This window comes from Levilactobacillus spicheri DSM 15429, from assembly GCF_001435095.1.
In the GTDB taxonomy this organism is placed as follows: domain Bacteria; phylum Bacillota; class Bacilli; order Lactobacillales; family Lactobacillaceae; genus Levilactobacillus; species Levilactobacillus spicheri.
On sequence record NZ_AZFC01000016.1, the window covers coordinates 137332 to 195002 of the forward strand.

The 57671-nt window shown below is 56.7% G+C and carries 55 protein-coding genes and 1 tRNA gene (1 of these 56 running past the window's edge); 6 read left to right on the forward strand and 50 right to left on the reverse strand.

Annotated elements, in window-relative coordinates; all coding sequences use genetic code 11:
• Positions 1-160: 160 nt before the first annotated feature.
• Positions 161-757 (forward strand): ECF transporter S component, encoded by a 597-nt coding sequence (locus FD37_RS06385; protein ID WP_056964271.1) that lies wholly within the window; start codon positions 161-163, stop codon positions 755-757.
• Positions 758-962: 205 nt separating this feature from the next.
• Here FD37_RS06385 and FD37_RS06390 read toward each other — a convergent pair.
• From FD37_RS06390 to FD37_RS06400, 3 genes are all read right to left on the reverse strand, one after another.
• Positions 963-1034, reverse strand: a tRNA-Arg gene (locus tag FD37_RS06390).
• Between the two features lie 94 nt (positions 1035-1128).
• Positions 1129-1845 (reverse strand): LiaF transmembrane domain-containing protein, encoded by a 717-nt coding sequence (locus FD37_RS06395; protein WP_056964273.1) that lies wholly within the window; start codon positions 1843-1845, stop codon positions 1129-1131.
• 5 nt (positions 1846-1850) lie between these two features.
• Positions 1851-2300, reverse strand: coding sequence for a LytTR family DNA-binding domain-containing protein (locus FD37_RS06400; protein ID WP_056964275.1), 450 nt, complete (start codon positions 2298-2300; stop codon positions 1851-1853).
• Between the two features lie 306 nt (positions 2301-2606).
• Here FD37_RS06400 and clpP point away from each other — a divergent pair, with 306 nt between their 5' ends.
• Positions 2607-3203: an ATP-dependent Clp endopeptidase proteolytic subunit ClpP gene (clpP, locus tag FD37_RS06405; RefSeq protein ID WP_045807072.1), complete on the forward strand. Its 597-nt coding sequence runs from the start codon at positions 2607-2609 to the stop codon at positions 3201-3203.
• Positions 3204-3399: 196 nt separating this feature from the next.
• Here the strand turns inward: clpP and FD37_RS06410 are convergent, their stop codons facing one another.
• From FD37_RS06410 to FD37_RS06560, 31 genes are all read right to left on the reverse strand, one after another.
• On the reverse strand, positions 3400-4743 hold the full coding sequence (locus FD37_RS06410) for a PFL family protein (RefSeq protein WP_056964277.1): 1344 nt from the start codon (positions 4741-4743) through the stop codon (positions 3400-3402).
• 10 nt (positions 4744-4753) lie between these two features.
• Positions 4754-5023: an ACT domain-containing protein gene (locus FD37_RS06415; protein WP_045807070.1), complete on the reverse strand. Its 270-nt coding sequence runs from the start codon at positions 5021-5023 to the stop codon at positions 4754-4756.
• 134 nt (positions 5024-5157) lie between these two features.
• On the reverse strand, positions 5158-6099 hold the full coding sequence (whiA, locus tag FD37_RS06420) for a DNA-binding protein WhiA (RefSeq protein WP_056964279.1): 942 nt from the start codon (positions 6097-6099) through the stop codon (positions 5158-5160).
• A gap of 2 nt (positions 6100-6101) precedes the next feature.
• Positions 6102-7115, reverse strand: a complete 1014-nt coding sequence (locus FD37_RS06425) for a gluconeogenesis factor YvcK family protein (protein ID WP_045807068.1) — start codon at positions 7113-7115, stop codon at positions 6102-6104.
• Positions 7112-7996 carry an RNase adapter RapZ gene (rapZ, locus tag FD37_RS06430; protein WP_056964281.1) on the reverse strand — a complete coding sequence of 295 codons (885 nt, stop codon included), beginning with the start codon at positions 7994-7996 and terminating at the stop codon, positions 7112-7114. Before rapZ ends, FD37_RS06425 begins: the two co-directional genes overlap by 4 nt.
• A gap of 193 nt (positions 7997-8189) precedes the next feature.
• On the reverse strand, positions 8190-8732 hold the full coding sequence (locus FD37_RS06435) for an HdeD family acid-resistance protein (RefSeq protein ID WP_045807066.1): 543 nt from the start codon (positions 8730-8732) through the stop codon (positions 8190-8192).
• A gap of 235 nt (positions 8733-8967) precedes the next feature.
• Positions 8968-11826: an excinuclease ABC subunit UvrA gene (gene uvrA / locus FD37_RS06440; RefSeq protein WP_056964283.1), complete on the reverse strand. Its 2859-nt coding sequence runs from the start codon at positions 11824-11826 to the stop codon at positions 8968-8970.
• Positions 11827-11845: 19 nt separating this feature from the next.
• Entirely contained in the window at positions 11846-13852 is a 2007-nt protein-coding gene (uvrB, locus tag FD37_RS06445; RefSeq protein WP_056964286.1) for an excinuclease ABC subunit UvrB, read from the reverse strand.
• A gap of 124 nt (positions 13853-13976) precedes the next feature.
• Positions 13977-14501, reverse strand: coding sequence for a hypothetical protein (locus tag FD37_RS06450; RefSeq protein WP_056964288.1), 525 nt, complete (start codon positions 14499-14501; stop codon positions 13977-13979).
• Position 14502: 1 nt separating this feature from the next.
• A complete protein-coding gene (locus tag FD37_RS06455) occupies positions 14503-15150 on the reverse strand; it encodes a YfbR-like 5'-deoxynucleotidase (RefSeq protein ID WP_056964289.1) in 648 nt (215 codons plus the stop codon).
• 305 nt (positions 15151-15455) lie between these two features.
• Complete coding sequence (gene trxB / locus FD37_RS06460; RefSeq protein WP_082078024.1) at positions 15456-16394, reverse strand: thioredoxin-disulfide reductase; 939 nt, start codon at positions 16392-16394, stop codon at positions 15456-15458.
• 67 nt (positions 16395-16461) lie between these two features.
• Entirely contained in the window at positions 16462-17367 is a 906-nt protein-coding gene (gene galU / locus FD37_RS06465; protein WP_045807061.1) for a UTP--glucose-1-phosphate uridylyltransferase GalU, read from the reverse strand.
• Positions 17368-17398: 31 nt separating this feature from the next.
• Positions 17399-18412 carry an NAD(P)H-dependent glycerol-3-phosphate dehydrogenase gene (locus tag FD37_RS06470; RefSeq protein ID WP_045807060.1) on the reverse strand — a complete coding sequence of 338 codons (1014 nt, stop codon included), beginning with the start codon at positions 18410-18412 and terminating at the stop codon, positions 17399-17401.
• 14 nt (positions 18413-18426) lie between these two features.
• Positions 18427-19284 (reverse strand): prolipoprotein diacylglyceryl transferase, encoded by an 858-nt coding sequence (gene lgt / locus FD37_RS06475; RefSeq protein ID WP_045807059.1) that lies wholly within the window; start codon positions 19282-19284, stop codon positions 18427-18429.
• Positions 19285-19299: 15 nt separating this feature from the next.
• Positions 19300-20241 carry an HPr(Ser) kinase/phosphatase gene (hprK, locus tag FD37_RS06480; protein WP_045807058.1) on the reverse strand — a complete coding sequence of 314 codons (942 nt, stop codon included), beginning with the start codon at positions 20239-20241 and terminating at the stop codon, positions 19300-19302.
• A gap of 88 nt (positions 20242-20329) precedes the next feature.
• On the reverse strand, positions 20330-20701 hold the full coding sequence (locus FD37_RS06485; RefSeq protein ID WP_045807057.1) for a phage holin family protein: 372 nt from the start codon (positions 20699-20701) through the stop codon (positions 20330-20332).
• Positions 20702-21052, reverse strand: coding sequence for a PspC domain-containing protein (locus FD37_RS06490; protein ID WP_045807056.1), 351 nt, complete (start codon positions 21050-21052; stop codon positions 20702-20704).
• A 290-nt stretch (positions 21053-21342) separates the two neighbouring features.
• Positions 21343-22014, reverse strand: a complete 672-nt coding sequence (gene phoU / locus FD37_RS06495) for a phosphate signaling complex protein PhoU (protein ID WP_056964291.1) — start codon at positions 22012-22014, stop codon at positions 21343-21345.
• 12 nt (positions 22015-22026) lie between these two features.
• Positions 22027-22785: a phosphate ABC transporter ATP-binding protein PstB gene (pstB, locus tag FD37_RS06500; protein ID WP_045807054.1), complete on the reverse strand. Its 759-nt coding sequence runs from the start codon at positions 22783-22785 to the stop codon at positions 22027-22029.
• A 15-nt stretch (positions 22786-22800) separates the two neighbouring features.
• Positions 22801-23589, reverse strand: coding sequence for a phosphate ABC transporter ATP-binding protein PstB (gene pstB, locus FD37_RS06505; protein WP_056964383.1), 789 nt, complete (start codon positions 23587-23589; stop codon positions 22801-22803).
• A 46-nt stretch (positions 23590-23635) separates the two neighbouring features.
• Entirely contained in the window at positions 23636-24523 is an 888-nt protein-coding gene (gene pstA / locus FD37_RS06510; protein WP_371862589.1) for a phosphate ABC transporter permease PstA, read from the reverse strand.
• Complete coding sequence (pstC, locus tag FD37_RS06515; RefSeq protein WP_045807053.1) at positions 24523-25464, reverse strand: phosphate ABC transporter permease subunit PstC; 942 nt, start codon at positions 25462-25464, stop codon at positions 24523-24525. The genes pstA and pstC overlap by 1 nt, the downstream gene beginning before the upstream one ends.
• Positions 25461-26348, reverse strand: a complete 888-nt coding sequence (locus tag FD37_RS06520) for a phosphate ABC transporter substrate-binding protein (protein WP_056964293.1) — start codon at positions 26346-26348, stop codon at positions 25461-25463. Before FD37_RS06520 ends, pstC begins: the two co-directional genes overlap by 4 nt.
• A 157-nt stretch (positions 26349-26505) precedes the next feature.
• Positions 26506-27867 carry a sensor histidine kinase gene (locus tag FD37_RS06525; RefSeq protein ID WP_056964296.1) on the reverse strand — a complete coding sequence of 454 codons (1362 nt, stop codon included), beginning with the start codon at positions 27865-27867 and terminating at the stop codon, positions 26506-26508.
• The gene (locus FD37_RS06530) at positions 27860-28567 is read right to left on the reverse strand and encodes a response regulator transcription factor (protein ID WP_045807051.1); all 708 of its coding nucleotides are present in this window, start codon (positions 28565-28567) and stop codon (positions 27860-27862) included. The genes FD37_RS06525 and FD37_RS06530 overlap by 8 nt, the downstream gene beginning before the upstream one ends.
• 2 nt (positions 28568-28569) lie before the next feature.
• On the reverse strand, positions 28570-29724 hold the full coding sequence (locus FD37_RS06535; protein WP_056964298.1) for a PDZ domain-containing protein: 1155 nt from the start codon (positions 29722-29724) through the stop codon (positions 28570-28572).
• 676 nt (positions 29725-30400) lie between these two features.
• A protein-coding gene (prfB, locus tag FD37_RS06540) for a peptide chain release factor 2 (RefSeq protein WP_186811295.1) occupies positions 30401-31517 on the reverse strand; the annotation gives its coding sequence in 2 pieces (ribosomal slippage) (positions 30401-31444 and positions 31446-31517; 1116 coding nt in all).
• Positions 31518-31700: 183 nt separating this feature from the next.
• The gene (gene secA / locus FD37_RS06545) at positions 31701-34064 is read right to left on the reverse strand and encodes a preprotein translocase subunit SecA (protein WP_045807048.1); all 2364 of its coding nucleotides are present in this window, start codon (positions 34062-34064) and stop codon (positions 31701-31703) included.
• A gap of 250 nt (positions 34065-34314) precedes the next feature.
• Positions 34315-34878 (reverse strand): ribosome hibernation-promoting factor, HPF/YfiA family, encoded by a 564-nt coding sequence (hpf, locus tag FD37_RS06550; RefSeq protein ID WP_045807047.1) that lies wholly within the window; start codon positions 34876-34878, stop codon positions 34315-34317.
• Between the two features lie 136 nt (positions 34879-35014).
• Positions 35015-35689 (reverse strand): ComF family protein, encoded by a 675-nt coding sequence (locus tag FD37_RS06555; protein WP_056964300.1) that lies wholly within the window; start codon positions 35687-35689, stop codon positions 35015-35017.
• Positions 35689-37005 (reverse strand): ATP-dependent helicase ComFA, encoded by a 1317-nt coding sequence (locus FD37_RS06560; protein ID WP_056964302.1) that lies wholly within the window; start codon positions 37003-37005, stop codon positions 35689-35691. Before FD37_RS06560 ends, FD37_RS06555 begins: the two co-directional genes overlap by 1 nt.
• Before the next feature lie 79 nt (positions 37006-37084).
• Between FD37_RS06560 and FD37_RS06565 the strand changes: the two genes are divergently transcribed.
• The gene (locus tag FD37_RS06565) at positions 37085-37759 is read left to right on the forward strand and encodes a YigZ family protein (RefSeq protein WP_056964304.1); all 675 of its coding nucleotides are present in this window, start codon (positions 37085-37087) and stop codon (positions 37757-37759) included.
• A gap of 110 nt (positions 37760-37869) precedes the next feature.
• Here FD37_RS06565 and FD37_RS06570 read toward each other — a convergent pair whose 3' ends face one another.
• On the reverse strand, positions 37870-38964 hold the full coding sequence (locus FD37_RS06570) for a glycosyltransferase family 4 protein (RefSeq protein ID WP_045807043.1): 1095 nt from the start codon (positions 38962-38964) through the stop codon (positions 37870-37872).
• 411 nt (positions 38965-39375) lie between these two features.
• Between FD37_RS06570 and FD37_RS06575 the strand changes: the two genes are divergently transcribed.
• Together FD37_RS06575 and lrgB are read left to right on the forward strand one after the other, a co-directional pair.
• Entirely contained in the window at positions 39376-39816 is a 441-nt protein-coding gene (locus tag FD37_RS06575) for a CidA/LrgA family protein (RefSeq protein WP_225351221.1), read from the forward strand.
• 77 nt (positions 39817-39893) lie between these two features.
• Entirely contained in the window at positions 39894-40673 is a 780-nt protein-coding gene (lrgB, locus tag FD37_RS06580) for an antiholin-like protein LrgB (protein WP_371862590.1), read from the forward strand.
• Between the two features lie 318 nt (positions 40674-40991).
• On the opposite strand, the gene FD37_RS06585 is transcribed toward lrgB, so the two are convergent.
• From FD37_RS06585 to FD37_RS06610, 6 genes are all read right to left on the reverse strand, one after another.
• Positions 40992-41732: a sulfite exporter TauE/SafE family protein gene (locus FD37_RS06585; RefSeq protein WP_082078023.1), complete on the reverse strand. Its 741-nt coding sequence runs from the start codon at positions 41730-41732 to the stop codon at positions 40992-40994.
• 342 nt (positions 41733-42074) lie between these two features.
• Positions 42075-43910 (reverse strand): APC family permease, encoded by a 1836-nt coding sequence (locus FD37_RS06590; RefSeq protein WP_045807041.1) that lies wholly within the window; start codon positions 43908-43910, stop codon positions 42075-42077.
• Positions 43911-44557: 647 nt separating this feature from the next.
• The gene (locus FD37_RS06595) at positions 44558-45196 is read right to left on the reverse strand and encodes a Vat family streptogramin A O-acetyltransferase (protein ID WP_056964306.1); all 639 of its coding nucleotides are present in this window, start codon (positions 45194-45196) and stop codon (positions 44558-44560) included.
• 447 nt (positions 45197-45643) lie between these two features.
• Positions 45644-47269, reverse strand: a complete 1626-nt coding sequence (groL, locus tag FD37_RS06600; RefSeq protein ID WP_056964308.1) for a chaperonin GroEL — start codon at positions 47267-47269, stop codon at positions 45644-45646.
• A 63-nt stretch (positions 47270-47332) separates the two neighbouring features.
• On the reverse strand, positions 47333-47617 hold the full coding sequence (groES, locus tag FD37_RS06605; protein WP_045807038.1) for a co-chaperone GroES: 285 nt from the start codon (positions 47615-47617) through the stop codon (positions 47333-47335).
• Between the two features lie 268 nt (positions 47618-47885).
• Positions 47886-48521, reverse strand: a complete 636-nt coding sequence (locus tag FD37_RS06610; RefSeq protein ID WP_045807037.1) for a redox-sensing transcriptional repressor Rex — start codon at positions 48519-48521, stop codon at positions 47886-47888.
• A gap of 241 nt (positions 48522-48762) precedes the next feature.
• Here FD37_RS06610 and FD37_RS06615 point away from each other — a divergent pair, with 241 nt between their 5' ends.
• Positions 48763-50715 (forward strand): ABC-F family ATP-binding cassette domain-containing protein, encoded by a 1953-nt coding sequence (locus FD37_RS06615; protein ID WP_056964310.1) that lies wholly within the window; start codon positions 48763-48765, stop codon positions 50713-50715.
• Positions 50716-51145: 430 nt separating this feature from the next.
• On the opposite strand, the gene tsaD is transcribed toward FD37_RS06615, so the two are convergent.
• From tsaD to tmk, 9 genes are all read right to left on the reverse strand, one after another.
• Positions 51146-52189 carry a tRNA (adenosine(37)-N6)-threonylcarbamoyltransferase complex transferase subunit TsaD gene (gene tsaD, locus FD37_RS06620; protein WP_045807035.1) on the reverse strand — a complete coding sequence of 348 codons (1044 nt, stop codon included), beginning with the start codon at positions 52187-52189 and terminating at the stop codon, positions 51146-51148.
• 7 nt (positions 52190-52196) lie between these two features.
• Positions 52197-52799: a ribosomal protein S18-alanine N-acetyltransferase gene (rimI, locus tag FD37_RS06625; protein WP_045807034.1), complete on the reverse strand. Its 603-nt coding sequence runs from the start codon at positions 52797-52799 to the stop codon at positions 52197-52199.
• Entirely contained in the window at positions 52783-53505 is a 723-nt protein-coding gene (tsaB, locus tag FD37_RS06630; RefSeq protein WP_056964312.1) for a tRNA (adenosine(37)-N6)-threonylcarbamoyltransferase complex dimerization subunit type 1 TsaB, read from the reverse strand. Before tsaB ends, rimI begins: the two co-directional genes overlap by 17 nt.
• Before the next feature lie 177 nt (positions 53506-53682).
• Entirely contained in the window at positions 53683-54420 is a 738-nt protein-coding gene (locus FD37_RS06635; protein ID WP_056964315.1) for an acyl-[acyl-carrier-protein] thioesterase, read from the reverse strand.
• Positions 54410-55306 (reverse strand): 16S rRNA (cytidine(1402)-2'-O)-methyltransferase, encoded by an 897-nt coding sequence (gene rsmI / locus FD37_RS06640; protein WP_045807031.1) that lies wholly within the window; start codon positions 55304-55306, stop codon positions 54410-54412. Before rsmI ends, FD37_RS06635 begins: the two co-directional genes overlap by 11 nt.
• 9 nt (positions 55307-55315) lie before the next feature.
• Positions 55316-55654 carry a DNA replication initiation control protein YabA gene (locus FD37_RS06645; RefSeq protein ID WP_045807030.1) on the reverse strand — a complete coding sequence of 113 codons (339 nt, stop codon included), beginning with the start codon at positions 55652-55654 and terminating at the stop codon, positions 55316-55318.
• Positions 55655-55681: 27 nt separating this feature from the next.
• Positions 55682-56698, reverse strand: a complete 1017-nt coding sequence (gene holB / locus FD37_RS06650; protein WP_056964316.1) for a DNA polymerase III subunit delta' — start codon at positions 56696-56698, stop codon at positions 55682-55684.
• Between the two features lie 9 nt (positions 56699-56707).
• Positions 56708-57037 (reverse strand): cyclic-di-AMP receptor, encoded by a 330-nt coding sequence (locus FD37_RS06655; RefSeq protein ID WP_045807028.1) that lies wholly within the window; start codon positions 57035-57037, stop codon positions 56708-56710.
• A 17-nt stretch (positions 57038-57054) separates the two neighbouring features.
• Positions 57055-57671 carry the 3' portion of a dTMP kinase gene (gene tmk / locus FD37_RS06660; protein WP_056964318.1) on the reverse strand. It continues 37 nt past the right edge of the window, so 617 of the gene's 654 nt are visible here — the last part of the coding sequence; the start codon falls outside the window, past its right edge — the gene reads right to left on this strand; it ends in the stop codon at positions 57055-57057.

Here is a 57671-nt window from a genome sequence, read left to right on the forward strand (position 1 = left end):
ATCGAATTGATATTACTTAATTACTATAACGGGTTTTGCATAAAAATACAAGTAATATTTGAAAATTCATTCAAATATTTGTGAATTGGTTCCCTCACCCTCCTATCTCAAAACATGCTATAATAGCCGCACGAATTTAAAATGCTTTGGAGGTTACGCAATGACGCGTCACAAAACCTTTCGGTTGGTCGTCGATGCCCTGCTTATGGCCATCGTCCTCCTACAGAATATTCTTCCATTTCTTGGCTACATTCCCCTCGGTCCCTTCAGCATGACCCTGATTGGGCTGACCGTCATCGTCGCCGGGACCGCCCTGGGACCGCGGGACGGGGCCCTCATCGGGGGCTTCTGGGGACTGATCACCTTTATTCGGGCTTTTACCTGGCCCTCTAGCCCGGTCGCCCCGCTGGTCTTTACCAACCCGTTGATTTCCATCCTGCCCCGTCTCTTAATGGGCCTGCTGGCCGGTTGGCTCTTCACCTGGGGACGCCAACGCTGGTCGACCGGCAACGCCATGCGGCTGGCCGCCGGTTGCGCGGCCCTGGTGAACAGCCTGCTAGTGCTCGGACTGGTCTACGTCTTCTATCAGACGCCCGCCGTGGCGACCGCCTTTGGGGCGACCGGCAACCAGACCCTGGGCTACGTTCTGATGATCTCACTGGTCACCAACGCCGTTCCCGAACTCCTGCTCGACGTTCTGGTCGCCCCGCTGATTGCCCGACCGTTGCGCCGTAAGTGGGACCAACTAACATCTTAACGGATAGTGCTAGTTAAGTGGCGGCTGTCGCTTGCTTCCGCTCAGCGCCATCCGTTTAGTGATTCCCAACATAAATAAAAGCAGACAGGAAATTCTCAAAAATGAGCGTTTCCCGTCTGCTTTTTCGCATCCACGTAAGGTCCCCCGCTGGTTTTAGCTGGAGATACAAAAAAACTCACCGCCAATCAGCGATGAGCCAGCTTAGTGCGCCCGGAGGGAATCGAACCCCCATTTCAAGAACCGGAATCTTACGTGCGATCCATTACACTACGGGCGCATCACACGAGTTGTTCCTTTAACAGAACACTAACTACTATAACCGACCCCGGTTCGAATTTCAAGGGGCAAAATCAGTTTTTTCTAAAAACGCCTTACGCGTAAACCACGGTCACGCCCGACAGGGAAACGTGTCCCTGGACGATCACCGTGGGGCCGGCACTGGCGACCGGGGCCCCCTTGACCTCGACACCGCCGAGGCTCGGATCAACGTTCAGCTTCACGTTCCAGGTCCGCGGAAAGTACAGTTCCACGCCCCCCAGCGACACGTTCAGGTTAATCACGGCCCCAGTCGGCGCGACCTGGACCTCGTCAAAGTAGAGCTTCGCGTTGCCCATGCGCACGTTAATGTCGGCGCGCTGGAAGTCCTGCGATTGCAGGTAGCGGATGCTGTTCCCCATGTTCACGTTCACCCCGACCTGTGACTCGTCGGTGGTCATCCGGTCGACCCGCTCGGTCGCATCCCCGTGATGGAAGGTCGTGTGCGTCTCGTACCTAAAAAAATGGCGAGGACTCACCAGCAGCGACAGCCCAATCGTTAAGAACAACGCCGCCCCCAGGATGGTCCACGGCACCAGCGCCGTAATCCCCAACGGTTTGGCAAACACGATGGCTAAGAACGCCAGGCTGAAGACACTTCCGCCAATGCTGCGGTGGGCCAGATTGTAGACCAGCATGGCCACCAAGAAGATCCCCACTAAGAGTTGCCAGAAGCCAAAGCGGACCGGTAACAGCCCGAGCTGTCCGACCACCAGGAGAACCGCTCCGACGAGAAAGAACGTCCCCCAAAACCAATTTCGCTGTAATCGCATTTAGATTACCCCTTTCGTTCTAAGACCCGCTTCAGGGCCCCGTAATACCGCCGTGACACGTAGAGTTGCTTGTGTGAGTGCTGAAACCGAACCAGGTTCCCCGTCAGCGACTTGCTGAGCGACGCAACCTGCTCACTGTTCAAAATGGCCGACTTGGAGGCCCGGACAAAGGTCGCCGGCAGCTCCGTCGCCAACTTGTACAGGGGGACCCGCGTGGTCAGGACCCGGTCCGCCGTGTGGATCATCACCTGGTGCCCCGCAGACTCACAGAATAGGATATCCGCTACGACGACGCGCTCCTGGTGCCCCCGCAGACTCACGGTCAACTGCGCGGCGGGACCACCCATGGTCGCAAGGGTCTTCACCAACGCGGCCGTCTCCGCCGTTTCTGCCGGGACCCGGACCACGACCTCGGGGGCCGGCAACGTCGGATCCACTTCCACTCTGACCTTCACACGATTCCCTCCCTTTCCGTTGAATCTAGTACACCACAGCCGCCGTCCAAAGTAAATCGTCCCGGCATGACGGGGCCGTTTACCGTCCTGACCGGTCACGGTAACGTCAGCCACCGGTCAATTTCCCCCGTTAGCTGATAGAATACGTGACGTTTGGGCGAACTCTGTTATGATAGTGCTAGTCAAATGGCTAATCGTTTGCGGGGAAGACATATTGTTTGACCTGTTTTGACCATAGCGGTAAACTAACACCATGTTAGCAATCGCTAGCCATTCTACGTTAAAAACTAAGGAGGCTATCTCGTCATGAATTTAGTACCAACGGTTATTGAACAATCATCCCGTGGTGAACGGGCTTATGATATTTATTCACGACTTTTAAAAGACCGGATCATCATGCTTTCCGGTCCCATCGAAGATGACATGGCCAATGCAATCATTGCCCAATTACTCTTCTTGGATGCACAAGATTCCACGAAGGACATTTCCTTGTACATCAACTCTCCTGGTGGTGTCGTTTCTTCCGGCTTAGCCATTTACGATACCATGAACTTCATCCAATCCGACGTGCAAACGATTACGTTGGGGATGGCAGCTTCCATGGCCAGCGTCTTGGCTTCTTCCGGTACCAAGGGGAAGCGGTTCGCCTTACCACACGCCCAAGTCATGATTCACCAACCTTCTGGTGGTGCGCAAGGGCAACAAACCGAAATCGAAATTGCGGCGCGGGAAATCTTGAAGACCCGGAAGTTGATCAACCAAATCTTGGCCGACAACTCCGGTCAACCAATCGAACGCATCAACAAGGACACCGAACGGGACAACTACCTGAGTGCCCAAGACGCTGTCGATTACGGTCTGATCGACCACATCATGACCAACAGCAACGAACAAAAGAAGTAATCCTTGCGTTCAGCAAAAAACGTCACGTTAAGTGGCGTTTTTTTTGTGCCGATTTTAGGAATGACTGGGGCCCTGCTCGGCCCATCGACCACGCTTCCCAAATTTTTTTCGCTAAAAAAGGAGATTCCGCCGGGATGTGACGGAACCTCCTTTTAGTGACGCCACCATTCCAAGTGCGCCACCGTTGCTCAGCTCATTAGTTTTTAAAGGAATGAATGGGCGCCGGGATGTGACCGCCACGGGCGATGAACGCCTGCGGCTGGCTCGGGTTGACCGGCATCACGGGTGCCCGACCGAACAGGCCGCCGAATTCGACCTGGTCACCCACCGTTTTGCCGGGTGCGGGAATCACCCGGACTGCGGTGGTCTTGTTGTTGATCATCCCGATGGCCGCCTCGTCGGCAATCATGCCGCTGATGCTGGCCGCGCTGGTGTCGCCGGGGATGGCGATCATGTCCAGCCCCACGGAGCAGACCGCCGTCATCGCCTCCAGCTTTTCCAAGCCTAACCGGCCCGCCTCGACGGCCCGAATCATTTCGGCGTCCTCGGAGACCGGAATGAAGGCGCCGGACAGCCCCCCGACGTGTTCACAGGCCATGACACCGCCCTTCTTGACCGCGTCGTTCAGCAGGGCCAGCGCCGCCGTGGTGCCGGGAGCGCCCACGCTCTCCAAGCCGATTTCTTCCAGGATCTCCGCGACCGAGTCTCCCTCGTTCGGGGTCGGCGCCAACGACAGATCGACGATGCCGAAGGGCACCCCGAGCCGCTGTGACGCCACGGTACCCACGAACTGGCCCATCCGGGTCACCTTAAAGGCGGTCTTCTTGATCTGCTCGGAGACCACGTCGATGCGTTGTCCACGCACCTGTTCGAGGGCCCGTTTGACCACGCCGGGGCCACTGATACCGACGTTGATGATGCGGTCCGCCTCGCCGACCCCGTGGAAGGCCCCGGCCATGAAGGGGTTGTCCTCCACGGCATTGGCGAAGACCACCAGTCCCATGCAATTGACCGGGTCGATGGCCGCGGTCTGCTTGATGATGCGGCCCAGCTCCCCGACCGCGTCCAGATTGATGCCGGCCCGCGTGGACCCAATGTTGACCGAGCTGCAGACCCGACTGGTCTCCGCTAACGCCTGGGGAATCGACGCAATCAGCTTTCGGTCCCCGGATTGATAGCCCTTCTGGACCAGCGCCGAGAAGCCCCCGATCAGGTCGACCCCGATGGCCTGAGCCGCCGCCTCCATCGTTTGGGCGTAGGCCACGTAGTCGGTATCGCCACTCGCCGCCGCGACCAGGGCAATCGGCGTCACGGAGATGCGCTTGTTGATGATGGGAATCCCGTATTCCGTTTGGATCTCCCCGGCGACCTTGACCAGGTCCTGGGCACTCGTGGTGATCTTATCGTAAATCTTCTGCCGGGCCTTGGCGCCATCACTGTCGATACAGTCGAGTAGCGAGATGCCCATGGTAATCGTCCGAATGTCCAGATTTTCCTCATCAATCATCTGGATGGTCTCAAGAATTGATCGACTTTCCATCTGCTGCCTCCTAAATCTTCTGAATGGCGTCAAAGACCGACTGCCGTTGGACCCGAATCGTCAGGTCATTCCGTTGCCCCAGCGCGGTCAGGGCCTGCTTCGCATCGGCCAGGCTGAGTTGCTGGTCGTCCCATTCGGCCAAGAGCATCATGGTAAAGCTCTGATCCATGATGGTTTGCGACATATCCACAATGTTAATGTTGAGCTTCGTCAGTTCGGTCGCCACCGCGGCCACGATTCCCACGTGGTCATTTCCAATGACCGTTACAATCACTCTCATCATTGACGCCTCCTAAGTGCGTTTCGTGTGTTGATTCCATGATAGCATGCCCCTCGTGAAAGCGCACTCACCATTTTGACGGCCGCAAAAAAGGACCCCGACAGGTTCGTCGACGTCCCGCATCCCCAAGCGAGTTAAGCCGTGGCTTCCCCCTCGCGGAGTTGTTTTGCATAATCGTTGATTTTTCGGAGCCGGTGGTTGATTCCCGACTTGGAAATCGGTCCCCCGGGAACCAGGTCGCCCAATTCCTTCAGGCTGACCTCCCGGTGGGCCAGCCGGGTCTCGGCGACCTCACGCAGCTTGGTCGGGAGTTGGCCCAACCCCACCGTGGCCTCGATGAACTGAATGTTGTCGATCTGCCGGGTCGACGCGTTGGCCACCTTATCTAGGTTGGCACTTTCGCAATTGACCAAGCGGTTGACCGAGTTGCGCATGTCCCGCATGATCCGGACGTCCTCGAACTTCAGCATCGCCGTCGTCGCCCCAATCAGGGACAGGAAGTTGGCGATCTTCTCGGCGCCCTTCAGGTAGGTGATGTACCCGCTACGGCGCACGATGGTCCGCGCGTTGAGGTCGTAGCGGTTCATCATCTCGGCAATCATCTGGTTGTGCTCCTCGTACAGGGAGTAAATCTCCAGGTGGTACCGGCTGGTCTCCGGATTATTGACGGAGCCCCCGGCCAGAAAGGCCCCTCGCAGGTACGACCGAATCTGCAGGTCCGAGTTGAGGATCTCGTCCGGGACCGACTCCGAGAGTTGGACCCCGTCAAAGATGCCCAGGTCGGACAGCACCTTGGTCACGCCGGTCTTGACCCGCACGATGTAGAGGTTGTTTTTCTTGAGTTTCATTTTCCGCCGCACTAAGAGCTCACTCTCCAGATCGTAGAACTGCTTGAGCAGTTGGTACATCCGGCGCGCGATGGCGGGATTTTCCGTTTGCACGTTTAAGACGAAGTGGTGGTGCGCCAAGCCCAACGCCCCGTTCATCCGGATCAACGCGACCAATTCGGCCTTGGCGTTGGCCCGGTGAACCTCGAGCGTGGTCAGCTCCTTCTTTACTTCACTGGCATAGGACATGGTTAAGACCCCCGATTCAGGCGATAGCGCGGCTGGCCAATCAGGTTCAAGAGTTCGGAAACGACCTCTTGTCCGTTATGAAAAGCCCCGTTATCGCGTAGTTGTAAGAAGTCCGTGGAGATGACCCGGCACCCCTGATCACGGAGACCCTGGAAGTCATGTCGCACGGGCTGGGACATTTCGTTCCAGCGTTGATAGTCGATGTACTGGTCGGGCACCTTACGGGTGTTAACCAGGACGGTATCGATAAAGTTGGTGTGCAGGTGGTCGTTGAGCACCCGCACGTGGTCGGCGTCGGTGAAGTTTTCGGTTTCACCCTTTTGCGTCATGATGTTACAGATATAGACGACCTCGGCCTGGCTCTGCACCACGGCCTGGCCGACACTGTCAATCATCAGGTTGGGGAGGATGCTGGTAAACAGGCTCCCGGGACCCAAGACAATCTGGTCGGCGTTCATGATGGCGTCGATCACCGGTTGGACGGCGTGGGGCTGTTGATGGTGGTCACTCGTTTCGACCCACACCCGTTTGATCAGCTTATGGGCAGCGGTGATCTCCGACTCCCCGCTCAGGGTGCTGCCATCCGCAAATTGCGCGTGCAGCTCCAAGGGTTCGTTGGCGGCCGGGTAGATGTGCCCGTTGACCCGCATCAGCTGTGACAGCTCCTGAACCGCGTCAAAGATGCCCCCCTTCATCTCGGAAAGGGCGGCGATGACTAGGTTGCCAATCGCGTGGCCGGCGAAAAAGTCGTCGGTGGTCTCGAAGCGGTACTGGAAGAGGTCCTTGTAGATGCCGGGTACCTCGGCCAGGGCCACCATCACGTTCCGAATATCTCCAGGCGGCACCACGTTGACGTAGTGGCGAATGATGCCGGACGAACCGCCATCATCGGCCACGGTCACGACCGCCGTGATGTCGACGTCTTGGTCCCGTAGGTTACTCAAAATCACGGGTAACCCGGTTCCCCCGCCAATCACGACGATTTTGGGCCGGTGGCTCTTCATTAAGTCTTTCATGAGCGGTTCGCGGACTCCTTTCTCTTCTCGATATCCCGGTGGGTCACGTGGACGGGGTACTGGTTCCCCAGGGCTTGACCCAACCGTTGGGCCAGGGCGACCGAACGGTGTTGGCCGCCGGTACACCCGATGGCGATCGTCAGGTTGGCCTTGCCCTCCTTCTTATAGCCGGGCACGATGGACTCCAGCAGCTTTAAGAACTGCTGGTAAAAGTCCTCGGTCTGGGGCTGCTTCATCACGTAGTCGTAGACCGGTTGATCCAATCCCGTCTGGTCCCGTAGTTCGGGCAGGTAGTACGGGTTCGGCAGGAAGCGGACGTCCATCACGATGTCGGCATCGATGGGCAGGCCGTACTTGAACCCAAAGGACATCAGCTCAATGTGGAAGGCCTGCGTGGTTTCGGTCTCGTAGTTATGAAAGATCTCTTCGCGCAACTTACGCGGCGAGATGTTGGTGGTGTCGATCACCAGCTGAGCCGCCTGACGAATCGGGGCCAGCAAGCGGCGTTCCCGCTGAATCCCCTCCATGACCCGACCATTCCGGGCCAGCGGGTGCGAGCGCCGGGTCTCCTTGTACCGGGAGACCAGCTCTTCGTCGGACGCGTCGAGGAAAAGAACCTGGGCCTGCATGGTCCCGTGGATGGCGACGTCGTTTAACATCCGCACGACCTCATCGTAAAAGGCCCGCGAGCGCAGGTCGATCACCAGCGCGATCTTGTTTAACTTGCCGGATTCCCGGACCAGGTCCCAAAACTTCGGTAATAAGGTCGGTGGTAAATTATCAATACAGAAGTAACCGAGATCCTCGAAACTTTGCATGGCCACGGTCTTCCCGGCCCCGCTCATTCCGGTAATAATCACTAAATGGAACTTCTCTGTCATGGTTCTCCACCTCTCTGCTCGAAAAAACGTCTTTTAAGAGTATAGCACACCGGGCGTGTCTTTCCTAATCATTATCTTAACGTCCCCCCACGATTCCCGCCAAGAAGTCTCTCCGGTTACGGTTTTGGGCAAACAAAAGAGGCCGTGACCACCGTCACCGCCCCGCTTGGTTTCTTGATGCTCATGCTTTTGCCTAACGACTCCGGGCAATCGCGATCCAAATGGCGTTCACCCCGAAGACCGCAAAGAAAATGGCGATCAACGTGTTCAACGACAGGGCCGCGACCACGGGATTCACGAACAACAGGATGCCGACCACCAGGGTCAAGACGTCCAGAATCGTGGAGATCCAGAAGTAACCCCCACCGAACCGGCGCAGGTGACTGGCCACGACCAGCCGCTCAATCGAGTCCACGATGAACCACAGAGCGAACAGGTAGCCCAACGTCACGATGGCACTGTTCATATCGAAGAAGAACACCACGGCGATCAGGATGTCGAGGATTCCCAGGACCAGGGCAAAATTGGCCCGTACGCCGGTGACCTCGTGTAATTTTTGGTACCCCGCAATGGTGGTCAACCCACTCAGCAGGGCCATAACGGCAAAAATAATGGCTAAGCCCGTGAGGCCAATCTTCGGTGACCGAAACAATCCATAGGCGGCAACCAGGAACAGGATGCCCAGGATGAATTCGCCCCAATCGAAGCCCCAACGGGTACGGTTCATATCAAACATAGGCTTGCATCTCCTCACAACTCCGGCCACTGGTTGACCGGTTTTATCCATTGTACTGGTTTTTGTGACGGGCGACAAGGTTCACACCCGTAAAAAACACGGGCAGACATCAAAGAACGGGGGCCCAACGGCGGTTCGGGGGCGCCCGTTTCGCCACCAAATAGTCGGCGAACGCAAAAGAGCCCGGGACTTTCAGGGCCCCAGACTCCGTTGAAAAGATTCAGCTTAATCCGTCTCAGTCTTCATCCTGGTCTTCCTTGGTCCGGGCGGTATCCCGTTCCAAGACCGGCTTCAGGTACTGACCAGTGTAGCTATTCGGCACCTGCGCCAGCTCCTCGGGCGTGCCGGTCGCCACCACGTGACCGCCGGCTTCCCCACCCTCGGGGCCCAGGTCGATCAGGTGATCGGCCGTCTTGATGACGTCCAGGTTGTGCTCGATGACCAACACCGTGTTGCCCTTGTCGACCAACCGGTGCAGGACCTCCAACAAACGCTTGATGTCGTCGGTGTGCAGTCCCGTGGTCGGTTCGTCGAGGATGTAGAAGTTCTTCCCACTCTGTTGCTTATGCAGCTCGGAAGCCAGCTTCATCCGTTGGGCTTCCCCACCGGACAGGGTCGTCGCCGGTTGTCCCAGCTTGACGTAGCCCAGGCCAACGTCCTTGATGGTTTGCAGCTTCCGGGTGATCTTCGGGATGGCGTCGAAGAAGTCCAGGGCCTCGCTGACGGTCATGTTCAAAACGTCAGCAATGTTCTTGCCCTTGTACTCGACCTCCAGCGTTTCGGAATTGTACCGGGTCCCGTGGCAGACCTCACACGGCACGTACACGTCGGGCAGGAAGTTCATTTCGATCTTTAAAATCCCGTCCCCGTGACAGGCTTCACACCGGCCGCCCTTGGTATTGAAACTAAAGCGGCCCTTCTGGTAACCGCGCAACTTGGCGTCGTTGGTCTGCGCGAAGAGTCCGCGAATGTCGTCGAAGACCCCGGTGTAGGTCGCCGGGTTGCTCCGCGGCGTCCGGCCAATCGGGCTTTGGTCGATATCGACCAGCCGTTCGATGTTCTTGACCCCGGCAATGCTCTGATATTTCCCGGGTTTTTCCGAGTTATGGTTCAGCTTCTGCGCCAACGCGCGCTTCAAGATCGTGTTGACCAGCGTGGACTTCCCGGAACCGGAGACCCCGGTGACCACGACGAACTCGCCTAACGGAAAGTCGACCGTGATATCCTTCAGGTTGTTCTCCGCCGCCCCGGTGACCCGAATCGCCTTGCCGTTCCCGGTTCGCCGGGTCAGCGGTACCGGAATGTACTTCTTGCCGGACAGGTACTGCCCGGTCAGCGACTTACGCGATCGCATGACCTGCTTCGGTGTCCCGGCGGCCATCACGTGGCCCCCGTTCTCCCCGGCACCCGGGCCGATGTCGACGATGTAGTCAGCGGCCCGCATGGTGTCCTCGTCGTGCTCAACCACGATCAGGGTGTTCCCCAGATCGCGCATCTGCTTCAGAGAGGCGATCAGCCGGTCGTTATCCCGCTGGTGCAACCCAATCGAGGGTTCGTCCAGGATATAGAGCACCCCGGACAGGTTCGAGCCGATTTGCGTCGCCAGCCGGATTCGTTGGGCTTCCCCACCGGAAAGCGTTCGAGCGGAACGACTGAGCGTCAGGTAATCCAACCCGACGTTGCGCAGGAAGGTCAGCCGGTCCCGAATCTCCTTCAAGATCGGTTGGGCGACGACCTGGTCCTGTTCGCCGAACGACAGGTCCTGGAAGAAGTGCAGTTCCTTGTCGACGGGCAGGTCGGAGACTTCCCCGATGTGTTGGCCGTCGATCTTGACACTCAAGGCCTGACGGTTCAACCGGTAGCCGTGGCAGGTGCTGCAGGTCAGTTCCGTCATGTACTTACGCATCACGTCTCGGGTAAAGTCACTGTTGGTTTCCTTGTAGCGCCGGTTGATGTTGGGCACGACCCCTTCGAAGGCCACGTCCACGTCCCGGACGCCCCCGAAGTCATTTTGGTAATGGAAGTGGAACTCCTTGCCCTGTGACCCGTACAGCACCAGGTCACGGTCGGCCTTCGACAGGTCCTTGAACGGCGTGTCCATGTCGACGTCAAAGGCGTCACAGGCCTGTTCCAGCAAGGCGGGGTAGTACTGCGAACTGATCGGATTCCAGGGCGCCAAGGCCCCTTCCCGCAGCGTCTTCGTCTTATCGGGCACGACCAAGTCCAGGTCGACCTCCAGCTTGACCCCCAGTCCGTCACAGTCGGGGCAGGCCCCGAACGGCGCGTTAAAGGAGAACAAGCGCGGTTCCAGTTCGCCCACGGTAAACCCACAGACCGGGCAGGCGTAGTATTCGGAAAAGATCAACGGCTCCCCGTCGATCACGTCCGCAATCGCGTAGCCACCACTTAACCGCAGCGCGGCTTCGAACGAGTCGAACAACCGGGACCGCACGCCCTTCTTGACCACGATTCGGTCAATCACGATGGCGATGTCGTGCCGTTGGTTCTTGTTCAGTTCGGGCACGTCGTCGATGTCTTGAATCTCACCGTCGACCCGGACCCGGACGAACCCTTCCCGCCGAATCTTCTCAAAGATCTGCTTATGCTGGCCCTTCTTGTCCCGCACGATGGGGGACAGGACCTGGAGCTTAGTCCGTTCGGGCAACGCGAGGACCTGGTCGACCATCTGCTCGACGCTTTGACTGGTAATCTTCGTACCGTCGTTCGGACAGATGGGGGTGCCGACCCGGGCCCACAGGAGCCGCAGGTAATCGTTGATTTCCGTGACGGTCCCCACGGTCGACCGGGGGTTCTTCGAGGTGGTCTTCTGATCGATCGAGATGGCCGGACTCAGCCCATCGATGGAATCGACGTCGGGCTTGTCCATCTGGCCCAGAAATTGCCGGGCGTAGGACGACAGGCTCTCCACGTAGCGCCGTTGCCCTTCCGCGTACAACGTATCAAAGGCCAGCGAACTCTTCCCGGAACCGGAAAGACCACTAATGACCACGAGTTTATTTTTGGGAATCGTGACGTCAATGTTCTTTAAGTTATGGGCCCGGGCCCCGTGAATCACAATTTTATCGTTTAACAAATCTGCATCCTCCTAACGCCTAGTCGCCGATCTCCGTCTTCATGTCCATAATGGTATCCCGCAACGACGCCGCCTGTTCGAAGTCCAACTTCTTGGCCGCGGCCCGCATCTGGTCTTCCAACCGGGCAATCAACTTTTCTTGTTCGTCCTTGCTCATCGACTCGAAGTCGTTTTCCACAAAGTCGTCGCTCTCACCACTATCGTCGCTCGGCTTGGTCACCGCGATCAGGTCGCGAATCGGCTTAATGATGGTCTTTGGCGTAATCCCGTGCTTCTGGTTATAGGCGATCTGAATCTTCCGCCGCCGCGCCGTTTCGTCCATGGCCGCCTGCATCGATTCCGTGACGGTGTCCGCGTACATGATGACGTGCCCGTGGGAGTTCCGCGCGGCCCGCCCAATCGTCTGGATCAACGACCGTTCGTTCCGCAAGAAGCCTTCCTTGTCGGCATCCAAAATGGCAATCAGTGAGACTTCGGGGATATCGATGCCTTCCCGCAACAGGTTAATGCCGACCAACACGTCGTACTTGCCCAGCCGCAGGTCCCGCATGATGGCGGTCCGCTCCAGAGTCTTGATGTCCGAGTGCAGATAGGCGACCTTGATACCCAAGTCCTTCAGATAATCGGTCAGGTCTTCGGCCATCTTCTTGGTCAGCGTCGTCACGAACGTCCGCTCGTTGGCCTCGACCCGTTGGTTAATTTCACCGACCAGGTCATCCATTTGCCCCATGATTGGTCGGACCTCAATCGTCGGATCCAGTAAGCCGGTTGGCCGAATGATCTGCTGAACCACGTGCTTCGTCTGGGCTTCTTCGTAAGGCCCCGGCGTCGCGGACATGTACACGACCTGATTGATGTGCTTTTCAAATTCACTGAGCTTCAGTGGTCGGTTATCCAGGGCACTGGGCAGCCGGAAGCCGTAATCGACCAGCTGCTGCTTCCGGGCCTGGTCCCCGTTGTACATCCCCCGGACCTGCGGCATCGTGACGTGGGATTCGTCGACGACCAGCAAGAAGTCCTTGGGGAAGAAGTCGAGCAGCGTGTACGGCGGCTCGCCGGGTTTGCGGCCATCCATCCAGCGCGAATAGTTTTCGATCCCGCTGGTGTAGCCCATTTCCCGCATCATTTCGACGTCGTAGGTGGTCCGTTGCTTCAGCCGTTGGGCCTCCAACAACTTGCCCTGACCCTCCAGTTCGGCGACCCGGTCCTTCAGTTCGCCCTCGATGCCTTCGGTGGCCTTAGCCATGATGTCATCGTTGGTCATAAAGTGGGTCGCCGGGAAGATGGCGACGTGTTCGCGGTCGCCCACAATTTCCCCGGTCAGCGCGTCGACCTCCCGAATCCGGTCGATCTCGTCGCCGAAGAACTCGATGCGTAGGGCCCGTTCGTCCCGAGACGCTGGGAAGATCTCCACCACGTCCCCGTGGACCCGGAAGCGGCCCCGCTGAAAGTCATAGTCGTTGCGCTCGAACTGAATGTTGACCAGTTTCCGTAACAGCGCGTCCCGTTCGATCTCTTGGCCCACTCGCAGGGAGACCACGTGGTTCTTATACTCGGTGGGGTCCCCTAAACCAAAGATGGAGGACACGGAGGCCACCACGATCACGTCGTTGCGTTCCAACAGCGAGCTGGTCGCCGAGTGCCGAAGCTTATCGATTTCGTCGTTGATCGACGAATCCTTTTCGATGTAGGTATCGCTCGACGGCACGTACGCCTCGGGCTGGTAATAATCATAGTAACTCACGAAGTATTCCACCGCGTTGTGCGGGAAGAACTGCTTGAATTCCCCGTAAAGCTGGCCGGCCAACGTCTTGTTGTGTGACAGCACCAGCGTGGGCTTGTTCACGTTCTTGATGACGTTAGAAATGGTGAACGTCTTCCCCGTCCCGGTGGCCCCCAGCAGAATCTGAGCCTTTTCGTGGTCTTCGATGCCCTGTGTTAGTTGGGCAATGGCCTCGGGTTGGTCCCCCGTCGGCTGATAATTTGAAACCAAATCAAACTTGCGATCCGTTTGACGATCGATCATGGTCGCTACCCCCTTGTCCCATCAAATTTATCTTTTCACAGCGAAAAAATGGGAAACTCAGCGCTCCCCATGTCGTTCAAATATTCTACCATACCGAACATACTTTCGCCAGTTTGCCGTTCCGTCAGGCAAACTTATCCTGATAGATGGTCACGTTCGCGGTCCGTTCGCCCCGAACCACCGTTGTGCGTTGGACCGCGGTCAGTCCCTGGCCTTCCCAGAAGGCCGGGGCGGTACGGTCCCCCATGAAGACGCTGAGCTGAAGCTGGACCGCGTCGGCGGCCTTCAGCGTCTCAACCAGGCTCTGGTACAACGCGGCCTGCCGGTCAGCCGTTAGCTGCGCATCCGGCAACCAGAGGCCCAGCCAGACCAGGCTAGGCAACGGGTAGTCCACGATCAGGTCCACCAGCAGGACCAGCTGCCCCTGTTCGAAGACCCCCAGGTAGGTCTTCTGGTCGGCCGTTGCGTTTAACGGCACGTCGTCCAGGTCCTGGATGGCCTCGCGCCGGGTGACCGGGTGATCCTGAAAGTGTTCAAAATAAGCCGGATGCTTCACCTGAAACTGGTAGATCAGGTCGTCATCGGCGTGCGTCAGTTCGCGGACCGTGGTGCCGGTCAGCGCGTGATTCCAAACGGTTGCTAATTCCATGTCATGACTCCTTTGTTTTGTCTGCCAACAGGTGGTTGGTCAGGGCTGCCAACTTCTGTCGGTCGCTGAAGTCGGTCGCCAATAGTTCCGGCAAGACCGACTTCAGGAAGTACTGCACACAGGCCATCCGCTGAAAGGTCAGGATGGTCGTCAGACTTTCCTTATAGATTTCGGTATACACGGGTTCGGGATTACCCTTTTGAATCTCGCCGAAGGATTCGTACAACAGGTCGACCTTATCCGCAACGGACAGGATCTGACCCTCCAACGTGGCGTCCTTGCCCTCACCTAACCGGCGCCGGTACACGTCCTGGAACTCCGCCGGAATCTCATTTTGAATGAAGTTTTCGGTCAGCGAGTCCTCGACGTCGGCCAACATGTGCCGCAACTCGGGCGTGGCGTACTTGACCGGGGTCTTGATGTCCCCAATGAACCGCTCGGTGTAGTCGTGGTTTAAGGACTTCTCGTACAGCAGCCGCCAGTTGACTTGGTTACCGGCCTGTTCCTCTACGTCCCCCAGGAACTGGGCCACCTCGGCCACCTTAAAGGAATGGGCGGCAACCGAGTGCTGCTCGAACTTAAAGTACCCCGGTGCCCGGTTGATCGTTTCCAAATCGCTCAAACTCTGTAAAAACTGATTCATGCCCATGTTGTGTCTACTCCCTTTCTGCCAATGCTGGCCACGACCAGTCGTTTTCCCAACCGCCGTGGCGTATTACTTTAAGAATACCACGACTGTTCCGGAAGGGGGGGCCCGGTGATTCAAAATTCTGCGCTGGCGGCCAACCGCCGGCAGAAAACCAGTTCCCGATGGGCGGCGGTTCCACGGCTACCTCGCTGGCTCCCACCGTGAGCCGCCAATTGATCCACCAAAAAAGCCGTCTCAATCGTCTAAATAGACAATTGAAACGGCTCGCTTGATAATTGCTTATTTTGTCGTTCGCTCAACCAGCCTTAGTCCGTGGCAGCTTGCGACTTCAAGGATTCCAGGTAACTGAAGGCTGCTTGGCCCGCAGTGCCCCCTTCACCCACGGCCGTGGTAATCTGCCGCAGGTCCTTTTGCCGCACGTCCCCGATGGCAAAGATGCCCGGTACCGCCGTCGCCATGTGGTCATCGGTGATGATCCAGCCGGCGTCGTCCGTGATGCCTAAGCCCGTGAAGGCGGCCGTCATCGGCAAGGTCCCGACGTAGATGAAGACCCCCGCCGCATCCAAGTGACCGGTCTCGCCGGTCTGGTTGTTGTGCGTCGCCACGCCGGTGACCTTCATGTCATCGCCTTGGATCTCCGTCACGTTGGTGTTCCAAACAAATTCAATCTTGTCGTTGGCAAAGGCCCGGTCCTGAATGACCTTTTGCGCCCGTAGTTGGTCCCGGCGAACCACGATGGTCACCTTGGAAGCCAACCCGGCCAGGTAGAGACCTTCTTCAACGGCGGAGTCCCCGCCACCCACGACGATCACTTCGCGGTTCTTAAAGAACGCCCCGTCGCAGACCGCGCAGTAGGAGACCCCACGGCCGCCGTATTCATCCTCGCCCGGTACCTTGAGCTTCTTATACTCAGAGCCCGTCGCAATGATCACGGCCTTGGCGCTGTAGTCCCCATCGTCGGTCTTGACGACCTTGTGGTCCCCGTGGTCTTCGATGGCTTCGACACTGCCATAAGCGAATTCGGCGCCGAACTGGGTCGACCCCTCGTACATGTCCTTGGCCAGGTCGGGTCCTAAGACCGACTTGAAGCCCGGATAGTTTTCAATGGCCGCCGTATTATTCATTTGCCCGCCGTAAATTCCCCGGTCGAGCATCAGGACCGACAGGTTGGCCCGTGACGCATACAGCGCCCCGGTCATCCCGCCGGGTCCGGCACCAATTACAATGACGTCATAGTTTTTCAAGCTGACGACTCCCTTCCGAATATCTTAGTATGAATGACACTTTACTATTAAAAAGTAAGTTTGTCACCTATTTTGACTCCGGCTTTTTCGCATCTTCGGTGGTTAGCTGTTGGCCCAGCTGCTTGATGTAGGCCCGCAATTGGTCCTTGGTTTCGGGATGGTTCAAACCATACTCGATGTTGGTCTTTAACCAGCCGAACTTGTTGCCGACGTCGTAACGCTTGCCCTTGTACTCGTGAGCGAAGACCCGTTGCGTCTTGTTCAGGTTGTCAATGGCGTCGGTCAGCTGCAATTCGTTGCCCAGCCCAATCTTCGTGTGTTCCAGCGCCTCGAAGATCTCCGGCGTGAACAGGTACCGGCCAATGATGGCCAGGTCACTCGGCGCCTCGTCTGGTTCCGGCTTTTCCACGAAGTTGGTCACGTTGTAGAGGCCCGGTGCGGTCTCCTCGGACGGATTAATGACCCCATACTTCGCGGTGTCCTTGTGTGGAACCCGCATCACGGCCAGCGTGGAGGCCCCGGTCTGTTCGTAACGGTCGATCAATTGCTTGGTCAACGGTACCTTACTGTCGGTCATGTCATCCCCCAGCATCACGACGAACGGTTCGTCGCCGATGAAGGCCTTGGCGGTCAACACGGCATCGCCCAAGCCCCGCGGGTACGGTTGGCGAATGAAGTACAGGTTCATGCCCGTGGTCTCCTGGACCTGCTTGAGCATCTTTTCCTTGTGCTTAGCCTCCAGGTTGGCTTCCAGTTCCGGATTAGAGTCGAAGTGGTCTTCGATGGACCGCTTGGACTTCCCGTCGACGATCACGATATCCTCGATACCGGATTTACGGGCCTCTTCCACGATGAACTGAATCGTGGGCTTATCCACGATGGGCAACATTTCCTTGGCTAAGGCCTTGGTGGCTGGTAAGAAACGGGTCCCCAAACCCGCAGCCGGAATCACAGCTTTTCTGACTTTACGCATAACGACTATCCCTCCTCAGAGACTAAAACCCTTAAAATTCTGCGCGACCCTCGCGTTGCATCAGGTCGGAAATGGCGGTCTTGATATCCTTGCCTTCGTAGAGCACTTGGTAAATGGCTTCGGTAATCGGCATCGACACGCCCCGCTTCTGTGATAACTCGTAAGCGGCCTTGGTAGTGGCGACCCCTTCGATGACCATGCCCATATGGCTGACCACGTCATCGAGCTTCTCGCCGCGGCCCAGTTCGTCACCGGCCCGCCAGTTCCGGGAATTGGAACTCGTGGCGGTGACGATCACGTCGCCGACCCCGGACAACCCAATAAAGGTCATCGGGTCGGCCCCAAAGGACGTTCCCAACCGGGAGATTTCGGCCAGGCCCCGGGTCATCAGAGCGGCCTTGGCGTTGTCGCCGTAGCCCAGGCCGTGTAAGGCCCCGGCGCCCAACGCGATGATGTTCTTCAAGGCGGCGCCGATTTCGACCCCGATCACGTCAGAGTTGGTGTAGACCCGGAAGTAGTTGGTCATGAACAGCTTCTGGGTGTACTTAGCGGCTTCGGGACTGGCACTGGCCGCCGTAATCAACGTCAGGTCATGCCGGGCAACGTCTTCAGCGTGGCTCGGGCCGGACAGTACCGTCACAGCCTTGCGATTGGCTGCCGGGATCTCCTCTTCCAGCACCTGCGAGATTCGCTTGTAGGTGTGTTGTTCGATCCCCTTGCTGGCGTGGATGATCTCCGGTTGATTCTTTTGTTGGACCAGCAATTCGCCGACCTCATGGGCCACCGAACGAACGGCCTTGGTCGGCACAACGAACAGGATGGCGTCCACCCCGTCAATGGCACTGGCCAAGTCGGCGTACGCCACTAACGACTTCGAGAACGTGAAGTCCTTGATGTAGTGACTGTTGGTGTGTTGCGTGTTGAGTTCCTCAACCTGCTTGGGGTTGTAGGACCATAACCGCACATCGTGCCCATTTTCGTCCAAAACACTGGCTAAGATGGAGCCCCAAGAACCGGCACCCAGTACTGCAATTTTCTCTGACATAGTTTGGATTCTCCTTAATTAGATGATTTCACGCGTTCACGGAACGGATTACCGTCCAGGTAGTCGGCCGGTGGTTCCTGTGTTCGCCGACGGTAGACCCAGATGATCGCCGCCCCCACGAAGAGGACGATGGATAAGAGCTGGGATACCCGAATGGTCCCCAACAGCATCAAACTGTCGGTCCGCATCCCTTCAATAAAGAAGCGGCCGAACGAATACCACATGACGTATCCCAGGAAGACCTCGCCCTGCTTAAAGAGCCGGGGAGAGTGCCGCAGACTCATCAGCACCACGAACCCCAGCAGGTCCCAGGTCGATTCGTACAGATAGGTCGGCTGACGGTAGGCCCCCTCGATCAACATCTGATTGATGATCCAATCTGGCAGGTGGAGCCCCTGTAAAAACGACAGACTGGTGATGCGACCAAAGGCTTCCTGATTCATAAAGTTGCCCCAGCGACCGATCGCCTGCCCCAAAATCACGGTCGGCGCGGCGACGTCGAGCATCAGCCACACCGGAATGAACCGCGACCGGCAGAAGAAGAACACCACCAGGCCGGCCCCAATCAGTGACCCGTAGATGGCGATCCCGCCATCCCAGATGGCAATGATCTCCCCGGGGTGTTGCTGATAATACCCCCACTGAAAGACCACGTAGTAGAGCCGGGCCGCAATTAACGCGGCGGGCAGGGCCCACAGAATCATATCATAAATGTCGTCGGGATTGATGCCCCGCCGACGTCCCTCGCGCACGGCCAGGGTGACCGCAATGATCACACCCGTGGCGATGATCACCCCGTACCAGTGGACCGCAATCGGTCCCAAATGAACGGCGATGGGATTGAGGGCCGCTAAAATCGGTGTTAACGTCATTTCCTACCCCCTCAATTAATGTGCATCTTTGGCTGAATTTTGCTTAATCAACCGGTTCAGGTTCTCATCGAAGACCTTGGTGGCGTCGTAGCCCATGGAACGGGCCCGGAAGTTCATCGCCGCGGCTTCGATAATGATGGCCAGATTCCGCCCGGTCTTGACCGGAATCGTGATCTTCGGGACGACCACGTCGAAGAACCGCTGACTCTCCGTGTTGTTCCCCAACCGGTCAAAGTGGTTGTCGTCGTGCCAGAGTTCCAGGTGAACGATCAGGTCGATGTCCGTTTCACTCCGGACGGCCCCGGCCCCAAAGAGGTTCATCACGTCGATGATCCCGATTCCCCGAATCTCCAGCAGGTGACTTAAAATGGCGGGCGCGGCGCCGACCAGGGTCTGTTCGTCTTGTTGATAGACCTCGACCCGGTCGTCGGCAATCAGCCGGTGGCCCCGCTTGACCAGTTCTAGAGCGGTTTCACTTTTCCCAACACCGGAATCCCCGGTGATCATGACGCCGACCCCGTAGATGTCGACCAGGACACCGTGGACCGACTGCCGTTCAGCCAGTTTGCCTTCCAAAAAATTGGTCATGTTACTGAGGACCCGGGACGTGGTCAGCTTGGTCCCCAGGATCGGAATGTGGGCCTCTTCGGCGCACTGCTTCAGTTCCTCGGGGGGATCGAGTTGCGTGGAGATGACAAAGGCGGGCGTCTCGGGCTGACACATCTTGTGCATCACGTCGAGCAGCTTCTTATGACTCATCCCCTTGGCAAACGAGGTCTCCGTAATCCCCAACAATTGAACCCGCTTGGCTGGGTAATAATTAAAGTACCCCGTGAGTTCCAATCCCGGTCGTGAAATATCGCTGGTGGTAATTTGTCGATCCAAATCATCTTGACCGGAATACACATCTAACCGGTTCACTCTGACCAGGTCGGCGACTGTGACGCTTTCTGGCATGAACGCTTCCTCCTTACCGCGTAGTTAACTAGTCTAATTTTAGCACTTTCACTAGGGTTCTCCTATCAAATTCCCTTCGTTAGAACGATTAATTTCGCGCGAAATGATCGCTGATAATCGCGTTAAACAGGGACATGATCACGGCCACAATCAGGGTGACCCCGAACGAGGCGAACGCAAAGTTGCTGCCGACGAACCACGAGGTCAGTTCCAACATCGCCGCATTCAAGACGACGCTGAACAATCCCAGGGTCAGAATCGTGATGGGCAGTGATAAGACGAACAGAATCGGTTTCACCACCGCGTTTAAGATGGCCAGCACCAGGCTCGCCAACAGGGCAATCCCCACCCCGGACACGTAAAAGGCGTGCTGATAGCTACCCGCTAAGGAACTCTGGAAAAAGCCCGCTAACGCCAAAAAGATCAACGCATTGACTAAAATTCGTGGCCAAAATCGCATCTACTCACCGTCCTTTGAGTGTTCGTGAACGTCCTGCTCGGTCGCGTGGATGTCCTTGCGGCCGGACGTCGCGGTGCCATCACCGTTGGGACGGCCCCCGCCAAATTGGCCAAAGAGGTCCCGGAAGTTGGGACCCGCCGGCCGCGAATCGTCTAACGGAATGAAGGTCATCAAGACCACGTAGATCAAGAGACCCAGGACCCCGTGGAACGGAATGGCCAGCGAGATGATCACGTAGATCAACCGCAAGAGGTTCGCGTTCCAATCAAAGTATTCGGCAATTCCGCCCAAGACCCCACCAATCAGGCGGTTGGTCCGGGAACGGACTAAACGTTTTTTATTTCCTGCCATGTGTCAGCACTCCTTTGAATTGTGTCGCGGTGGCGCCCATTGGCCACCGTCCAGGGAGGTCGCCGATCCGGTCCGGGCATACCGTGGCCGGGGGACCCCCGCTTAGCTTAGTCCCTATTTTACCCCGTTGCCCCGGTCCTTGGCCATTGATTTGAGCAAATGCCCGCCAGACCGGTCGTTGCTGGGAGGACTTTCTACCGCAAGAATAACGAAAGCGGCCACTGAAAGCAAGTTTCCAGTGGCCGCTCACGGCAATCTTCAATTTCACGTAAGAATTAGGGTCACCGCGCCTAGTCGGCTTCGCTCGCGGAGTTCAGTTCCACGATGTGCCCCGACTTCAGGTAGATGATCCATTCACACACGTTGGTCACGTAATCCCCGATGCGGCACAGGTCCTGCGCCACGTTCAGGTAGATCGACGCCCCGGTCTCGAAGTCGGAGTCCAGGCGCATCTGCTCGTAACTGTGCTCCCGTACCTGGTGGTTCATGTGGTCGAGCTTGCGGTCAACGTCCGCCAACGCTTGGGCTTCTTGGTCGTCCTTGTTGACGTACGCCTTTAGGACGTCCTGTACCATCTGCGTCGTCATCTGCCCCATCTGGCCCAGCAATTGCTCCAGCACGGGCACCTTCTGCTTGCTGCCCATCTTGATCGTCGAGTGGGCGATGTTCCGGGCGTGGTCGCCGGCCCGTTCGAGGTCCGAGACCGCCTTCAGGATCGTCACGATCTCTCGCAGATCCGTGGTCACGGGTTGGTAGAGCGCAATCATCTCAAAGGTTTTCTTTTCCAGCTTAATTTCACGTTCGTTAATGTCGTGGTCGTGGTCGATGATCCGTTGCGCCGTGGCCGCGTCCCGTTGCATGAACGCGTCCACCGACTGCTGGATGACCTCACTGACCAACATCCCCATTTCCGTGAAGTCGGCATCTAAATCCGCCAACTCGTCATCAAATAATCTCCGCATGTCTTCCTCCTTTTAGCCGAAGCGACCACTGATGTAGTCTTCCGTCTGTTTCTGCGCCGGGTTCATGAAAATATTCTTGGTTGCATCCACTTCCACCAGTTCGCCGTTCATGAAGAAGGCCGTTCGGTCCGCGATTCGCGAAGCCTGTTGGAGGTTATGCGTCACAATAATAATCGTATAATCCTGTCGTAAATTCAAGAGGGTCGTTTCAATCTGGCTGCTGGAGACCGGGTCCAACGCACTGGTCGGTTCGTCCAGCAAGATGATCTCGGGCGATACGGCCAGGACCCGTGCGATGCAGACCCGCTGTTGTTGTCCCCCGGACAGGGCCAGCGCGCTTTCGTGCAGGTGGTCCTTGACCTCATCCCACACGGCGGCCTGCCGCAGCGACTTCTCCACCACGGCGTCTAACTTCTCCTTGTCCTTCTCACCGGCGATCCGCAATCCGTAGATCACGTTGTCGTAGATGGAAAAAGGAAACGGGTTGGGTTGTTGGAACACCATGCCAATCTCCTTACGAATCTCAACGGTATCGGCGTCGGGCGCGTACAGATCCTTCCCCTTGAATCGTGCGGTCCCGGTGATCGTGACGCCCGGAATCAGGTCGTTCATCCGGTTTAACGTCCGTAAGTAGGTCGATTTCCCGCACCCGGACGGGCCAATCAACGCGGTAATCCCCTTTTCCTTAAAGTTCAGGTTGATGCCCTTCAAGGCCTCTTTGTTGCCGTAGTACAGGTGCAGGTCTTGGGTCGTCAAAATCTCTTCTGCCATGTTACTGTTCTCCTCCTAACCAAAGTTCCCCGAAACGTAATCACTGGTGACTTGCACCCGTGGGTTGGTAAAAATGTGACTGGTCGTGTCGTACTCCAGGACCCGCCCCTGATTAAAGAACGCCGTGTATTCACTGATCCGTGCCGCCTGTTGCATGTTGTGCGTCACGATGATGATCGTGTAGTGTTCCTTTAACTTCAGGAGCGTGTCCTCGAGTTGACTGGTCGAGACCGGGTCCAGCGCACTGGCCGGTTCGTCCAACAACAGGATGTCCGGCCGCAGGGCGATGGCCCGCGCGATACAGAGCCGCTGCGCCTGCCCACCGGACAGCGCCAAGGCACTCTTGGTCAGTTCATCCTTGACCTGGTCCCACAGAGCGGCTTGCCGCAGGGACCGTTCCACCTTTTCGTCTAAGTCTTTTTTGGCCGTCACCCCCCGTAGGCGTAATGCAAAGGCAATGTTATCGTAGATCGACTTGGCAAACGGATTCGGCCGTTGGAACACCATGCCGATGCGCCGACGCATCTCGTACACGTCGACGTCCGGCTGGTTCACGTCGACGCCCCGGTACATGATCTTGCCGGTCACGGTCGCGATGCGGTCGTTCATCCGGTTCAGCGACCGCAGGAAGGTCGACTTCCCCGACCCCGACGGCCCGATCAGCGCGGTGATCTGGTTCTGTGCGAACTTCAGGTCCCCCTCGTACAAGGCTTCCGACTTGCCGTAGTAGACGTGCAGGTCCTCGGTCGATAAGACGACGGGATGGTCCGGATCATGGGGCTGCACGATGTGGCGTTCCTCCATGTCCTGCTTTGAAACATCGTTATTCACAAACACAAGTCATCCCTCCTTAGGCCGACGTCAAACGTTTGTAGAGCCGCTTCCCGAGGTACCGGGCCGCGAGGTTAAACAGCAGAATCGCAATCACCAAGACGGCCGACGACCCCGACGAAATCGCCTTGGCGTCGGGCATGATGCCTTCCGAATTGATTTTCCAGATGTGGACCGCCAGCGTTTCGGCCGGCCGCATCGGGTTCAACGGACTCGAGATGTTGAACGGGTTCCAGTCGGCGAAGTTCAGGGCGGGCGCACTTTGCCCCGCCGTGTAGATCAGCGCCGCGGCTTCCCCGAAGACCCGGCCGGCACTCAAGATCACCCCGGTCAGGATGCTGGGCACCGCGGCCGGCAGGATAATTTTGTTGACGGTTTCCCACCGGGAGAGCCCCAGGGCGAGGCCCCCCTCCCGTTGATTTTCACTAATGGTGTGCAGGGAGTCTTCGATGTTCCGGGTCAGTAACGGCAGGTTGAAGAAGGTCAGGGCGAAGGCCCCGGACAGGATCGAGAAGCCCAGCTTCAGCTTGACCACGAAGAACAGGAAGCCGAACAGCCCCACGACCACGGACGGCAGCGAACTCAGGATTTCAATCGCCGTGCGGACCACGCTGGTCACCCAATTGTCCTTGGCGTATTCATAGAGGTAAATGGCCGCACCCAACGCAATGGGAAACGAGATCAGCATGGCCAGGATCAACAGGTAAAAGGAGTTAAAGAGTTGGACTCCCACCCCGCCGCCCTTCAAGAAGGCCTTGGCGGGCGCGGTCAAGAAGTGCCAGCTTAGTTGAGGCATCCCGCTGACCAGGATGTACCCTAACAGGGCCACCAGGATCAGGACGACGATGCCGGCGACGCCGTACAGCGCACCAATGGCGATTTTATTTTGTAATTTGGCTTTCAACATTAGTGCAGCCGCCCCTTTCGACCAATCAATCGGACAATCAAGTTAAAGACCAGTGACATCAGCAACAGTACCAGGGCCAGGGACCAGAGGGCGTTGTTTTGCAGCGAGCCCATCACGGTGTTCCCAATCCCCGTAGTCAGCACGGACGTCAGCGTGGCGGCCGGGTCGACCAGAGTGTGCGGCATCAGCGCCGCGTTCCCGATGACCATTTGCACGGCCAAGGCTTCCCCGAAGGCCCGGGCCATTCCGAAGACCACCGCCGTCATCAAGCCCGGTGTGGCGGCCCGCAAGACCACCTTCCAAATCGTCTGCCACTGCGTCGCGCCCAGCGCCAGGGACGCTTCCCGGTAGTACCGGGGCACGGACCGCAGCGCGTCGGCACTCATCGAGGTCACCGTTGGCAGGATCATCACGAACAACACGCAGGTCCCGGATAGGATACCGAACCCGCTGCCGCCGAAGACGTTTCGCGTGAAGGGCACCACGACGCTCAGGCCGATGAACCCGTAGACCACGGAGGGAATCCCCACCAGCAGTTCGGTAACCGGCTGTAAGATCTTCGCCCCACGGTTCGGCGAGATTTCGTTCATGAAGACCGCGGTACCGATGGCAAATGGTGTGGCAATCAAGGCCGACAGGATCGTGATCAGAAACGAGCCGACGATCATCGACAGCGCCCCGACCTCGGGCTTCCCGTGGGCGTCCTTGATGCCTGGGTTCCAGTCCTTGCCGGTCAGAAAGTCCCAGAGGTTCACGTGGTTGGTGGTAAAGGTCGCAATCCCCTTGGAGGCCACGAACCCGATGATGGCGACCACGACGGCCACGATCAGGATCAGGGCCGAAAAACTCACGACCCGGCCCCAGACTTCGAGCTTGGCCGCCTTCGAGCGCCGTTTTAGCTGGCGTTCCAGGTCCGCCGTAGTTGGTTGGGTGTTCTTCATGGCCGGGTGCCTCCAATCTTCGTGACTTGGCCGTCAACATCGCGTTCCACGTGCATTTGCGTGGGTGAGAGGTAGCCGAGTTGCCGAACCAGGGTCTTCTGAATCGCCGGTGATTGCACGTAGGCGATGAAGTCCTTGGTCAACCCCGTCGGCTGGCCCTTGGTGTAGAGATGTTCGTACGACCAGATTTTCCAGTGATTCGTGATCACGTTGGCCTCGGTCGGGGCCACGTGATTCAGGGCTAACGCTTGAACGGTGTGGTTCACGTAGGAAAAGGCCACGTAGCTGATGGCCCCGGGCGTGGTCGCGACGATTTGCCGCACCATCCCCGAAGAGTCCTGCTCCTGGGCCGTTTTCGACCGGTGACCGGCCAGCCCGTAACGCTCGAAAGTCGCCCGGGTCCCACTTCCCTGGGCCCGGTTGATCAACACGATCGGTTGCTTTTTGCCGCCCACCTGTTGCCAGTTGGTGACCCGCCCCGTAAAGATGTCGGTCAATTGTTGCGTCGACAGGTTCTTGACGCCCGTTTGCTTATTCACGATGGGGGTGATGCCCACGACCGCGACCCGGTGATCGACCAGGTCCTTGCCCGTGATTCCCTTTTGTTCCGTCGCAAAAAGATCGGAATCCCCGATCTGCACAGCGCCTTCTTGGATTTGGCTCAAGCCCGTCCCGGTGCCACCGCCTTGTACGTTGATAAACGTCCCCAGATGCTCACCCGTATACTGTTCACCGGCGGCTTCGACTAGGGGTTGTAAGGCCGTTGACCCGACGGCGGTAATGGATTCGCCCGCATGGCTGGTCTGGCGCGTCTGATAAGCAAAGACCCCCAACGCCACCAAGACCACCAGGACGATTCCCTGGACCCACCGTTTTTTCGTCATAACCGTTTCCTCCTATCGATCAGTCAAACGACTCATCATTTCACTTGTCAGTATAGCCGGTGAATGTAAATGTCATGTAGACGTATTGTAAAGGTTGTGTAAATATAGCCACATGTGCAGAACGCAAAAAAGCCGATGCGAACATCGACTTATTGGGTTATTCAGTTAAAGGCTGTTGGACCGGGAACCGCAACGTGACCGTGGTCCCCGTCCCCAGCTGACTCTGCAGGTCCAGCTTGCCGTTTAGGGCCCGCACTAACTCGCGCACGATGGCGAGTCCCAGGCCGCTGCCGTTGACCCGCTGATTCGAGTGGGACGTCTCCGCCCGGTAAAACCGCTCGAAGACCCGCAACTGGTCCTGGGGGGAAATGCCGATACCCGTATCGGCCACCACCAGTGACCACTCCTGCGCGGTCTTCTGGGCGCTGATGGTCACGCGCCCCTGGGGTCGGTTGTACTTGATGGCGTTGCTGACCACGTTCTTGATGATCTGGTCCAGCTTGCGTTGGTCGGTCGCCACCACGAAATCGTCCGGTACCTGGTTGACCAGTGCCACTTGATTGACCGCCGCCAGTGGTCCCAGCAGGTGTACCTGACTGGCGATTTGTTGGCCGACCGGCACGTCCTCGATCTCCACCGCGTTTCCCGACTCGATGTGTGAAATCGTCAGCACGTCGTTGATCAGCTCTACTAACCGGTCGCTCTGCTGGTCGATGATCTTCAAGAACTCGACGCTCTTGACCGGGTCATCCTTGGCCCCGGCCAACAGGGTCTTGGCGAACCCCGAGATGGCGGTCACCGGCGTCTTTAACTCATGCGAGGCGTTGGACACGAAGTCCAGCTGCATCTGCTCGACCGCGTAGACCTCGGTCACGTCGTACAGGAGCACCAGCACCTGGAAGTAGTCCTGGGAGGTCGCCGTGTAGATGGCCTGCACGTCGACGGTCCGTTCGTTGGGCGATCCCGGGAGCTTCAGGACCTGGTGTTGGGTCTTGCGTTCGCTCAGCGCCGAGTTGATCAGGCTGGCCAGCTCGAACTGGTTCACGTCCCGGGTGAACGGGTGCCGCCGCGGGGAAATCCGGTGCTGGAGGAACTGCTCCATCGCCGGGTTGGCCAGCTCGACCTTGCGGTACCGGTCGATGACCATCACCCCGATGGGCAGATAATCCAGCAGCGTGGCGAACTCCTGATTCTGCCCCGCGATTTGCCGCTGGACCTTGCGTTGATGCGTTTGTAAGTAATTGATCTGTAAGGCCAACTGGTAAAACGGGTCGTGATGGGACAGCAGCACGTGGGCGGGCGCCTCGGCGTGCCGAATCTTCTCCACCTTCTTGGTCAGAATGGTGATGCGCTCGTCCGCCCAGCAAAAGAGCAACAGAATGCCGCCCCACTCGACCAGACTCCACGACCACGCGATCAGCAGGGCCGCTTCCCAGTGACCCGGCCGGATCAGCCACACCAGTAGCGTGTTGGCGATTAACACGACCAGCCCGCTCGGCAGGGCCCACCGTCTAGTCATGGGGCGCCTCGAAGGTGTACCCGAAGCCCCGGACCGTCTTCAAGAGTTGCGGGTGCTTAGGATCCGCTTCGATCTTTTCCCGTAAATGTGAAACGTGAATGTCGACCATCCGCGTCTGCCCGCTGTAGTCGAAGCCCCAGACCCCTTCCAGCAACTGCTCACGACTCCAGACCTTCCCCGGTCGTTTGGCGAAGAAGAGCAGCAGCTCGAATTCCTTGGGGGTCAAGTCGATGGGCTGCTCACCCCGCTTGACCTGAAACTTGTCCTGGTCGATGGTCAGCCCGGCGATGCGGATCACGTGCCCGTTATCGCTGGGGACCCGCGGCGTGGCGTCCTCGTGGTACCGGCGCATGACCGCCTTCATCCGGGCCAGGACCTCCCGGGGACTAAACGGCTTGGTAATGTAGTCGTCGGCCCCCAATTCCAACCCAAAGACCGTATCAAATTCGCTGGTCTTGGCCGTGATCATGATAATCGGCGTCTTGATTTTTTCCTGACGTAACCGCTTGGTCACCTCAACCCCGTCCAACTTCGGTAGCATTAAATCCAATAAAATGACGTCAAACTGTTCATGTTGCGCCAACTGCAACGCCTGCTCCCCATCGATTGCCGTCACGACCTGATAGTCTGCTTGCTCCAGGTTGTACTGCAATAGCGTCACAATTGCTGGCTCGTCGTCCACGACTAGCACCCTACTCATGATTACCCCTCCTGATCTCTGAATAGAACAATTCCGATTTCGTGTGGTGCCCCGGAATAAATGGCCGTCTCCGTTACTTTTAACTCGCCCGCCATGTTACGCACCCGTAAATGACAGTACGTTGGGTTGATCAGCAGGGCCTCATAAAAGGACGTCTCGCTGCTGATGGCTTGGTGGTTGCACTCCAGGATAATGTCCCCGGGTGCCAGGTCAAGCTTGGTTGCCGGCGTTCCCGGCCGAATCGCCAGGACCCGGACACCATCGTCAACCTGAGAATACCAGAAAGGCTGGTGCGCATCATAACGTTTGGCTTGCCATAAACAAGCCCCATAACAAACCAGCAGGAGCACCGCCGCGTAGGGCAGGTCCTGGGGCCGCCACAGCAGCCAGCCCGTTAGGACCAGGGCCCCCACGGCCAACCAGACCGTCTGCTGGGCCAGCTTCTGATAGACTGCCCGGGGCGCCTGCCGGAAGATCGTTAACCGCACCCCCAATAGCAGCGGTAAGATCAGGACGGCAAAGGATTGCCCGTGAATCGTCAAGATCGGCCAAAAGGCCCAGTGACTGGCGAACCAATCCCCGGGAACCAGCGTGACCATGGGCACCACCAGGAGTTCTCGCCAGGGATACCCGGCGATGCGCTTGCCCCGTTGCTTGGCGTAAATGCGGGGGCTCTCGAAGCGCCCGCCGTAGTGTGCCAACCAGTGGCCGGTCGCCAGAAAGGCCACCGCCATCAGCCACAAGAAGCTGCTGGCCGGGACGGCGCCCCAGCTTAGTCCGGTCGCGCCCAGGTCCGGCCGTGGCGTCAGGTAGCGGCCGCCAAACTCGGTGATCAGCGTGCTGACGACGATCAGCGTCAGCGGCGCCACCGTAGTCGGCAAGACGATCAACGTGAGCGTGGCCAACGCTTCATAGATCAGAATCCAGAGCAGGGGCAGACTGACCCCCACGATGAGATTGACCGCCGAGAGCCCCACCCCGAGCACCAGGCCCTGGGTCAGCATGTGGCGTAATTCGTAGTGGTCGCTATAGACCGCACTACTAAAATCATGTCGTTCGCGTTGGATCCGCGCCCGACTGGTCAGCCACATCCGTAGCACTGCCACCCACAACAGGGGCTGCAACAGATAGCTGCCCACGACCAGTAAAGTCCGCATGAAATCGACACCTTTCTTAAAACACATTATCACCAGTATAGCATGATTTAAAAACGGGTAACACGGCATTCGCGTTACCCGTTTAATCAATTATTTCTTCATTGAATCGGTTGGCAAGACGCCGCCTCCCGGTCGGCCAGAATTGGCCTGGAACGTTGGCACGACTTTGAGCTTTTTGCAAATCCCGCAAAAATCTCAAAGCTCGGCCTTTCTGTAATCCGGGAAATTCACCCGGATAACAGAAACGAGGCGACTGAGCCCAATTCTGACCTCCCTCCCGGCTAATAACGGCGTATTTGGTTATCGTAGCGAAACACTTGCGTTTAGCAAACCTGCTACTTGCCCCATTATCTTAACTTTGAAATCGTATTAGCAACTCACACTAATAGCTTCCAAGCCGGCCCAAAACGCCGACGTCACGGTGCTGGATCGTGCAGCACCGATGCTCAAACGCCATCAGAACTTCTAAAGGTTCGTCGAGCGGGCGGACATCATTAGGTGCCGCGTAGTGCTAGTTGAGCAGAAAACGGTGACGAAAGCGACTTGTCATTCGTGCTAACCACTGGGAAGAAACACCATCGCCGCCCTACTACAGTGGCAGTTGAGACGAAAGAGCGGAAGCAATCGGCAGTTTTCGCTAATTTCAACCAGCACCTTCAATCATCCTATGTCGCGCCTAGTCCGGATTCTTTTGGCTGAGTTGCCATTGCAGGTAGGCGTCGATGAACGGATCGAGGTCCCCGTCCATGACCGCTTGGCCCTGACTGGTCTCGTGGTTGGTCCGGTGATCCTTTACCATGGTGTACGGGTGGAAGACGTACGAGCGAATCTGTGAGCCCCAGCCAATATCCATCTGGTCACCCTCGAGGGCGGCCTTTTCCTGGGCCTTCTTCTCCTCTTCGCGTTCGTACAACTTCGCCCGCAACATGCCCAGGGCCGTTTGCCGGTTCTGGAGTTGCGACCGTTGAGCCTGACTCTGGGTCACGATTCCGGTCGGCAAGTGGGTAATCCGGACGGCGGACGACGTCTTGTTGACGTGTTGGCCCCCGGCCCCGGACGCCCGGTAAACGTCGACCTTCAAGTCGGCGGGATTGATTTCCACGTCGACCGAGTCGTCAAGCTCCGGCAGCACGTCGACCGAGGCAAATGACGTGTGGCGCCGCCCGGCCGAATCAAACGGCGAGATCCGGACCAACCGGTGCACGCCCTTTTCCGAACGGAGGTACCCGTAAGCGTTGTGCCCGGCAATCAGTAACGTGGCGCTGCTCAAGCCGGCCACTTCACCGGGCTGATAATCCAACACGGTCACCTTAAAGTCGTGTTGGTCGGCCCACCGTTGATACATCCGCATCAACATCGACCCCCAGTCCTGTGATTCCGTGCCCCCAGCTCCCGGGTGGATTTCCAGGATGGCGTTGTTGTGGTCGTACTTCTGGTTCAGCAGGAGGTTCAAACGATACTGGCGCAGAGCGTCCTGGGTCTTACCAAAGTTCTGTTCGAACTCGGCCTGCATGTCGGCGTCCGGTTCGTCGCTCAGGAGTTCCACAGCCACCTCGAGGTCATCGACCTGCCCGGAGAGCTGCTGGTACTCCTCCACCTTTTTCTTCATTTCGTTGGTTTCATCAATCAGTTTTTGGGCTTTCTGGGAATCGTCCCAAAAGCCCGGCTCGGCCATTTGGCCCTCGTTGACGCTGATGCTTTCGTTCAAGGCATCAAAGTCAAAGCGACCTCCTAAAGCCGGCTAATTGTTCGCGCATCGTTTCGATGCTGTGTTTCGCATCACTTAATTCCATGATGAGTGGCTCCTTTTCGGTTATTTAGTCGTCGTGCGGCGTTGCCGCCCGCGACCGCTACTCCTTAGTTTACCAAAACTCGGGCGGGAATGCTTGGTTGGCGACAGGACCGCTCCCTAACCGTCGTGGACATCAAAAAAACGGCGCCACCCTTTCCAGGTGACACCGTTTCTCGAAGTTTAATTAACGCGTAATGTTTTGTCGAATTTCGGACTTCATGAACAACCGCGTGGCGTCGTAGTCGATGTCGGAGACCATTTCTTCGAACATCCGGAACCCGTCTTGTTGGTATTCAACCAACGGGTTCAACTGACCGTAACCCCGCAACCCAATGGATTGCCGCAATTGGTCCATCGCATCGATGTGATCCGTCCAGTGAGAGTCCACGACCCGCAGCAGAACCACCTTTTCAAATTCCAGCATCTGGGCTGGATCGTAAAGCTGCTTGGCCTTTTCGTCGTACACATCCTTGGCCAGATCCATGAAGTACGCGATAATCTCGTCGGCGGTCTTCCCCTTCAGGTCGTCCAGGCTAATCTTGTCTGGCGAAACCATCGCGGAAATCCCGAAGTCGAGCAGCGTATCCAAGTCCCAGTCGGACTGTTCACCCTGCGTGTGCAGGTTCACGACCCGGGTCACGGTCCGCTTGATCATCGGCATCAAGACCCACTTCAGGGACTTGTCTTGTTGAATGATCTGGTTCCGTTCGCCGTAGATCACGTTCCGTTGTTGCCGCATCACGTCATCGTACTGCAAGACGTTCTTCCGGGAATCGTAGTTGTTCCCTTCAACCCGCTTTTGGGCGGATTCGACTTGCTTGGTGATCATCCGGCTCCGAATCACGGCGTCATCCCCGTCAACGTTCATCCGTTGCAGGAAGTCCTTGACCCGGTCGGAACCGAAGCGCCGCATCAGGTCATCTTCCAGGGACAGGTAGAACTGCGTCATACCAGGGTCCCCTTGCCGACCCGACCGGCCACGCAATTGGTTATCGATCCGGCGTGATTCGTGACGTTCCGTCCCGATCACGGCCAGGCCGCCCAATTCCACGACGCCGGGGCCGAGCTTGATGTCGGTCCCCCGACCAGCCATGTTGGTGGCAATCGTCACCGCGCCCCGTTGTCCGGCGTTTTGAATGATGTCGGCTTCCTTAGCGTGGTTCTTGGCGTTCAAGACCACGTGCGGAATCTTTTCATCATCCAACCGTTGCGACAGGTATTCGGAGGTTTCCACGGCGACGGTCCCGATTAACATCGGTTGGCCCTTTTCGTGGAGGTCCTTGATTTCCCGGACCACGGCGTCAAACTTGGATTCCAACGTCGGGTACAGTACGTCTGGATGGTCGACCCGGACAACCGGCTTGTTGGTTGGCACGGAGATGACTTCCATGTTGTAAATTTCCCGGAATTCTTCGGATTCGGTCTTGGCCGTCCCGGTCATCCCGGCTAACTTCGCGTACATCCGGAACAGGTTTTGGTACGTGATGTTGGCCATGGTCTTGGTCTCTTCTTGAATCTCGACGCCTTCCTTGGCTTCGATGGCTTGGTGCAGCCCATCGGAGTAGCGCCGGCCTTCCATGACCCGCCCGGTAAAGGAATCGACGATCAAGACTTCACCGTCTTGAACCACGTAATCCTTGTCCCGCAGCATGATAAAGTTGGCCCGTAAGGCCTGATCCATGTGGTGGGTCAGCGCGGTGTTATCCGTGTCGTACAGGTTCTTCAAGTTGAAGTATTTTTCGGCCTTTTCAATCCCCTTGTCGGTTAAGGCAACGGTCTTGGATTCCAGGTCGATCTTAAAGTCTTCTTTTTCGTGTAACGTCTTGGCGAACCGGTCCACCCGCTTGTACAGGGCACTGGTCCCTTCGGACTGACCGGAAATGATCAATGGCGTCCGGGCTTCATCAATTAAGATGGAGTCCACTTCGTCGACAATGGCGAAGTTTAACGGCCGTTGAACCATATCTTCCTTATAAACCACCATGTTATCCCGCAGGTAATCGAACCCGATTTCCCCGTTGGTGGAGTAGGTGATGTCGGCGTTGTAGGCTTCCCGCTTTTCGTCAGGCGACTTTTCCGCGGAGTTCAGACCCACCGTCAAGCCCATCCAGTTGTACAACTCACCCATTTCGGTGGCGTCCCGGGCGGACAGGTATTCGTTGACCGTGACCACGTGGACCCCTTTGCCGGAAATCGCGTTCAGGTAAACGGGCATCGTGGCGGTCAAGGTCTTCCCTTCACCGGTCTTCATTTCAGCAATGTTCCCTTCGTGAAGGACGATCCCCCCCATGATTTGCACATGGAACGGGTAGAGTCCGAGGACCCGGCGTGCCCCTTCACGACAAGCAGCGAAGGCCTCAGGTAACAAATCATCCAAGGTCTCGCCATCTTGATAGCGTTTCTTAAATTCTGGCGTTTTCGCCTTCAATTCGTCATCTGAAAGCTTTGAATATTCATCAGCGTAGGCGCCAACCTGATCCGCTAATTTACTGAGGCGTCGTAAAGTTCGTCGATCACTTTCGACCCATCGTTTCAAAATATTTGCCATGTGAGAATTCCCTTCAGTACATTGTTTAATCGATCTATTTAAAGTTCCTTGATGTTTTGCGATAAATCATTCTACATTTTAACACTAACCCGGTCAAGATGAAACTGCCCTACCCGGTTAACGAAATATAAATCGCTTTCTTTTGCGATTTGTTCTGAAACTGGTCGTCACGGCGCCCCAGGAGCGGCCCGGACCCACGAAAAAAGGTTCGAGGTGTGCGCCCCGAACCTTTCGTAAAAACGTGTTTAACCTAAGCTTCGTCGCCGGCTTCGATCAAGCCGTAACGGCCATCGTTCCGACGGTAGACGATGCTGACGCCATCGGTTTCGGCGTCTTGGTAAATAAAGAAGTCATGCCCTAACATATCCATCTGTAAGATGGCTTCTTCATTGTCCATTGGCTTCAGCGAGACCCGCTTGGTCCGGACAACCTGAAGTTCGTTGCTGTCGCTGTCCTTCGCCTTGTCGTCCGTGTCGGATGGCACGAAGTCAAGGTTCTTGTAGCCCTTTTCACGGGACTTGCGGTTAACCTTGGTCTTGTACTTCCGAATCTGACGTTCCAGCTTGTCGGTAACCAAATCAACGCTGGCGTACAGATCCGGCGAGGTTTCCTCTGCCCGTAATGTCAAGTATGGGAGTGGGATCGTTACTTCAACCTTGGCCGTCTTGTTTTGGTAGACCTTCAGGTTGATATGCGCAATTGCCTCAACGTTGTTTTCGAAATACTTCTCTAACTTGCTGATGCGCTTCTGAACGTAATCCCGGATTGCGTCAGTAACTTCGATGTTTTCACCACGAATATTAAATGTGAGCATAAAACTTCTCTCCCTTCAGCCAAGAGATTGCTTGGCTTGCTCAGCACTTGAAGGACCACTCTTCGGTGCTTTGCTTACTATTATTATAATAGAAAGCGCTTCGATAGACAATTAATCTAACGAATTTTCTTCACGATTAACGGGCTAACGTCAAGCCAGTAACCGCTTGCGCCCCACCCAAAGAAATTTGCGCGGCGGCGTGGCGCAGGGTTCGCCCGGTGGTGTAGACGTCATCCAGCAGCAAAACCCGTTTGCCAGCCAGGACCGTCGCCGCCCCCGCCACCAGGGAAAAGGGCTGGGGCGTCTGGAGGCGCTCCTGCCGGGTCTTGCTCGATTGGTCCCGGGGCTTGCTGGCGGCGGACACCGTCAACACCTGCTGAAAGGGCTGCCCCGTCAGCCACCCCGTCACCTGGTTGAACCCCCGAGTCCGCCACGTGGCCGCCGTGATAGGAATCGGGACCAGCACGTCGTAGTGCTCGCGGGCCAGGGCCTCCCGAATCAGCGGCTGCATCACCAGGCGCAGCTGGTAGTCCCCCTGGAACTTATACTGCTGCATGTAGGCCTTCAGGGCCGCATCGTAGGGGAAAATGGCGTGGTTCACGAACGCATCATCCCAGCGCTCACAGTCGTGACACCGCTGAACGGTCGCCTGTTGCCGTCCACACTGGGGACACTTCGCACTGCCGATGGGCTGGAGCCGCTGGCGACAGGCCCGACAGATGATGGGCGTCGGCAGCGGGCCCCAGTGCCAGATGTCGGCCAGCGTCACGGGCACCACGATGGGCCGCCCGCACCACAGACACGCGCGCATCAGGCCTGTCCCCCTAACCGGCGGCCCCGCCGGTTCAACTGCCGAATCATCCGTTGGGCCCGGCGCACCGTGCGGGTCTGGCTCTGGCAATAACTGACGACGTCCCCGCGGGGAAAGTCGCGGTGGCGCCCCACCCGACCGGCAATCTGAACCAGTGCCGCGGTCGAAAAGACCGGATCATCCCCGCCCAGGATCGCCACCATCACGTTGGGAAAGGTCACGCCCCGCTCCAATATCGTGGTGGTCACCAGAAAATCGACCGCCCCGTCGCGCATCTGCTGAACCTTGGCCGTGCGTTGGGGGTCGGCGGCATGGACTCCCACGCCGTGGGTCATCCCCAGCCGGGCCAGCGCCCGCAGGACCGGGGCGATGTCGGCCACGTGGGGCACGAAGAGCAGGAACCGTTGGACCCGGCGCCGATACGCCCGTAATTGCCGGACCAATCCCCGGGGCAACCGGCCCGTTGCCAGCCGGTCGGGCCAGTGCCAGGCAATCTTGACGGTCAGCGGCGGCAAGAGGTACCCGTGATAGCGCAACGGTAAATAGGTCACGGCTAACCGGCGACGCTTGATCTGGCGTTGCAGGTCTTCTCCCGGCGTGGCCGTCAGGTACAGGTGACAGCCCGTCTTCTTTTGCGCCCGCCGCAAGGCCCCCTGCAGCAGCGGACTGGTCGCCAGGGGAAAGGCATCGACCTCGTCGACGATGATCAGGTCAAAGGCTTGGTCGAACCGCAAGAGCTGGTGGGTCGTACAGATGGTCAGCTGTCGATAGGCGTACGGCACGGGTTGTCCCCCGTACAGGACCGCCTGGGGGATCCCGGTAAAGGCTGCGGCCAAGCGGGGGGCCAGCTCCAGGCACACATCGACTCGCGGCGAGGTCCAGGCGACCCGCCATCCCTGTTGCAGGGCCCAGGCCAGCCCGGGGTATACGATTTCCGTTTTGCCCGCCCCGGTGACCGCCCAGAGCAGCTGCGAGGTGCGTGTCTTGAGCCGCGCCAGCACCTGCTCGGCCGCCGCTGCTTGCCGGGGGCTGAGCTGCCCCGACCAGGTCAGCGGCGAATCCGTGACCATTCGGAACCGATTTGGTTCGGGAATAGTGTATAATTTAGTCAATGCCGTCAGGCGCCCCAAGTTCAAGCAATGCCGACAATACGGCACGTTTTGCGGCAAGCGGTCGGTTTCTCCGGCCAGCTGGTGACACCGTTGGCACCGCCAACGCCGCCCCACCTGGACCACGGCGGTCTGACCCGTTAACTTGGCGGGCGCCTGGGCTAACGGAACCCGGCGACCATATAATTGCTCGGAAGTGTCTGTCATGGGAAGCCTCCTTCATCTAAGTGCATTCCCAGTTACTTCCGCTAAGTCGCCGTTAAAATTCGAAAAAAGGTGTGTTTTCATGGAAACCGATTATCTGACCATGCCCCAACAACCGGGGCAACATGCACTGGAAATCAAGAAATCCCGCTTCATCACCGACGTGGGGCGGGTCACCGACGAGGCCGCCGCGCAGGCCTTCATCGCGGCCATCGTCAAGCGCGAGCCCAAGGCCAATCACCATTGCTGGGCCTACCTGATCGGCGAACACGACGAGATCCAACGCGAAAGCGACAACGGGGAACCGTCCGGCACCGCGGGTGTGCCCATCCTGACGGTCCTGCAGCGCAACCACCTGCACAACAGCATCGCGGTGGTCACCCGGTACTTCGGCGGCATCAAGCTGGGCGCCGGGGGGCTGATTCGGGCTTACAGCAACGCCACCTCGACCGCCATCGAAGCGGTCGGCGTGGTCAAGCGTGTCCGGCAGCGGGCCATCCAGCTGACCGTAGACTACGCAAACTACGACCGGTTGGCCCACTACCTGACCGAAAACGCCATTACCATCCTCGAGACCCTCTACACCACGGCGGTTACGGTCACGATTGCCGTGGACCTGCCGGCGGTCGAAGCGACCCAGCAGGCCATCACCGACCTGCTCAGTGACCGGCTGACCATGCAGCTGGGTGACGTCGACTACCACGAGATTCCCGTGGAGATCCACGCCAGCAGCCGCGACGACGCGTCCACCGACTAGGCAAACGCCCTTGCGCGGACTGTCGCCAACTTTTCCATCAATAACTGCTAAAAAACAGGGCATCGATTCTCACTGAGAGAATCGATGCCCTGTTTGCTATATCCCCGAAGCTAATCAGAACTCTTCGAGGTAAACTGCTTCACGATGTGCTTGATCCAGTGTAACAAGGGTTGGCGGTTCGAGCCGACCAGCCCGATGGCTTCCACGAACAGCTCCAGGCCAATCAGGATGGCAATGGTCAGCAGGACCGAACCCCAGATGGTCGATAGCGGGTACAGCAACGCAATAAAGGAAAAGATCAGCGCGATCCCGTAGATGACCAGGACGGTCTGCCGGTGGGTCAGCCCCAACTGCATCAGCCGGTGGTGCAAGTGGTGCTTATCGGCGTGGGAGATGGGCTGCCGGTTCAAGATCCGCCGAATCATCGCGTAGACCGTGTCGGTAATCGGCACACCCAGAATGATCACGGGGATGATCACCGAGATGAACGTCACGTTCTTTAACCCGTACAGGGAGAAGCAGGCGATCATGAACCCAATGAACTGCGCCCCGGTGTCCCCCAAATAGATTCTGGCGGGGAAAAAGTTATAGGGTAAGAAACCTAACATGGCGGCCACCAACGCGAAAATCATGATGGCGACCCAGGTGTTGGCCAGGTTCAAGAAGAACAGCCCGGTAATCCCGGTCGTGGTCAACGCGATGATTGAGACCCCGGTGGCCAACCCGTCCAACCCGTCAATCAGGTTGATGGCGTTGATGATGGCCACAATCCACAGTAACGTGATGGGCAGCGCCAGCCAGCCCAGGTACCAGGTGCCAATGAACGGCAAGGTGATGTAGCGCATCCGCACCTCCGCCACGAAGTAGACTTCGAGTGCGGCCAGCAATTGCCCGATCACCTTTTGGTGCGGCTTTAATTCGTATACGTCGTCGATCATGCCTTCTGCAATAATGATGCATTCTCCACCAAAGAGCCCCCAAAGTTGTTGCGTTGGCATCTGGTCTCTTAATAGGAACATCGTCGAAAAAGTAAACGCGATAAAGATGGCTAAACCGCCGATGGTCGGCATGGGCACCTTATTGACGCGCCGTTGATTCGGTTTGTCCACAGCCCCGATTTTAAACGCGAATCGGCGCACAAATGGTGTGAGGACCGCAGAAATGATCATGGTAGCAAATAAGCTAACAATAATCTCGAATTTCATTAGATTTCCTCTTTCTTCTTTCGTGATTCTTTTGCTAATTATACAAAGCCCTGAAATTAAACACAACCGCGATTTCCGTTCTGCCCTTAAAAAGGTCGGTGGCTTTCACCAACCATAAATTTTCACAAGAAAAATTGCGAAACACCTTGTGAATGAATAAATTTTTGTAAAACTTTGTGTAACCGCTTCCCTACTGAATTTGGGGCACTTTGCGTGCACAAGCGCACAGGTCAAACCGCCAAATCATGCAGATTTATCTTGTGCAAACACCCAAAAAGCCATATAATGAGTTTGTGTCATTGAGAAGGGTTTCACATTTCATTTCGTATCTGAGCTATTTATCTTATTTTCTTGTGAAATCCCTCTAGTTGTTGGTCACTCTGGTTTGTATTTTGAAAGGAGATTTTTCTATTGGCTGCTAATGATAAAGCATCAAAGACCGAAACAGCTAAGGAAGAACAAGATTCACCTATCTTAATTCAAATGGGTATTTTCGCGGCTATTCTGTTTGTATCTAGCCTGCTCTCCCCATTGTTCCCTGCATCCTTCCCTGTTCCAACGCCCGTTATGGGTCTGGTGATCCTCTACGTGTTACTTTGCACGAAGATTGTCAAGCTCCGCAACGTTGCTAAGTTCGGGGACTTCATGATCAGTTTGATTGCCTTTCTGTTCGTCCCATCTGGGATTCAAATGGCCGCAAACTTGGACATCATGAAGGCGCAAGGTGTTCAAATCGTGATCGTTACGATCATCGCAACGATCGTTATGTTGGTCTGCATCGCTTACACCACGGCTGGTTTCATGTGGTTAAGTCGGCACGTCTTCCATCGTAACACTGAAGTCGAAGAATAATCGTTCGACCCACTACGACTTTGCATAGAAAAGGATGAATAATTATGATTAGTTTAGCAGCAACTGCTACTCCTCATATGGCAGTTTGGGGAAAATGGCTCGGTGACGCCCTCGGGACTAACGCCGCTGGTGCCTCTGCCGGTAACGCTATCTTTGGTATTTTTCTTTCATTAATGGTTTACTTAATTGGTCAATGGCTCTTCAAGATCAGTAAGGGATTCTTCCTGTTCCAACCTCTGTTCGTTGGGATGGTTTTAGGGATCTTCATCCTGTTCCTGATGGCCAAGGCCTTCGGAACTGACACGGCTACCTTCTACAAGTCAGCGTACTTACCAGGTGGGAACATCATCTTCTGGTTCCTGAACCCTGCTACGATTGCCTTCGCCATTCCTCTGTACCGGCGGAACGATATCGTTAAGCGCTTCTGGCTCGAAATCGTGCTTTCCCTGATCATCGGGTTACTGATTTCTCTGTTCATCATCTACTTTGTTGCCAAGCTGTTTGGCCTGGACAACTCCGGAATTGCTTCCATGTTGCCACAAGCCGCAACGACGGCCATCGCGATGCCTGTTGCCGTCTCTGTTGGTGGTAACTCCGCGATTACGGCCATGGCCTGCATCATCAACGCCGTTCTGATTTACGCCTTAGGTGACTTCTTAGTTAAGGTCTTCAAGTTGAACAGCGATCCAATTGGTGCTGGACTTGGTTTAGGGACTGCCGGACACGCCGTTGGGACTGCCAAGGCGATCCAATTAGGATCCATCCAAGGTTCGATGGCTTCCATCGCCGTGGTTGTTGTCTCCATCGTCGTTGACATCGTGGTTCCACCATTTGCTCACATGATGGGCTTATACTAAACCACTACTCATATCTGTACCTTAACGGGAACCGTCGTTGGACGGTTCCCGTTTTTGTATACACGGAACCCGTTCGTCTTAACTGTCACTGTAGTCGCGTAGCGTGGGGGCTTTCCGTGTTTACCACGGAAAGCCCCCGTCGCCAAAACACCCCGTCACTGTTACCACCATCTTCCCAACAACTAAGAAAACGCGTTTCGATACTCACTATTCGGAGAACGCAAAAGCGACTGAGACGTCATCCGTCCCAGTCGTTTTTTGCGCTTCATCACCAAAAAGGCGCGACGCCCCACTGTGGGATTCCGCGCACACAAGCCATTATTTGAAAAAGATACTGACCCCAAAGTAAACGATCACCGCCCCCATTAAGGGGGTCAACCAGCGACTCAGCTTGACCATGTCAAAGCGGTGCAGGATCAACGGGGTGATCACTGACCCCATCACCGATCCGATCATCAGGTTGATACCCGCGAGCCACGCGATGGACCCGGTGAATAGGTGGCCAATCGCCCCCACGATGGCCATGACGCTGATCACGTAGGTCGAGGTCCCGGCCGCCTCCAGCGCGGACAGCCCCAGGATGGACAAGCCCGCCACGGTCGGACCGCCCCCAGTCAGGCCACCGATACCGACCATCAGGCCACTCAGGAACCCCAGGGCCACCGCAATCGTCGTCCGTGAGCGCCCCGTCGCCTGCTTCTGCGCCGGACGCCAGGCCCGGTAGATGACGATGCCGCCCATCACCATCAGGATCGTCCCCACGACCCAATCGTAAATGCGTGCCGGGATGAACGGCGCGACCGCCGTTCCAATCAGGATCCCCGGTAAGGCCGCCAAGATCATCCGGTTCCCCAGGTCAAAGTGCACGTTGTGAATCCGAATCTGGGTCACACACCCGAACAACAACGCGGGGATGGCCACAATCAACGAGGTCGGTGCGGCCACCGCGGTCGCGATTCCCAGCTGACTGGTCAACACCCCCAGGTACATGGCGGCACCCCCACCACCCATCACACTAATGAAAGCTCCAATTAATAATCCATCAAACCAAACGAGCACCCAATCCGCTTCCTCTCTCGAACCCAATCGTCCGTTACCTTTATCTTAAAGAAAAAATCCGTTCCCCGTCAAGCGCCTCTAACGGGACCGTGATTCGTCGGGTTCCCCCAGGCTCCCCCCAACTGTTCATTCAAGCGGCGGTCGCCAAGGGGGCTAAACAACGCGTACCAGCCACCCCAATCGCGGCACAGCCAACTTACCAGGCGAGCCCCAACGAGGCCACTCCGGGTCCGCTAAGGGGCTAGACACGCCTTCGCCAGTTTACCGACCAACTGAAACTGTGTTCGCCCAAATAAAAAACTGCCAGTCCCGAAGGATTGACGGTTTTGGGTTTGATGACCACTACTCTTTCAAGTGGTAATTATAGGTCGAAACGATAATGTTTTCCCGCGAATTCAGCACGGTCCGCAGGCGCAACGCCGTTTGGTTATGCAGGACGTTTTGCCAAGGATGCCGGGGCACGAATTGGGGAACCAGCACCGTGGTGGTGAAGTTCCGTTCGGCCGCCCGCTTGGCGATCACGTCACAGAAGCGCAACGTTGGCGTGGCGATGGACCGGTACGACGAATGAATGTCGACGAACCGAATATCCGGGAACTCTTCCTTGAATTCCTGCGCCGTCTTGTGTTCCTTCTTGGGGTTCTCATCGAAGGACACGTGCATCGCAATCACGTAGTCCCCAATGGACTTGGCGTAATTGATGGCCCCGGTGGTCACCCGGGTGATGTTGCTGACCAGCACGATGACGGTCGCCCCGTCATACTCGTGGTCCTCGACTTTTGCCTTAGCCGCGACCCGCAATTGCCGGGCCACGTTTTGATAATGCTGATGAATCCGATAGAACATCCACAAAATCAGCGGCATGATAATGAGATACGGCCAAACATTGACGAAATGCAGGAACAACAGCGTGATCACTAAGGCCAGCGAAATCAACGCACCCAATAAGTTAATGGCCGCTTTACCCAGCCACCAACCTTCGCGGGTCCGGAACCAGTGAATGATCATCCCGGATTGGGATAAGACGAACGGAACAAACACCCCGATCGCATACAACGGAATCAATAACGTGGTCTGACCATGGAAGATCAGAATCAACACAATGGCCCCCACGGCCAACGAGATAATCCCGTTAGAATAGCCCAACCGGTCACCGCGATCCAGGTAAGCGTGCGGTAAGAACTTATCCTTCGCCATGTTGTAGGCCAGAATTGGAAAGGCCGAGAACCCGGTGTTGGCAGCCACGGCCAAAATCGCCGCCGTCGACAACTGTAACAGGTAGTACAGGACGCCGTGACCGAAGACCCCACTGGCGATTTGGGACAGCACCGTTTGACTGGACTGGGGCCGAATGCCCAAGTAGTAACTCAGGTAGGTGATGCCAGCAAAGAAGATGGCCAGAATGCCGGCCATGATGGCCAAGGTCGCCGCGGCATTATGCCGTTTCGGTTCCTTGAAGTTCGGCACCGCGTTACTGATGGCTTCCACCCCGGTCAATGACGAGGAACCCGATGAGAACGCGCGCAGGAACAGCAACAGGGTCATGCCTTGGACCGGCGTGCCCACGTGAGCCGCGGCGTGGTAGGTAATGTTGCCACTGGCAATGTTGTACAAACCAAACCCAACCATGCCCAGAATCATCAGAATGAAGAAGTAAACCGGCACGGTCAAGAAGCTCGCTGATTCGCGCATGCCCCGTAAGTTGAGGAGCATAATGCCAATCACGATCAGTACCGAAATCAGCACCGAATACGGGTAAAGCGCCGGGATGGCCGAGGTAATCGCCTCGGTCCCGGAAGTCGTCGAAACGGCCACCGTCAGCATATAATCTACTAACAGCGAGCCCCCGGCGACCAATCCTGCCGATTGCCCCCAGTTGGTGCTGGCGACCACGTAGGCCCCACCACCGGATGGGTAGGCATGAATGATTTGTTGGTAGGAAAGCGTGATCGCAAATAACAGTACTAAAACCAAAGCGGCAACCCATAATTGGTACATCAGGGCTGCGGCGGATAAGGTGATCAATACTGTGGTAATTTGCTCAGTACCATAAGCCACGGAGGACAGCGCATCGGAGGATAACAACGCCAACGCTTTAAACTTGGTCAGCGCCTGACCGCCCTCGTCCATGGTTTTGAGGGGTTTTCCAATCAAAACCCGCTTTAAATAACGCCACATGACTATTTACTCCTTATCTCCACGAAATAATAACTCGAAATCCGGTTAATCGCCGGGATCATGAATACCACTCGTCTTTTCACGAATGCAAACGTCATTCTACTACTTATAAGACCACATTACCACAATTCTTCGCATTAACAACCCGAAAAAGCAACAGGCCCTTAAGTACGGCCGTTCCGGGAACCAGCCGCCCTCAATGACGACCGGGAACCCCCGGATCTGGCCCCTTAAACCTAAGACGCTGTTGGTTCGTTCGTTAGCCCAGCGGACCCCCGCCCCCACCTCATGGGTGGGTCCCGAGGTCCCCCGACGAAAATACGAAACTGATGGTTGCATAGCCGTAAAGTGATGTCACAATCGTTCCATCGTCAAAACTACTAGTTTCTCCCCCGTTCGTCAACTCTTATTCGGCTGGGCAACCCGCCAGAATCCCGCCGGACTCGCTGGAAGCCCTCGTACACCTTAGTTTGTTGCTCGACGAATTGTCAAACCAAGCGCAACTTTGTCCCAAAGAAAACTTCATTGGTAATCACCCTGCTTGCTTCTATCTGATTCAGTTGTCTGTCACCAATAAAAAAGTAGCCCCATCACCCTCCATTACTGTAAAGTCATAGAACTACTTTATTAATATCGATTATTTTGGTCTAAATTAGATGCTTAAGTAATTCGATATCCAGTTTTTTGGTGGTTAATTGTGACAAGTGTTTCGTAATCCAAATGGTATCTCGATCCCACCAGGCTAATTTTTCTAATAAGGCGATGGTTTCATCGTTATAGCGATGGCGAATAATCTGGATAGGGTTACCTCCAACAATTGCATATGCAGGAACATCTTTCGCCACCACACTATCTGCCCCTATGATTGCGCCATCCCCGATTTTGATACCGGGCATCACTGTCACATTTTGGCCAAACCAGACATCGTTTCCAACCACAGTGTCGCCCTTCAATGGCAGACTTGTCATATCTGGGATGTTTTTAGCCCAATCGCCACCAATGATATTGAATGGATAAGTTGAAATTCCCTTCATCACGTGATTAGCACCATTCATCACAAATTCGATTCCTTTGGCGATTGAACAAAATTTACCGATAATTAATTTATCGCCAAGAAATTCGTAATGGTGGGTCACGTGGTCCTCAAACTTTTCGGGTGAAATTGGATCATCGTAGTAAGTGTAATCACCAATTTCGATATTAGGCCTAGTGATGACATTTTTTACAAAGACAATCTCTTTAAGCTCTGGATTGGGATGAATTTGATCAGCATCTGGAATTTCCATTTACTCTCACTCTTCTCTGATAATTAAATTACGCATCCTACCAGTTGATCAGAAAACGGTGATGAGCATCGACTTGTATGCTATCAACTAATGTTTTCCGTACTAAAACCCCTCTACGATAGCTGCAATTACGACAAAATTGCAAGATTACCGCCATCGTTAAGATTGCTGGAGCGAAGCTGGGCCCAGACCGTGAAATTGTGGTAAGTCAGCGTTTTTCAGCTGACTTACCACAAGGCCGCCCTTTTTTAGACCTACGTGCTTTGCGGGACTTCAAGTCGTGACCATGGTCGTCACGGCCCAGCTGAGCGGAAGCAATCGACAGCTTCCACTGATTTCAACTAGCAGGATGCATCATCAAATGACATTATCTCATAAAAAAGGTGCCAACCGCCATCTCTGACGATTGACACCCTGATAATGACTCATTGAATGATGAAGCTGAGCTTACATCATACCGCCCATGCCGGGTTGTGCGGCTGGGGCAGCTGGTGCTGGGTTCTTTTCTGGCTTGTCAGCGACAACGGCTTCCGTCGTCAATAACAAGGCAGAAACGGAGGCAGCGTTTTGAAGAGCGGAACGGGTAACCTTGGTTGGGTCGGTAATCCCGGCAGCCACCATGTCTTCGTACTTGTCGTCCGCAGCGTTGTATCCGATTCCTGGTTTTTCATCCTTCAGGTGTTCAACCACAACGGAACCTTCAACCCCGGCGTTTTGCGCGATTTGACGAACAGGTTCTTCGAGGGCCCGTAAGACAATGTTGACACCGGTTTGGGCATCGCCATCGGCCTTAACAGCGGCAACGTCCTTGATCACGTCGATCAAAGCAGTCCCACCACCAGGAACGAAGCCTTCTTCAACGGCGGCACGCGTCGCGTTCAAAGCATCTTCGATCCGGTACTTACGTTCCTTCAATTCGGTTTCGGTCGCAGCACCGACCCGAACAACGGCCACACCGCCGGCTAACTTAGCCAAACGTTCCTTCAGCTTGTCACGGTCGAAGTCAGAGGTCGTGTCAGCGATTTGACCCTTGATTTCAGCGACCCGGTCAGCGATTTGGTCCTTGGCACCAGCACCTTCAACGATGGTGGTGTTGTCCTTAGTCACGTTGATCTTTTGGGCTTGACCTAATTGATCGATGGTCGTGTCCTTCAAGTTCAGACCTAAGTCGTCAGTGACCACGGTCCCACCGGTCAGAACGGCGATGTCTTGTAACATGGCCTTCCGACGGTCACCGAAGCCAGGTGCCTTAACGGCAACCACGTTGAAGGTCCCGCGCATCTTGTTCAGAACCAAGGTTGGCAAAGCTTCACCGGTGATGTCATCAGCGATGATCAACAGGGAACGGCTTTGTTCAACAACGGATTGCAACAATGGCAAGATGTCTTGGATGTTCGCAATCTTCTTGTCGGTGATCAAGATGTAAGGGTTGTCCAAGTTGGCTTCCATCTTGTCGTTGTCGGTGACCATGTATTGAGACATGTAGCCACGGTCGAATTGCATCCCTTCAACCACGTCCAAGCTGGTATCAACCCCACGGGATTCTTCGATGGTGATGACCCCGTCGTTACCAACCTTTTCCATGGCGTCGGCAATCAACGAACCGGTTTCCTTGCTAGCGGAAGAAATGGATGCGATTTGAGCGATATCGTCCTTGGTCTTAACGTCGTGTGACATCTTGTGCAAGGCCTTGACAGCGGCGTCCGTTGCCAATTCGATCCCGTGACGGATGCCAACTGGGTTAGCACCGGCGGTCACGTTCTTCATGCCTTCGTTGACGATTGCTTGGGTCAGAACCGTCGCAGTCGTAGTCCCGTCACCGGCGATATCGTTGGTCTTGGAAGCAACTTCGGAAACCAGCTTAGCGCCCATGTTTTCGAAGTGGTTCTCTAATTCGATGGACTTAGCAATGGTGACCCCATCGTTGGTGATGGTTGGGTTACCGTAGCTTTGTTCCAAAACAACGTTACGTCCCTTAGGTCCTAAGGTCGTTTTAACCGTGTCGGCTAACTTGTCAACACCGGCAAGCATTGCGCTACGTGCGTCTTCAGAAAATTTTAATTCTTTAGCCATTTTAAATGTTCACCTCATACTAAAATTTTTAGATCGTGTTTCTGGATGAGTAGTGGGAAAGTCTTAGTCGATAACGGCAACTAAGTCCTTTTCGTGTAAAACAAGGTACGTCTTGTCTTGGTACTTGACTTCAGTACCGGCGTATTTGTCGAACAAAACTTTGTCGCCAACCTTCACGCTCGGCGCCACCTTTTCACCATTGTCCAACACCCGACCGTCACCAACTGCAACAACGTTGGCCGTTTGAGGCTTTTCTTGTGCGTTACTTGCTAACACAATGCCGCCAACCGTTTCTTCTTCTTCTTGTGGTTGGTCTAAAATGACGCGGTCTCCTAATGGTTTTAACACTTGAATCCCTCCAATGAACTTAGGTTTTAGCACTGTTAGCACTTAGCTAACACAAGTGCTAATCAACAATATCTAATATATGATTATTCCCAGTAAAAATCAAGGAATTTGGCAAACTTAATTCAAGAGTGCTAATTTGACCACTGGGGGTCCTACTTATTAAGTGATGATACGGGACCCGCGCCCACAACGCCAGCCATTGGCCTCAGCGACGCAAAAGTTGTCGCCACGAAAAAAGTCGCAATCTTCATCAGACTACGACTTCTCATTATTCTTTATTGTAGTGTTCCAGGAAATAGATCAAGGTTTGCAGTTCGTTGGTCAGGTCCACGTTTTGGACCCGGACGTCCTTCGGTACCGTAACCCGCAGTGGCGTGAAGTTCAAGATTCCCTTCACCCCACCGGCAACGGCTTCGTCGGTGACCTGTTGGGCCACTTCGGATGGCACCGTCAGGATGGCCACCTGGATCTGTTGTTCTTCCAGCTGGGTCCGCAACTCGGTCATCGGGTAGATTGGCACGCCGCTTTGAATCGTGTTGGCGATCTTCTCGTTCACGTCGAAGGCCGCACTGATCCGGACGTTGCCGTCTTGGTGGAAATTAAAGTTCAATAACGCGTGGCCTAAGTTCCCGACCCCGATCAGGGCCACGTTGGTCAACCGGTCCTGGTTCAAGATCTTCCGGAAGAACTTGATCAAGCTTTCAACGTCGTAGCCGTAACCGCGCTTCCCTAACGCACCGAAGTACGAAAAGTCCCGCCGAATCGTGGCCGAATCGACCTTGACGGCTTCGGATAGCTCCGTCGAGGAGACGCGTGTCTTGTCAGCGTCCAGCAAAATGTTGAGGTACCGGTAATAAATCGGTAGCCGCTTTGCCGTGGCGCGTGGAATCTTTTGTTCTGTCAAAGGTAACCCTCCTAATCAACTTCACGGCTATCACCCGGCACTAGCCGCTAGCGATAACCATTGAACACAACTTATTTGCATGTGAAATTCACTTTCCCCCAAATTATAGCATACCCGCCCGCCTTGTGAAAGATATTGCAAATATTTTTCACAATTTCTTTCACATTTCGGTCTGCTTCCCGAGTATGCTAAAATAGAGGTTATTCATTATCACACGCTATCAATGAAGGAGGTAGGTCTTGTGATTCTGCTACAGGTCCAGCAAGTCGCCCGGCGTTTCGGCGCTACGGTGCTGTTTGAGAACGTTAACCTGGATGTCGCTGAGCACGGACGAGTCGCCCTCGTCGGTCGTAACGGCGCCGGAAAATCCACCCTACTTAAAATGATCGCCGGTGAAACCACCCCGGACGCCGGTCAAATTACGAAGAAACGGGGCCTCACGATTGGTTACCAGGCGCAAAACGCGGGCCTGGCCTCGACCAAAACCGTGTGGAACGAAATGTTGAGCGTTTTTGCGAAACTCCGAGCAATGGAGGACCGCATTCACGAACTCGAGGCCGAGATGAGCGATCCGGCCGTCAGTGCCGACCCCGAGAAGTTTCAACAGGTCAGTCGGACCTACGACCAACTCCAGCAGGACTTCAGTGACCAGAACGGCTACGGGTACCAGGCCGAGATTCGCGGCGTCCTGCACGGGTTCGAATTCGACGAAGACTACTATGATAAGCCCATCACAGAACTTTCCGGGGGCCAACGTACGCAGCTGGCCCTGGCCAAGCTCCTGTTGGAAAGTCCCGACCTGTTGATTCTCGACGAACCGACCAATCACTTGGACGTGGAGACCCTGACCTGGCTGGAAGGCTACCTGCAGGGGTACGCCGGGGCCATCCTCATCGTTTCCCATGACCGGTACTTCCTGGATCATGTGGCGACCGAGGTCTACGACATGGCCCACCACGGTCTGACCCACTACCAGGGCAACTACAGCCACTTCATCGACGAGAAGGCCGAACGCCTGCGCCAGGAGTGGAAGGAATACGATAAGCAACAGACAGAGATTTCGAAATTAGAAGACTTCGTGAACAAGAACATCGTGCGGGCTTCGACCACTAAACGGGCCCAGGCCCGGCGCAAACAGCTGGAGAAGATGGACCGCATCGAGAAGCCCGAGGGGGACGAGAAGGTCGCCCGCTTCCGCTTCACGCCTCACCGGCAAAGCGGTAACGTGGTCCTCGACGTGGTCAACACCGCCGTGGGCTACGACGACCAGGTCCTCTGCGAGCCCATCAACCTGGACATCAAGAAGCACCAGGCCGTGGCCATCGTGGGCCCGAACGGGGTCGGCAAGTCCACCCTGCTGAAGACCATCCTGGGAAAACAGCCGGCCATTCGCGGCCAGGTCATCTTCGGGACCGGGGTCGACACCGGGTACTACGACCAAGACCAGACCCTGCTCCACGAGAAGAAGACGGTCTTACACGAACTCTGGGACGACCATCCCACGACCCCCGAAGGCGACATTCGCTCGATTCTGGGGAGCTTCCTGTTTACCGGCAGCGACGTCGATAAGGTCGTCCATAGCCTAAGTGGTGGGGAAAAGGCCCGGCTCCTGCTGACCAAGCTCGCCATGCGCCACGACAACTTCCTGATGCTCGACGAACCGACCAACCACCTGGACATCGACAGCCGGGAGGTGCTGGAGACCGCCCTCAACGAATTTGACGGGACGATCCTCTTCGTCTCCCATGACCGGTACTTCATCAACCAGGTCGCCACGCAGGTGGTCGAGCTCAGCCCGAACGGCACGACCCGCTACCTGGGGAACTACGACTACTACGTCGACAAGAAGGCCGAGCAGGACGCCTACGCGGCCAAGGAAGCCGCCGAGGCCGAGGCGGCCCACCCCACGGTCGTCGCCCCCAAGCAGACCCAGGTCGACTATCAGCAGCAAAAGGAGCGCTCCAAGGCCAAGCGTAAGCTGACCCGCCAGGTCGCCGCCCTCGAACAACAGATGGGTGACTTGGAGGCGCAGAAGGCCGAGATTGAAAAGACCATGAGCCTCCCGGAGAACTTCAACGACGCCGGCAAGCTCGGCGACTTACAGGAACAGCTGACCAGCGTGACCGACCAGCTGAATCAGACCGAAGACGCCTGGACCAACCAAAGCCTGGCCCTCGAAGACTTCGACGACTAACGCAATCCGCCAACCGCCCCCAGCAGGCCTCTGCCGGGGGCGGTTTTTAATTGAATCAGTGGTCGCTGGCGCGTGCTTCCGCTTAGCTGGACCGTGACGACCGTGGGCACGTCACCCAGTCTATTCGTCGTCCCCTGCTTTAGGATAAGCGAGTCAGGTTGATTGAAAAGACCAAATCAATCGGCTCGCTGGCTGATTTCGACGTTTCAATTAATCGGTTAGCTGAAAATGAACATTAAGCAAACACCCATATTCGAACGCGTCAAATTAAAAAGATTAGCCAAGAAGCATTCCCCCTTAGAAGGGACGACCACCATAATCATTGCAAGATTTCTCGCAATAATTAGCTAATCGGTAAGAAAAAAGAGCGCCTGAGACTTTTTCGTCTCAGGCGCTCTTTTCATTATCTTGTTTAAGGACGTTTCGCCGGCTACTTCACCGGATTCTCGACCCAGTCGAATTCCAGGCTCGGGTCGGCGTTGAGCGTGGCGTCCGCGAAGACGTGGTGGCGGTAAGCCACCTCGGCGAAGGCGCCGATCATGGCGGCGTTATCGCCACACAACTTCAGCGGAGCCTTGACCAACCGTGTACCCGGTACCTGTTCCAGGTCGTGGTCCAAGCGTTCCCGCAGGCCTAAATTGGCGGCCACCCCACCGGCCAAGATCAGCTGGTGGACCGGGTAGTCTTTTAACGCCCGCAGCGTCTTTTCGGCCAGCACGTCGACCACCGCCTGCTGGAAGCTGGCCGCTAAGTCGTGCTTGTCCAGCGTTTCGCCAATCTGGTCGGCGTGGTGGGTGGTATTGATGAAGGCACTCTTCAGGCCGCTAAAGCTGAAGTCGAAATTGTCGTCCGTCTCCATGGCCCGGGGGAAGTGGAAGGTGTCGTGTCCCTGGTGGGCCCACTCATCGACCGTCTTCCCAGCCGGGTAGTTGACGCCCATCACCCGGCCGACCTTGTCGTAGGCCTCACCGGCGGCGTCGTCTCGGGTCTCCCCGATGATTTCAAACTGATTCTCGGCGGGCATGTAGACCAATTCGGTATGGCCCCCCGAGACCAACAGCGCCATCGCCGGAAATTCAATCGGTTCCACGTAGCGCGCCGCGTAAATGTGGCCCGCCATGTGGTTGACTGGAATCAACGGCAGATGATGGGCAAACGCCACCGTCTTGGCCGCCGTGACCCCGATCAACAGGGCCCCGACCAGACCGGGACCGTACGTGACGGCCACGGCGTCCAGGTCGTCATAGCCGACCTGGGCCTCGCTCAGCGCATCCTTGATGCACAGCGTGACCTCTTCGATGTGATGGCGACTCGCCACCTCAGGAACGACTCCGCCAAACCGTTGGTGACTCTTGATCTGCGTCGCCACGATGTTCGATAGAATCCGATGGCCGTCCTCGATGACGGCCACACTGGTTTCGTCACAACTTGACTCAAAGGCCAGAATTAAATTTCGCTTTTCCGTTGGACTCACTCCCTCTTCATTCCTGAACCGACGAAGCCGTCTCCGGCGCCGTCGCCACTAAATCCAGCACCATGTCGGCCGCGTCTTCGTGGTCGCCAAAGTAGTACCCGCGCTTGATCCCGGTCTGCTCGAACTGCAGGTCGCGGTATAGGTGTTGGGCCTGCTGGTTCGAGACCCGGACCTCCAGGCTGACCGTCTTGTAGTTCAACTGGCGGGCCTTCTTGATCATGATGCCCATCAAGAAGCGGCCCAAGCCGTTGCCCTGTTCGTCGGGCAACACGGCGATGTTGGTGATGTGGGCGTCCTGGGTCCGCTCGTCAAAGGTACTGCCGATAAAGGCCAGCAGTTGATCGTTACGCCGGATGACCAGGTAGAGCCGGTCCTTCTCCCGCCGCAACTCGTTCGCAAAGGCCGTGGAATCCCACGGGGCCTTGCCCGCGTAAACGGCCCGTTCAATTTCAATCATTTCTGGGATATCGGTGAACAGCGCCTTCGCAACGAAGTACGTGACGCCCTTGATATCCACCCGGTGGTTCTTCACGCCCAGGGTCTCTTCACGCACGATTTCGCGTTGACTCCCGAACACGCTTTTATACCAGGTTTTAAACTTTTTCAACATAGGATGTGTTGTCCTCCCCGGGGTTCTTTGCTCGCCATTCCGCCTCCGCCTGCGTCAACCGCAGGTAGTTCGGCACAAACCGATCCACGTCCTTCACGGGCGCTAGGTCGCGGCCTAACAGGCCAATCGTCGCCACCTGCGGCAGGTTGAGCCAGGGGCTGACCCGTGGCGTGGCCGCCGAGACGGTCGTGTGGATCAGCTCGTCGAAGTGCTCGGCGTCCCCCAGGAACCAGATCGGCTCCGCGTATTCCTGCACGGCCTGTAAGAAGGCCGTCACGTTGGTGTGCGCGTCGGCGATCACCGGTTGCGGGCGGCCCGCTTGGATCCGGTACAGGCCCGCGAAGACGTTTTGGTTCCGCGCATCGAACATGGGGGCCACCAGCGCACCCTCTACCGGCACGTTGGCCGCCAGGGTCGCCAGACTGGAGACCGCCACCAGGTCGATCCCCAGCGTGGCCGCCAGCGTCTTGGCCGTGGTCACGGCGATGCGGATCCCAGTATAGGAGCCGGGGCCGGCCGCCACGACAACCCGGTCCAGGTCGGTCGGCTGCAGGTCGGCCATGCCCAGCAGGCGTTCAATCTCTGGTAACAGGTATTCCGCGTGCTTCTGGTGGACCGTTACCGTAATGGCGGCTAACACCGTCGTGTCATCTAAGACCGCGACGCTTAACGGCCGATTCGACGTATCAATTGCTAAAATCTTCATCTGTTAGGTCCCCTTCAACGGATTCGTACCAAGGTCAAGATGTCAAAAGCGGTGTCTCCTGAGTCGCGATGCACCGCTTGGTCTTGGCTATTTCTTTATCTTTATTGTTCATACCAGTTTAATATACTACCACAAAATGGTTGAAACGCCACCCACTTCCCCGGTTCCGGCCAAAACTTAGGCCTTCCGCCAGGTGACCGTGGCCAGGGCCGCAATCGTGGCCCCCAGCTTGATTTGGTGCTGGGTGGTCAGATCGTGCTGAACGACTTCGCTGACCACCTGGTGGCCGTACTGGACCTCGTTTTCGAACCGAATCCGGATATCGGTCGGTTCATGGTGCCGCAAAAAGTCCGCCGGCAGCGTGTCCAACAGCCAGTCAAAGTAGTGCGCGTTGTTGACGTGGCCGTTGTTGTCGATGTCAAAGTAGCGCACCGTGTACGGCTGCGTCCGAACCGTCGCGGTCGTGTCCAGCCGCTCGGGCCGGGGCAGACGCGGCAGTTTGCCGGTCTTTTCACTCTCGTAGGGCGTCATCAGTTCTTCGGGAATCGTGGCGATCTTGCGCGTCGCGTAGCTCATGGTCACCCAGATGCCCTCGGCGTAGGCCAACGTGTCGCCCTGCGCGTCGAGCAACCAGTACTCGCGGTAGGCGAAGTAGCGGTTGTAGGCCGTGGCCTTGGTCTTCAGGGTCACGACCTCCCCCGTCTTCGGCCGGCGCGTGACCTGCAGGTGGTACTGGGTCACGACCCAGCCCACGCCCAGACTGTTGACGAACGCGGTGTCCATCCCCAGCTGGTTACTCTGGTCGTCCGAGACCAGCACCAACAGGTTGATCAGCATGGCAATCGTCAGGTGACCAGTGTCGTCGCTTTCGTAATAAACGATCCGGTGGTCTTCGTTGTATTCCTTAGCGCTCATGGGTGGCGTCCTCCTCGTCCAAGTGATGATAAATGCGGTAGACTTCCTGCTTCTTCATCTTTCGGAGGTTAGCGACCTCCTTGATGGCGGCGTTGGGCTTCTCACCGGCGGCAATCAGCCGGTCGACCTGCACCGTGACCGGCTCGCTCAGATCGACGGTCGGCGTATCGCTGGTCGGGGCGGGATTCCCGCTGACCAGGACCACGAACTCCCCGCGGACCTGGTCGGTGGCGGCCCACTCGGCCAGCTCACTGAGGCTGCCGCGCAAGAACTCTTCGTAGCGCTTGGTTAGTTCCCGGCACAAAACGGCGGGCCGGTCGGCGCCCAAGCCCGTCGCCAGGTTGGCCAGGGTCTTCTTCAAGCGGTGCGGGGCCTCGTAGAAGATCAGCGTTTCCGGCCGCTCTTCCAGCTCGGCAATCTCCGCGCGTTGGTCCTTGGGTTTCCGATCCAAAAAGCCGTAAAAGTAAAACGGCTGCGGGGCGAGTCCGGAGGCAATCAACGCGGTCAAGCCCGCGTTCGCCCCGGGTAACGGCGCGACCGGAATGCCGGCCTGGGCACAGGCCACGACCAATTCGTGGCCCGGGTCGCTGATGGACGGCATCCCGGCGTCACTGACCTGGGCGATCTGCATGCCCGCCTGTAACTTCTGCAGCAACTGGGGAATCCGCTCCTGCGTGTTGTGTTCGTGAAAACTGATTTGTTTGGTGGTGATGTCGAAGTGGTTCAGGAGTTTCTGGGTGTTCCGGGTATCCTCCGCGGCAATCAGGTCCACGTCCTGCAGGGTCTTAACGGCCCGAAAGGTCATGTCGTCGAGATTACCGATCGGCGTCGGTACCAGGTAGAGCCGCCCCTGTTCGGCGTTTTGAAAACTTCGTTGTCGTTCCATGACGGCCTCCTATTGATCGCGATAAATAACTTCTAAACAAAAGGCACATTCTTCGTCCTGCTTGCGCCGCGTGCCGTAGAATTCCCGACAAACGTGAAAGCCCTCTTCGTAGAGCTTTTCCAGGATCTGCCGCGACTTCGATAACCCCTGCTGGGTCTCGGGCGCTTCGGGCAAGGTCTTCTGGAGTTCTCGTAAGAGGTCGCGCAGGTGTTGGTTTTCGATTTCAAGTTCGGCGTTTTGCTCAAAGACCTTGGTTAACTCCGCCTGCAAGTCAGCGAACTGGGTGAGCGTCGCGTCCAGCTGCCCCTTGATGTCCTTTAGTTGATCGTAGACTGCTTGTTTATCCAAACTGCCGTCCCTCCTTTATGAGCGCGGTTAGTGACTGATTTGGGCCAAGATCTCTAACGTCAAGGCCTCTAAGATGTTTTGAAAATTCAGGTTGCCGGCCAATTGCCCGTGGGTGGCCAGTACCAGCGTCATGATGGCCAGCAGCCGGTCGATGGGCAGGCGCTGGGCAATCTGGGCGCTCACTTGGGCCACCTGAGGATAAGCTAGGTCGGAACTGGGCAGCGCGGCGGTCTGCTGGCGCAAGGCGTCGTGCCAGATCTGGACCAGCATGTCGAGCACCAGCCGCTGCCGGTCGCGCGTGGCGGCCAGGGGCACCAGCTCGGTCTGAACACGGACAAAGGCCCGTTCGTCATTTTGGCAGCAGGCCGTGAACCAGTGCTCGATACTGGTCTGGGCGGTGCCCAACCAATCGTCGGCGATCAGGTCGTTGGCCGCGGACACGCTTTCGGTCAGGTTGGCCAACAGGTAGCGTTGACTCGGGGCGACCCCCGCCTGCGCCAGTGCGTCCGCCAACTTCTTGGGCGGGACCGGCAATAGGTCCACAATCTGGGTCCGCGACAGGATCGTCGGCAGGATCAGATTCTTGTTGGCCGTCAGTAACAGCGCGACCGTGTTGCCGACCGGCTCCTCAATGAATTTTAACAGACTATTGGCCGCACCGGTGGTCATCCGTTCCATTTGGTCAATAATAAAAATCTTCTGGTTCCCCTCGACCGCGCTCTTGGTGAACTCGGACTTCAGGTACCGGACCTGGTCGACCTTGATACGTTGCCCGTCCGGCACCACCCTGACCACGTCGGGATGGTCCCCAGCCATGATGCGCCGGCACTCGGCACACTGACCACAGGGCAAGCCGTCCGCCCCGACGTTTTGGCAAAAGAGCCGCAGCGCCACGGTCTGGGCCAAAGCCTGCCGCCCGATGCCATCCATCCCGTTAAACAGGTAGGCGTGGGCCAAGCGGTGCGTGGCGATGAGCCCCATGAAGTGGTCCACTAGTTGTGGTTGCAGGCGCTGAGCCTGGGTGATGGGTGTCTCTTCGGTCATGCCGGCCTCCTAAAATTGGTGAAACTGGTCAACGGGCAAGACGAAGACCGTCGCCCCGCCGACCTGGACCTCGACCGGATACGACGAGGTGTTGTCGAGTTGGGCGTCCAAGTTGACCGGCGGCGTCATGAACTGTTGCCGGGTGTGGCTGGTGGTCTTGATGAGTTCTAATACCTCGTCGACCCGGTCGTCTTCGAGACCAATCATGAACGTGGTGTTTCCGGACTTTAAAAAGCCCCCGGTCGTCGACAGCCGCGTCGCCCGAATATCGTGGTCGATGAACTGGTTGCTGAGCCGGTTGGCGTCCTTATCCTGAATGATGGCGATGAGTAATTTCATAGTATGGTGTTCCTCCCTTAATTGCCGGTGGTAAAGTAGTCGCCCGCGCTGTGCTTGATCAACGCCAACGCCGCGGTCACGACTTGGTCGGGTGTCTGGGTCGCGTCGACCAGCTTGATGCGGTCCGGATGGGCTTGTTGCAGCCGCAGGTACGCGGCCCGAACCCGGTCGTGAAAGGCCGTCTTCTCAACGTCCAGCCGGTCGACCTTTTGGGGGTCCCGGTGGTCTTGAATCCGTTGCAGCCCCACCTCGGCGGGAACGTCGAAGTAGATGGTCAGCGCGGGTAACAGGCCGTCGGTGGCGAATTCGTTCATCTGCGCCACGGCCGCCTCCCCAATCTGACGTCCCGCGCCCTGATAGGCCACGGAGCTGTCCACGTACCGGTCACACAGCACCAGGTTCCCCGCTTTGAGCGCGGGCAGAATGGTCTCGGCCAGGTGCTGCCGCCGGGCCGCCGCGTACAGGAGCGCCTCGGTGCGGTAGTCCATGGCCGTGTTGGCCCGGTCTAAAATAATGGCCCGAATGCTCTCGGAGATCGGGTTGCCCCCGGGTTCCCGGGTAACCGTCAACCGGTCGCCCAACTGCGGCGTCAGCGCCGCGGTGATGGCTTTGAGGGCGCTGGTCTTCCCGGCAC

Bases quoted from the DNA above. Each gene is read 5' to 3' on its own strand.
- FD37_RS06385 (WP_056964271.1), top strand. From the start codon at position 161: ATGACGCGTCACAAAACCTTTCGGTTGGTCGTCGATGCCCTGCTTATG.
- FD37_RS06395 (WP_056964273.1), bottom strand. From the start codon at position 1,845: ATGCGATTACAGCGAAATTGGTTTTGGGGGACGTTCTTTCTCGTCGGA.
- clpP (WP_045807072.1), top strand. From the start codon at position 2,607: ATGAATTTAGTACCAACGGTTATTGAACAATCATCCCGTGGTGAACGG.
- FD37_RS06410 (WP_056964277.1), bottom strand. From the start codon at position 4,743: ATGGAAAGTCGATCAATTCTTGAGACCATCCAGATGATTGATGAGGAA.
- FD37_RS06415 (WP_045807070.1), bottom strand. From the start codon at position 5,023: ATGAGAGTGATTGTAACGGTCATTGGAAATGACCACGTGGGAATCGTG.
- whiA (WP_056964279.1), bottom strand. From the start codon at position 6,099: ATGTCCTATGCCAGTGAAGTAAAGAAGGAGCTGACCACGCTCGAGGTT.
- FD37_RS06425 (WP_045807068.1), bottom strand. From the start codon at position 7,115: ATGAAAGACTTAATGAAGAGCCACCGGCCCAAAATCGTCGTGATTGGC.
- rapZ (WP_056964281.1), bottom strand. From the start codon at position 7,996: ATGACAGAGAAGTTCCATTTAGTGATTATTACCGGAATGAGCGGGGCC.
- FD37_RS06435 (WP_045807066.1), bottom strand. From the start codon at position 8,732: ATGTTTGATATGAACCGTACCCGTTGGGGCTTCGATTGGGGCGAATTC.
- uvrB (WP_056964286.1), bottom strand. From the start codon at position 13,852: ATGATCGATCGTCAAACGGATCGCAAGTTTGATTTGGTTTCAAATTAT.
- FD37_RS06450 (WP_056964288.1), bottom strand. From the start codon at position 14,501: ATGGAATTAGCAACCGTTTGGAATCACGCGCTGACCGGCACCACGGTC.
- FD37_RS06455 (WP_056964289.1), bottom strand. From the start codon at position 15,150: ATGGGCATGAATCAGTTTTTACAGAGTTTGAGCGATTTGGAAACGATC.
- galU (WP_045807061.1), bottom strand. From the start codon at position 17,367: ATGCGTAAAGTCAGAAAAGCTGTGATTCCGGCTGCGGGTTTGGGGACC.
- FD37_RS06470 (WP_045807060.1), bottom strand. From the start codon at position 18,412: ATGTCAGAGAAAATTGCAGTACTGGGTGCCGGTTCTTGGGGCTCCATC.
- lgt (WP_045807059.1), bottom strand. From the start codon at position 19,284: ATGACGTTAACACCGATTTTAGCGGCCCTCAATCCCATCGCCGTTCAT.
- hprK (WP_045807058.1), bottom strand. From the start codon at position 20,241: ATGCCAGAAAGCGTCACAGTCGCCGACCTGGTCAGAGTGAACCGGTTA.
- FD37_RS06485 (WP_045807057.1), bottom strand. From the start codon at position 20,701: ATGCGATTTTGGCCACGAATTTTAGTCAATGCGTTGATCTTTTTGGCG.
- FD37_RS06490 (WP_045807056.1), bottom strand. From the start codon at position 21,052: ATGGCAGGAAATAAAAAACGTTTAGTCCGTTCCCGGACCAACCGCCTG.
- phoU (WP_056964291.1), bottom strand. From the start codon at position 22,014: ATGCGGAGATTATTTGATGACGAGTTGGCGGATTTAGATGCCGACTTC.
- pstB (WP_045807054.1), bottom strand. From the start codon at position 22,785: ATGGCAGAAGAGATTTTGACGACCCAAGACCTGCACCTGTACTACGGC.
- pstB (WP_056964383.1), bottom strand. From the start codon at position 23,589: ATGGAGGAACGCCACATCGTGCAGCCCCATGATCCGGACCATCCCGTC.
- pstA (WP_371862589.1), bottom strand. From the start codon at position 24,523: ATGTTGAAAGCCAAATTACAAAATAAAATCGCCATTGGTGCGCTGTAC.
- pstC (WP_045807053.1), bottom strand. From the start codon at position 25,464: ATGAAGAACACCCAACCAACTACGGCGGACCTGGAACGCCAGCTAAAA.
- FD37_RS06520 (WP_056964293.1), bottom strand. From the start codon at position 26,348: ATGACGAAAAAACGGTGGGTCCAGGGAATCGTCCTGGTGGTCTTGGTG.
- FD37_RS06525 (WP_056964296.1), bottom strand. From the start codon at position 27,867: ATGACTAGACGGTGGGCCCTGCCGAGCGGGCTGGTCGTGTTAATCGCC.
- FD37_RS06530 (WP_045807051.1), bottom strand. From the start codon at position 28,567: ATGAGTAGGGTGCTAGTCGTGGACGACGAGCCAGCAATTGTGACGCTA.
- FD37_RS06535 (WP_056964298.1), bottom strand. From the start codon at position 29,724: ATGCGGACTTTACTGGTCGTGGGCAGCTATCTGTTGCAGCCCCTGTTG.
- secA (WP_045807048.1), bottom strand. From the start codon at position 34,064: ATGGCAAATATTTTGAAACGATGGGTCGAAAGTGATCGACGAACTTTA.
- hpf (WP_045807047.1), bottom strand. From the start codon at position 34,878: ATGCTCACATTTAATATTCGTGGTGAAAACATCGAAGTTACTGACGCA.
- FD37_RS06555 (WP_056964300.1), bottom strand. From the start codon at position 35,689: ATGCGCGCGTGTCTGTGGTGCGGGCGGCCCATCGTGGTGCCCGTGACG.
- FD37_RS06560 (WP_056964302.1), bottom strand. From the start codon at position 37,005: ATGACAGACACTTCCGAGCAATTATATGGTCGCCGGGTTCCGTTAGCC.
- FD37_RS06565 (WP_056964304.1), top strand. From the start codon at position 37,085: ATGGAAACCGATTATCTGACCATGCCCCAACAACCGGGGCAACATGCA.
- FD37_RS06570 (WP_045807043.1), bottom strand. From the start codon at position 38,964: ATGAAATTCGAGATTATTGTTAGCTTATTTGCTACCATGATCATTTCT.
- lrgB (WP_371862590.1), top strand. From the start codon at position 39,894: ATGGCAGTTTGGGGAAAATGGCTCGGTGACGCCCTCGGGACTAACGCC.
- FD37_RS06590 (WP_045807041.1), bottom strand. From the start codon at position 43,910: ATGTGGCGTTATTTAAAGCGGGTTTTGATTGGAAAACCCCTCAAAACC.
- FD37_RS06595 (WP_056964306.1), bottom strand. From the start codon at position 45,196: ATGGAAATTCCAGATGCTGATCAAATTCATCCCAATCCAGAGCTTAAA.
- groL (WP_056964308.1), bottom strand. From the start codon at position 47,269: ATGGCTAAAGAATTAAAATTTTCTGAAGACGCACGTAGCGCAATGCTT.
- rimI (WP_045807034.1), bottom strand. From the start codon at position 52,799: ATGTTGAAAAAGTTTAAAACCTGGTATAAAAGCGTGTTCGGGAGTCAA.
- tsaB (WP_056964312.1), bottom strand. From the start codon at position 53,505: ATGAAGATTTTAGCAATTGATACGTCGAATCGGCCGTTAAGCGTCGCG.
- FD37_RS06635 (WP_056964315.1), bottom strand. From the start codon at position 54,420: ATGAGCGCTAAGGAATACAACGAAGACCACCGGATCGTTTATTACGAA.
- rsmI (WP_045807031.1), bottom strand. From the start codon at position 55,306: ATGGAACGACAACGAAGTTTTCAAAACGCCGAACAGGGGCGGCTCTAC.
- holB (WP_056964316.1), bottom strand. From the start codon at position 56,698: ATGACCGAAGAGACACCCATCACCCAGGCTCAGCGCCTGCAACCACAA.
- FD37_RS06655 (WP_045807028.1), bottom strand. From the start codon at position 57,037: ATGAAATTACTCATCGCCATCATTCAGGATAAGGACGCCAACCGGCTC.